Here is a 57671-nt window from a genome sequence, read left to right as displayed (position 1 = left end):
GGCCGAGGAGCGCCCGTGGGGTAGGGAAAGATTATGGACACCCCCGCGTGAGCTAGAACCTCGATGGTACGGAAGGGCATTTGCATATGTGAATGAGTGTCCTGATTTCCCCAAGCGAATGTCCTAACTGGGACAGCATCTCAACCGGGGTGCTGTCCGCATTTAGGCCCCGTGTCCCAAGTTGATTTTGGAAGTGTCCTGATTAGAAAACGGCCCCAGCGCCGGGAGAGCGCTAAGGCCAAGTTGACGTTTCCAATGAGCTACGGCAGTTCAGCCGATCAGAAGCCAGCCTAAGCTGATGATGAACGCGACGAGCGATATCCCCGCCAAGCCTATGAGGCTGAACTCGACGCCATCTAAATCGGTCCTGAACATAATGTTCAAAGCATTACACGTCGGATCGGCGGGCGCTTTAGCGTATGTCAGTCAGCGGCTGTGTCCAATTTCCAGATTCCACCGGGCATCAGATGTCCTAATTCCCCTGTACGAGTGCCCTAACCAGGACAGCACCTCAACCGGAGCATTGCCGCCAAGGCGGACGCTACTGCGGCTCCCCGACCGAGGAGCGCGCCGGCGGATTTGGATCGCTGAACCAGTACCAGGATGCGAGGGCATGGACGCCGACGCCGATCAGGAAGATGCCGGCGTAGAGCTCGACCGCATGATTCATCGCCAGCAGGCGGGCGTGCGGCGCGGCACCCTGGCCCTGGTAGGTCCAGACCCAATGTCCCACGGCGACGATGCCAATGCCGAGCGCGGCGATGGCTCGGCCGGCCGCATTCATCATCCTCACGCGATGGTCTCCCAACTCGCCCGGCCCAGTGAAATTACCGGGCGAAGCTGACGAGGACCTGACGTGGGAAATGGAACGTAGCCCGGATGGAGCCAACGGGTCGCGCGAACGCGTGCCCGACGACAGGCTCCGCGAAATCCGGGACTTTCTATCCGCGCTGCTGAAGCCTGCCGGACTACGCTTTGCTTCATCCGGGCTACGGACTTCTCTTCCCCTTCCCCCTGAAAGGGGGAAGGTCGGGATGGGGGTCAGCTACAGGCGACGCTGCAAGCGGAGAGAGCAGATCCCCACCCGCTTTGCTCTGCGAGCAAAGCGACCTCCCCTTTTCAAGGGGAGGTAAGAATGCATAGCCCGGATGCAGCCAACGGGTCGCGCGAACGCGCGCCCGATGGCTTCATCCGGGCTACGGACTTCTCTTCCCCTTCCCCCTGAAAGGGGGAAGGTCGGGATGGGGGTCAGCTACAGGCGACGCTGCAAGCGGAGAGAGCAGATCCCCACCCGCTTTGCTCTGCGAGCAAAGCGACCTCCCCTTTTCAAGGGGAGGTAAGAATGCATAGCCCGGATGCAGCCAACGGGTCGCGCGAACGCGCGCCCGATGGCTTCATCCGGGCTACGAAGCCACGAAATCAGAGGCCCGCTCGCCTCAGCCGTTCCTGAACGCGTAGGCGTAGCCGTTGAGCGCCGGCGCGCCGCCGAGATGGGCGTAGAGCACCTTCGATCCGGCCGGGAAATAGCCCTTCTGCACCAGATCGATCATGCCCTGCATCGACTTGCCCTCATAGACGGGGTCGGTGATCATGCCTTCCAGCCGCGCGCTGAGCCGGATCGCCTCCTTGGTCTCCTCCGACGGCACGCCGTAGGCGGGATAGGCGTAGTCCTCGATCAGCACGACATCATCCTCGACGATGTCGCGGCCGAGCTCGACGAGCTTTGCGGTGTTCTGCGCGATCGACAGCACCTGCGCCTTGGTCTGCGCGGGCGTGAACGAACCGTCGATGCCGATCACGTTGCGCGCGCGCCCATCGGCGGCGAAGCCGACCAGCATGCCGGCATGGGTCGAGCCGGTCACCGTGCAGACGATGATGTAGTCGAACTTGACGCCGAGCTGGCGCTCCTGCGCGCGCACCTCCTCGGCGAAGCCGACATAGCCGAGCCCGCCAAATTTGTGCACGGAGGCGCCGGCCGGAATCGCGTAGGGCTTGCCGCCCGCGGCCTTGACCTCCTCGATCGCCTGCTCCCAGCTCTTGCGGATGCCGATGTCGAAGCCTTCGTCGACCAGCCGCACATCGGCGCCCATCACGCGCGAAAGCAGGATGTTGCCGACGCGATCATAGACCGCGTCCTCATGCGGCACCCAGCTTTCCTGCACCAGCCGGCACTTCATGCCGATCTTGGCCGCGACGGCCGCGACCATGCGGGTGTGGTTCGACTGCACGCCGCCGATCGAGACCAGCGTGTCGGCATTGGAGGCGATCGCATCGGGGATGATGTATTCAAGCTTGCGCAGCTTGTTGCCGCCGAAGGCGAGCCCGGAATTACAATCCTCGCGCTTGGCATAGAGCTCGACCTTGCCGCCGAGATGCTTTGACAGCCGATCGAGCTTCTCGATGGCAGTCGGCCCGAATGTGAGTGGATAGCGCGCGAACTTCTCCAGCATGCTGGTGTCCTCTTTGGTGGTCTGAAACGGCGGCCACAGCTATCACCCCTGGCGCGAAAGGTGCTCTCTAACTCAGCTCGCGCAATTGCCGAAGATTGCCAGATCTGGCCTCGATGTTATATTTTCTCTCATGAAATCGACCAATAGTGAGAGATTCTTCCATGTCCGCCCGACTCGACCGCATCGACCTCAAGATGTTGAGATTGCTGCAAAAGAACGGCCGGCTCAGCAATGCCGAGCTGGCCGATCAGGTCGGCGTCAGCCCCGCCACCTGCCATCGCCGAACGCAGGCGCTGTTCGACGAGGGGTATCTCAGCGGCGTCCGCGCCATGGTGGCGCCGCGCAAGCTCGGCAAGGGCACGCTGGTCATGGTCGGCGTCGTGCTCGACCGCTCGACGCCGGAAAGCTTTGCGAGCTTCGAGCAGGCGGTGGCGAAGCTCAAATGCGTGCTCGACTGCCACCTCGTCGCCGGCGATTTCGACTACTTCCTCAAGATCCGCGCCGGCGACGTCGACGACTTCAAGCGCATCCATGGCGATCAGCTGATCGCGCTGCCCGGCGTGCGGCAGACCCGCACCTTCTTCGTCATGAAGGAGGTGGTGGACAATGCGGCGCTGGAGTTCTGAACCTGACGTGATCCCGCCGCGAGCCGGCAGATCGGCCGGCTTGCCCGAGAGAAGTAATCCCTTCATCCGACTTGATGGCCGGCGCAAACCGGCGCAGTCTCTCACTAAATCCCCGCGGGGGGCGGGGGTCGCGCGCGGATGCGCGGGGGACATCATCCGCGGATGACAATCATGAACGCCACGGCGATCCGACTGGTCATTCCGTTGCTGGCACTTGCCGCCGGCGGCACGGCGGCGCTCGTCTTCGGCATCCGCCAAACCCAGCAAATCCTGGGCGGGAGCACGCCTTTGACGGCGACGGCACCATCCGCGCCAGCGGCTCCGGCGCGAGACCAAAACAAGACCGCGCGGGCAAAGGCGCAAACCGAGACCGCGGCCTTGGCCGACGTGCTGGCGGGACCGGCGCCGGCACCAGGCGGCGACGCGGTGCCGGAGTTCGACGTCGTCAACATCGAGCCGACCGGCGAGACCGTTGTTGCCGGCCGGGCGCTACCGGGCACGACGGTGGAACTGCTGCGCAATGGCGAGGTGCACGATCGCGTCGTGGCGGACAAGTCCGGCCAGTTCGTCATGGTCCCGCGCCCGCTTCCGCCGGGAAACTATGACCTGACCCTGCGCATGACACGCGACGGCAAGCAGGTGACCTCCAAACAAAGCGTGGCGGTGGCGCTAGAGGCTGCGACGCGGGAGCGGCCGATGGTGGCGCTGATGGCACCGGACAAACCGGTCCGCGTGCTGTCGCAACCTGCGGCCACGGCGCCGGCGGCTGGGAAAGTGGCCATCGAGGCCGTCGAGACCGAACCGGACAGCAAGCTCCATGTGAGCGGTCAGGCAGCTCCCGGCGCGACCGTCAGGCTCTATCTCAACGGCAGTTTGATCACGTCCGCGACGGCCGACGAGGCGGGGCACCTCTCGGTCACGATCAACAAGGGCGTGACGGCCGGCAACTATCAGGTGCGGCTTGACGACGTCGACCCCACTTCCGGCAAGGTCCGCGCGCGTGCCGAGGTGCCATTCAACGTTCCGGACACGATGACGACCGCATCGATCCCGGCATCGCCAACCTCGTCCGGCCGTGCGGATATCGCCAAACCGCAGCTCGCCGCGGCGGCAACCGCCACCGCATCCGATGTGAAGTCCGCCTCCGCTGTGATCGTGCCGAAGATCACCACGACCACCGTCGCCCGCGGCGACAGCCTGTGGCGGATCAGCCAGCGCGCATTCGGCGCCGGACAGCGCTACGCCGTGATCTATCGGGCCAATTCGCAGCAGATCCGCAATCCCAATTTGATCTATCCCGGCCAGGTCTTCGTCGTGCCGGCAAAGTGAGACCGGCCTACCGCCAACGGTCACTTGCCGGGGGATTTCAGGAACGCCACGATCCTGGCGCGATCCTCCGCCGAGCGCACGCCGGTATACGGCTTCATGCCGTTGCCCGACACCACGGCCTCGGGATCTTCGATGAAGCGCAGCAGCGTGCTCTCATCCCAGACGATGTCGGATGATTTCATCGCCTCCGAATAAGGAAAGTTCGCAACCGATCCGGCTTTGCGGCCGACGACATTGTGCAGGTTCGGGCCAACGCGGTTGTCACCGTCCTTGACCGTATGGCAGGTGCGGCAGGAATTGTTGAACGCCTGCTCGCCGGACACGCCCGCATCCTGACCATGGGACGGCGACAGCGCCAGCGACATCAGCCCGCAAACGACGACGATGAATCCCGGCCGCATCGATCACTCCGTCGGCAATTGCGCCAGGCAGACAGGCGCGCGCAGCACCACGCCTCGGGTGCCATGCCGTCAACGCAGAGGCGGCGTGAAAGGTCCGCTCGCGGCAGGCCCCACATCTGGCGCAGGTGCGTGCGCCGCACTAGATGTGCTGCCATGCCACACCCCGCCCTCGAGGATTTCGTCGCCGGCCACCAGCGCCTGTTTGTCCTGACCGGAGCCGGCTGCAGCACCAATTCCGGCATTCCTGATTATCGCGACAGCGACGGCAACTGGAAGCGGACGCGCCCGGTCACCATCCAGGCGTTCTTGGGCGAGGCGGCGACGCGGCAGCGCTACTGGGCGCGCAGCATGGTGGGCTGGCGGCGGTTCGGCCGCGCCGCGCCGAACGGCGCGCATCGCGCACTGGCCAAGCTCGAACAGCAAGGGCGCTGCGAGCTGCTGCTGACCCAGAATGTCGACCGCCTGCACCAGGCCGCCGGCAGCCAGCGGGTGATCGACCTGCACGGCCGGCTCGACGTGGTGCGCTGCCTCGGCTGCGGCGCGACGATGCCGCGCGAACAATTCCAGCACGAGCTCGCGCAACGAAACCCCGCCTGGCTCACGCTCGATGCCGCCGACGCACCCGACGGCGACGCCGATCTCGATCTGGATTTCTCGTCGTTCGTGGTGCCGGCCTGCGAGGCCTGCGGCGGCGTGCTGAAACCCGACGTGGTGTTCTTCGGCGAGAACGTGCCGCGCGATACGGTCGCGTCGGCGCAGGCGCATCTCGAGCAGGCCGACGCCGTGCTGGTGGTCGGCTCCTCGCTGATGGTCTATTCCGGCTTTCGCTTCGTCCGGATGGCAGAGCAGCGCGGCCTGCCGATTGCCGCCGTCAATCTCGGCCGCACCCGCGCCGACGAGCTGCTCACGCTCAAGATCGAGGATAGTTGCGAGAGCGCGCTGGCGTTCTTGCTGTAGGTCGCTGCTCTCTCCACGTCATTGCGAGGAGCGATAGCGACGAAGCAATCCATCGAGCCGCCTATGCGGAAAAATGGATTGCTTCGCGGAGCCTGTCATCCGGCGGCGCCTTGCGCCGACCGGGTGGCTCGCAATGACGACGGGAGAATTATCGCACTACGCGCGGTGGCGCGGCGCCTTGGCCATCGGCATGTTGGCGTTCCAGTGCGTCCAGCTGACGCTGGCGAGGCTGCCGAGGTCCGTCGCCAGTGGGCGACGGGTCCGGCGCTCGTACTCCGCGATGCAGCGGCCCGACTCGCCGATCTTGCGCTGCAATTCGTCGATCGTCATCTGCGTCGCGCGGCCGCAATTGGCCTTGCCGAGCTGATCGGCCTCGATCGCCCTCAACGCCGCCCGCAGCTTCTTGAGCTGCGCGCGCTGCCAGGCAATGTGACTATCGCTGTCTGCCGTCATGTGGCCGCCACCATCTTCGATCGTTGCACGCCATTGGGAACCTCGATGTCGACCTCGAGCATCGAGACGAACTTGCCACGGTCCATCCGGACCACGACCTTGTCGGGGTCGACGTCGATATGCTTGGAAACCACGCTCAGGATTTCCGAGCGAAGTGTCTCCAGGAGATCTGGCGCGCCGGTCCGGCCACGCTCATGCGAAAGCAGGATCTGCAACCGCTCCCGCGCGACGGGCGCCGATGCGGCGCGGCCGCCGAACAGCCGCATTACGTTCATCATGCCGCCCTCCGTCGCAGTAGCCGATCCATCAACCCCTTGCGTTGAACCGGCACGGTCATCTCCACCGCCTCGCCCATCAGGCGGCGTACCGCGTCGGTATAGGCCCGCGCCGGCGCGCTGCTTGCTGCGTTCAGCGTGACCGGACAGCCGACATTGGAAGCGCGCAGCACGTCCTGGCTTTCCGGGACGATGCCGAGCAAGGGGGTCGCAAGGATCTCCAGGATATCGTCGATCGAGAGCATCTCGCCGCGCGCCGCGCGGCCGGCATCATAGCGGGTGACCAGAAGATGCTTCTCGACGCGCTCGCCGCGCTCGGCGCGGACCGTCTTGGAATCGAGCATGCCGATGATGCGGTCGGAGTCGCGAACCGACGACACTTCCGGATTGGTGACGATGACGGCCTCGTCGGCGTAGCGCATCGCGAGCGTCGCGCCGCGCTCGATGCCGGCCGGGCTGTCGCACAGGATCCAATCGAACTTGGTCTTGAGGTCGGCGATCACGTGCTTGACGCCCTCTTCGCTCAGCGCGTCCTTGTCGCGGGTCTGCGACGCCGGCAGCAGCCAGAGATTCTCCAGCCGCTTGTCGCGGATCAGCGCCTGCGGCAGCTTGGCGACGCCCTGCACCACGTTGATGAGGTCGAACACCACCCGACGCTCCGCGCCCATCACCAGATCGAGGTTGCGCAGGCCGACGTCGAAATCGATGACGACGACGTTCTGACCCATTTGCGCGAGCGCCGCGCCGAGCGCGGCGGTTGAGGTCGTCTTGCCGACGCCCCCCTTTCCAGACGTCACGACCAAAACCTTGGCCATTCTCTCTCTCCTTGTGGTCGGTCAGTTCAATGGTGTGATGCGCAGCATTTCGCCCTCGAGCCACGCCTGGGCGGGCCGGTTGCGCAAGCTGTCGGCGATTTCTTCCGCAGTCTGGTAGTAGCCGTCGATCGCGAGCAGCTCGGCCTCGATCCTCTGGCAGAAGATGCGGGCCGCCGAATTGCCGTTGATGCCGGCCATCGCGCGGCCGCGCAGCGTGCCATAGACATGGATCGAGCCGCCGGCGACGATCTCGGCGCCGGAGCCGACCGAGCCGAGCACGGTGACGTCGCCCTCGGCAAACACGATCGACTGGCCGGAACGGACCGGGCTCTCCAGCAGCAGCGACGGCAACTTGGTCTTGTCCTTGTCCTTGTTTTTTTCCTGCACCTGCGGCTTCTGCGGCTCGACATGGGTGATCGCGCAGGCCCTGCCGCCGGTCAGAAGCGGCGGCATGTTGGCGCCGAGCTTCGATTCGTCGACGCCCTCGATGCCGAGGATGCGGATGTTGCGCTCGCCGAGGCTGCCGATCAGATGCGCGATCGCGGTCTGGCTGAGATCGACCGCCGAGAGGTCGAGCACGATGGGCTTTCCGGTGAAGAAGCCCGGCGACTTCGCCAGCGTCGCGTCGATCTCGGCCAGCCAGGACACGACAGGCACGACCGGCGAGAAAACGAACGCAACGTAGGAACGGCCGCGCATGCGGACCTGCTGACGTGCGACCTGTTGAGTTGCGTCCATCGCCCCTGACTCGGTTGTCTTGTCGAATGGTTAACAATCGGACCGCATGGTTAATCAAAGGTTAACGCGGCCAGGGTTTTCACCGATTTGGACAGCGCTCGCCCCGGGGCCTCGAAACGCGCTTTGGCGTTCGAACAGGTGCGGAATTGGGGGAGATGCGGCCGCGTTTTTGAGCTGGATCAATTTTCGTCGCGCCAGACGGGGTTATCATTCCGCGAGCGTTTGCAGACGACGTCATGACCCACTCCAGCTGGATTGAGATCCTGCGGTGCCCGAAATGCCGACGCACGGGCCACGCCGAGCTTTCCGAGGTCGCCCCGCTTCGCAACCGAATTGTTCGGGTCTCGGAGGAATTCGAAGTTCGCGCCGACGAGCGCGGCGACGATTTCCAGTGCCGGGCCTGCAAGCTGCCAGCCCTGCCATGACAGCGGATGCCTTGGCGCGCATCTGCCGATCACGCCGAAAATCATCGTTGTAGCTATTCCGCCTTGATATTCGCCGACTTGACGATCGGCCACCATTTCTCGACCTCGGCGACTGCCCCAGGTCGATCACCCGGACGAGGTCGACGCCGCAATCAAACTCCACCTGCGGGAGTTCGCGCCAACGGCGTGAGGCGCCACTTGGCGGCGGCGAGCGGCGCGAGCTTGCGTCGGACGCAGCTGAGCGCGCGATGTATTTGCTCTACGCCCGCCGAAGACCCGCGACGTCGTCGCGGGCCTTCCGGGAACGGCTATGCCGATCAGTGGACCGAGCGGTCGGTGCGGGCAGCGGCCCGCGCGGTCGTCATCTTGTTGCGGGGCGTCAGAACGCTGAGCTGATGCGGCGTCGCCGATGTGGTCGCAACAGGCGCCTGCTCGCGGGCGTTGGCGGCGCCAATCACGCCGGCCTGCACCGCCGAGATCGGCAGGCCCGCAGCCTCATAGGTCGGAAGTTCCGCAGCGGACGCGGCGGTTGCGATCGCGAGAGCGGCAAGGGTGGAGAGGGAAATCTTGATCACGGAAGGCTCCTCAATGGCACGTGAGAAGCAGAGTTAGTCAGCTATTATTGCAATGCAATATCAATATTGCCGCACCGCACAAATAATTGATCGCCGACGCGCTTGGCGAGTACCGGGGCCGTCGCGAAATACTGCTTGCCGGCTTCGGGTGTCAGGTATTGCCGCACGCTTCCCTGACCTTCCGAGAGATCTCGGCGCGCCCGGTGGTCCGCAGCCGTTTCCCGCTGGTCGGCCGCCTGCCTCAGCTTCTGTAACGGCGTGATTGTATTCGCGGTGACGAGCGGCGTTCTCTGCTTGCCGCCGGCCGCTTGCCATAGTCTCGAAATCACGGTGACCGAATCGCTGGCTCATTGCCGACAAGCCCGCACGAATTCGGCTGGTCTCCTCTGTCGACCCGATGCGTCGCTCGACCTTCCGAACCGATGATGGTGCAGGTCCACGTCGGGGTACCCAACAATGATGATCCGCCCTCCTAGAATAGCGGCTTGCCGTCCGCCTCACCGTGGTGCGATGACACCACTTTGATGCGTCGAGCTCGTCGCAGTCGTCGGAATGTTCGCCTCATCCGGAGACACCAATGCCGCGGTATTTTTTTCATATCCACGGCGGCCATTCAGTGCTCGATGATGTCGGCCTGGATCTTCCCGACATTTTCGCCGCACGGACGACGGCGATTGAACTGAGCGGCGAGATACTCAAGCACGACGTGACGGAGCCATTCTTGCGTCATCTTCGCTGGCATGTCGAAATCAGCGACAGCCCCGAGCCGGGCGGCCAGTCACTGTTCGTCCTTCAGTTTTCCATTGCGGCATGAATCGCAGCGCTCGCTTGCGGCGCCTCGTGGCCATCTTAAAACTTCGCGATCGAGCGAAGCGTGCAAGCTTGATGTCCAGGAGGAGTACTCTGAAAGCCCCGGAGACACGCTGAGCGAAAGCTGCAATTCCCGTCCATTGTGGACGGACCAATCGCCGGCTTGCTTTGGCTCGCAGAAACCAATCACGACTCCACAATGGAGAAGAAGCTTTCTGCCGATCAGCTTTCAGATATCACCGCCTGGTGTCTCGAATTTGTATTCGCGCCTAGACCTGACCTCGGAGGTCCCGCATGACAGCAAGGCACATCTGGTACGTCTCCTTCATTGATCAACGCGATGCTCCGCCCGACAGGCACGCACGAAGGACTGCGACATTCGTATCCGAACAGGATGCGAAGCAGTTCACAAGGAAACTGGCGGAGGACCAGCGCATCGAGAGACTTTCAGCTGGAACGATCAACCCGTACCGGCCCAAACGAGTCATCGGATCCAGAGACATTGGCCAGTGGCTTGGCAAAACCTAGCCCGCCATGGTGATCGGCAGTTGAGCTTGACCCCATCGTGCAACGACGATCCATCTTTAAAACGGCCACGCCTGAAGAGTAGTTGCGAATGCGAATGATGAAACCAGGTTACTGCGCTCTTGCTGAACCACAAGGGATGACGCAAACCGTATTCCGATGCTTGGCCTGGGGTTTGATCCTAGGCCTCTTCATCGTCACCGATACACCGCTGGCATTCCGTCCGCACACGTTGATATCGGCGAACATCGATCGTTTTGCAGCTCTGTTCATTGTCGGGGTCGCCTTTTCGCTCGCCTATCCGAAGCACGTGCTGCCAATCCTGCTCGTCCTTCTCGCTATAGTCGTCGGCTTCGAACTCATCCAAAGACTGCTCCCCGACAGACATGGATACGTAAAGGACATGTTCGTCAAAGGCGCCGGCTGTTGTGCAGGCGTTTTCATCGCAACTGCCTTGAGACGCTCGTTTTCCGTAATCTCCAGGCGGACAGACAGCCCGTTGGCCTAGCGGGGATGATCATCGCGCATGAAGCTCGATGAAAAACGCCGGTCCGTCGCCGCTATTCGACGGATGGAGACCCGGTCGGCCCGGAATATGAGACGGCAAGCGTAGCAAGGACGGTCCTGTTACTGATCTCGAGCTTGCGGAAGATGTGGTGCAGATGAACCTTGATGGTACCGTCGGCCACCTTCAGACGGCGGCCAATCTCCTTGTTCGACAAGCCCTCCGACACCAAACGCATGATCTGACGCTCGCGGTCCGTCAGCACCGCAAGATATTTCTCCGGGATCGTCGTTTGCGCATAAGGGATGGCTTCTTCGTACGAGGGCGGAGGCAATGTCTTCTGGCCGTCGGCGACTTGCCGCAACGTCTGCAAGAGCGTTTCGGGCTCCTCCTCGCTCAGAAGAACACCGCAAGCTCCCGCTGCTGCGAGCATGGCGAGATCGCGATCCTCAACCGAGGCGGCAAGAAACACGAGCCGCACACCAAGCGCCCCGGAGTTTGCGACCTCGAGCATGGCCTGCCCAGAAATGTCAGGCATCGACATGTCCAAAATGGCGATGTCGGGCGCGAGGCTCTGTATTGCCTTGAAGCAGCTCGCAATATCATTGCAGCGAGCAACAACTTTGAAATCACGCTCTGCTTCGAGCAAGCAGTTCAGACCCAATAAAACGACTGGATATCTACTGGCAATGACTACACGACTGAAATGCATTTCCGATCAACCCTCAGTCCCCCTCAGTTCAGATCGGCGCCCATGTCATTAATAAGTTACTCCAATATGAGACATTTCAGTAAGGTTTTGTTGTCGCTTGGTCCCGTGAATCTACCGCCTGGAGCGCGCCGACAAACATGATTCCACAACGCGTAATCGCGGCGACGATCCAACACACCCTCAGCGCGTACCTGTCGACCAGGACCGAGAGACCACCCTCGTCAGTTTGGCGGCCCCAAATGCCTATAACCAACGGTATATAGGGATATTGGGGATTAGCATCTAACATTCTTAAATATTTTGAGAGTGGGTTAAGCGCTTTTCGTCCCAGGTTTGTTCTATCGACCGAATCTGAGGAAGCTTGTTTTTACGTCGTTCTTTTCAGCTGGGCGGGCCACCAAAAATGAACCGGGTTCAACCCTTCAACCGCTTGTATCATTGTAGCGTCCGGGAGAGTTTCCATGAGACGACGATATCCTTTTGCCATTGCACTGGTTGGTGAAAATAGTCTTCGCAAAGAAGGCCTTGCAAGAATTCTAAATTCGGAGAATTTCGTCCTAACCTCGATATACGACGCCGATGATTGGCCCAGCGACGAGGCGCTTCAGAAAGCCCCCGCCAGTCCGGCATTGTTCCTCATAGTTCATAGTGGCGATGATTTTCGCCCGACAGTCGAGCAAATCGACTCGTTCAAGCGCCGTCACGCGGATGCACGTGTCGCAGTTGTAGCGGATCACTTTCATCTGAATGATCTGGTTGCCGCATTCCGAGCCGGCGCCACCGGATATTTCATCGACGTGATGAACTGCGACGCGTTCATCAAGTCCATCGAACTCGTCATGATGGGTGGGACGGTATTCCCGCCGGCATTCTTGGAGTCCGCTCTCGAGACCGAGAAACGCGAGGTGGACGATGCTCCTGTACCCAACGATGACGATCATGCCGTCGCAACGGCAGATGACACGCTGGCTCAGCAACTATCGCCGCGCGAAGTTTCAATTGTGCAGTGCCTGATTGAAGGCGATTCCAACAAGTGCATTGCGCGCAAGATCAAGATTGCCGAAGCCACGGTGAAGGTTCACATCAAGGCGATCCTTCGCAAGATCCGGGTTCAAAACAGAACGCAGGCAGCAATCTGGGGATTGAACCATCGATCTGCGGCTTGGTCGAGAAACAGCAGTTCGGCGCATCAGATCGTTGACGTGACCGAGCGGCTCCTCCCACCTGGCCGGGAAATTCCCAAGATTGCGAGAGCGGGCCGGCCGGCACCACTTGGCGCGATCGACCATGCGGAGAACTACTTCGAAGTCTCCCTCGCCAACGGCCATACCCGCAAGGACATGAGCTCAAAGGTCGACGGAGCGATCCGACTGCGGAAATAGCCGAGACTCGTCCGGTCTGGCGCATCGGCATCACCGCGCGGGATGATTTCCCGCGCGCGGCGAGCATTGACCACGCAGACGCGAAACGGAAGCGGAAATGATCTTGTTGACCGGCGGTGCCGGCTATATCGGATCCCACATCGCTGTCGCGCTACTCGACGCCGGGCTCGACGTCGTCGCGGTGGACAATCTTTCCAACAGCAACAGCGCCTCCCTCGAACGGATACGTGCCATCTGCGGGCGATCGGTCATTTTCCGGCATGCCGATATCCGCAATGAAGAGGCGATCTACCAGATCCTGCGCGCCCACGACGTGACGGCGGTCATTCATCTCGCCGGCCTCAAGGCGGTAGGCGAGTCCAGCGCTCAACCCATCACCTATTACGACAACAACGTCGTGGGAACGATGCGGCTCGTGTCGGCCATGACGCGAGCATCCGTCAAGACGCTGGTCTTCAGTTCATCCGCAACCGTTTACGGGACACCCGCGTACCTGCCGCTGGACGAGAAGCATCCTGTCGCACCGATCAATCCGTACGGCCGCACAAAATACTTCATCGAAGAAATCCTGAGGGATCTTCATCGGTCCGACAAGGATTGGCGGATTGCCATCTTGCGCTACTTCAATCCGGTTGGCGCCCACGAAAGCGGACTGATCGGAGAAGATCCCCTGGATGTGCCGAACAATCTGCTGCCGATCGTGGCACAAGTGGCGATCGGACGACGTCCGACGGTGCATGTTTGGGGAAACGACTATGATACGCCTGATGGCACCGGGATCCGTGACTACATTCACGTTGTCGATCTTGCATCCGGACATCTGAGCGCGCTGCGCCAACTGAGACAGCCCGGCCTTCTGACGGTCAATCTCGGAACAGGAAGCGGCAGTAGCGTCATGGACGTGATCCGGACATTCAAGGAAGTGAGTGGCCGACCAATTCCGCATGTGATCGACCAACGCAGGGTCGGTGACGTCGCAATCTGCTATGCCGATCCAACTCTCGCGAAGAACCTGTTGGGCTGGACATCAACGCGATCGCTGACGCAGATGTGTGCCGACCATTGGCATTTTCAGATGAAGAACCCGAATGGCTATCGCGGCGCGTAGTCGGCGAGAGCCATCTGCGTCTTTGAGAATTTCTCTCTTGTTCGAGGCCTGCTCAATCCCGCGCAAGCCAGACGACTGCTCTCATCGGCAAGCTCAAGTCGCGCCGCTGCCTGGTTACGCCACCACTCACCAATGGTCGCGATCGGCAGGATGGCAGGATGACGCACCGACTATTGGCTAATCCCTAATTGCTGCCATCACTTGCTGTACAGCAAGGCATCTTCGGGAGCGGCGCGTTATGGTTGTGCGAGCCGACTTACGTTGTTCAAGGTAGGACGGAATGCTTCTGGACAACGAGACGCCTGCCGCCACCATGTGTTCCGAGAGCGTCTGCGCGCGCGACCGTGGGGAGTCGGAAGCCCGACTCACGATAGGCCAGGTCATCGGTCGAACTGCCAGTCGATTTCCGAACCAGCCGGCGATCGTCTCGAGCGCTTTCGAGCCTCTGACATACAACGGTCTTGAACGCCAGTTGAACGCAATCCGCCGGCGGCTGCGCCTGGCCGGCTTCGATTGCAATACCCGGATCGGGGTCTTGATGCCGAGCGGCCCGGAGGCGGTTCTCGCCATCGTGGCAGTCGCCTGCTGTACCGTCGCGGTGCCCCTCGACCCACGCCTCTCACAGCCTGAAATCGAGCAGCGTCTCGACATGCTGAACTTGAGCGCCCTCGTTGTGCTGCAGGGCAGTGCCCCTGAAGCTCGCCAGGCCGCAGCCCGCAGAACGCTTGCCATCATAGAAGCCGCTCCGGTCGGACAGGGCCAGCTTGGGCTCGAGATCGCCGTGCAAGTTGCCGGCTCCCCTGCCATCGACGCCGAGCCGGATCCGCGCTCCCCCGCCTTCATTCTGCAGACGTCGGGCACGACCGCGCAGCCGAAGCTCATTCCGTTCAGCCATGACAATATGCTGGCGGCGGCCGAACGCCTTCAGGCCTGGTTCGGCCTCACGTCCCGGGACCGATGCCTGAGCGTGTCGCCCCCCTACTATTCCCATGGACTCAAAGTGACGGTCTTCACGCCGTTGCTGACCGGAGGCAGCATTGCGATCCCGGCGAACAGTGCCGTCGTCGCACTCGATGAGTGGTTCGATGTCTTGCGGCCGACCTGGTACTCGGCAGGCCCGACGCTTCACACCACGGTGCTGGACAAGGCACAAAGCCTCGAGAATGCACAGCCGGCGCACACCCTGCGGTTCGCGATGTCGGGCGGCGCGCCGCTCGCGAGGGCCGTGCAGGACGGCCTGCAACACGCTCTCGGCGTGCCGGTGCTCGAGCATTACGGCTCCAGCGAGGCGGCCCAGATCGCCGCCAACCAACTGCCGCCCGGTCCGAACAGGCCGGGCACCTGCGGAAGACCCTGGCCCGATACCGTGGCCATCGTTGGTGAGGATGGACATCCCCTGGCAGCCGGCGAGCGCGGAGAGATCTTGATTCGTGGACCGACCGTGACGTCGGGCTATCTCGATGCGCCGGAACTCAATCAAGCCGCTTTCACGAAGGGTTGGTTTCGCACCGGCGATATCGGCAGCCTCGACGAAGACGGCTTCCTTTCGCTGCACGGCCGCCTGAGCGAGCTGATCAATCGCGGTGGTGAGAAGGTTTCTCCCGCCGAGATCGAAGCCGCGCTATTGCGACATTCGGCGATCGCCGAAGCTGCAGCCTTCGCGATCTCGCATCCGCGCCTGGGCGAGGACGTCGCAGTCGCCATCGTCCCTCATCGCGGCGCGCAGGCGAGCGCTGCGGAGCTTCGCCTGTTCCTGCAACGCGAGCTGGCCTCGTTCAAGATTCCGAGACGCATTCTGACGCTCGACCATCTGCCGAAGGGGGTGACGGGAAAGGTTCAGCGGCGACGTCTGCGCGAGCTGGTCGACCGGCCACGGGGGCACCAGGCGACGATGCCGGCGCCCGTCGCGAACGGGCCGTTGAATTTGGAAGCCGAGTTGCTGACCCTCTGGCGCAGGCTGCTCAAGAACGAGGCCGTGACCGTTGACGATGATTTCTTTGCCTGCGGCGGAGACTCCCTTCTCTCGATGGAGATGCTGATCGAGGTCGAGCGGCTCGTCGGCTATCCCGTGCCGGAAACCATCATGTTCGGGGCAGAAACCGTCCGGCAATTTGCCGCAAGGGTTTCCGCACCGACGGACACGTGGACGACGCCGTTCTTCCAGCCGCATGCGCCCGGTACGCGGTCTCCGCTGTACTTTTTCAACGGCGACCTTGTCAGCGGCCACGCGAGTGTGCGGCGGGTGGTAGAGCTTCTGGGGCCGGATTATCCGATCATCTCGATCAATCCCCACGGTCTTCATGGCGAGCCGATTCCGGTCTCGATCGAGGCGATGGCCGCCGACCGCCTGCCGCTCATCCTGGCAAGGCAAGCGAGCGGTCCCTTTCTTCTGGGCGGCAAGTGCAATGGCGCCATGGTGGCGTTCGAAGTGGCCCGCCAGCTGATGGCTGCCGGCCACACGATTGATTTGGTTACGATGGTGGACCCGCCGACCGTCAGTGCCCGTCCAATGCCACGGGCGATCCTGGGGCTGCTGAAGCCGCTGGTTTCGCCTTATCTCTTGCGTTGGACCTTCGAGCAAATGGTGAGACTGGAGCGATACCTGAAGCTTCCGGCGAACGAACAGCCTGCGACCGCCAAGGTCGAAATCCCAACGGCGTTGTGGGACGCTCATTCAATCGCAATGGCGCGGTATTGTCCGGCGCCGCTCGAGATCCCGGTGGCCTTTTACGCGGCCGACCACGATGGCCGAGCGTGGCGGCATCTCAGCTCTCAACTGGAATTGATACAGGTGCCTGGCGGACATCCTGGCTGCCTGTTGATCGGTGCGGAACTGCTCGTGGATCACCTGCGGCGGAGATTTGAAAAACTCGCCTCTGGATCGAGCGCCACGTGAGAAATCGGACCTCAGCCATGACACGCCCCGATGAGCGGGCGGAGGATCGCGGCCGTCGGACGCCGAAGGCCGGAGCGCGCCGCACCCGCCTCGAACCCGGCCGATCACAGCTTCACCTCGGCACAGTTGCTGCGCTGGCACAAGCAGCTACCGTGGGTAATCAGAAAGGGTCCGCACCTCGATCGAATTCCGGATATAGTTGCCGTGATCGGCCTCCGCCGAGACAACGGTCAGAGACGCCCCACCAGGACGTGTCTGCCAGAGGGATATCCGCGCGTGACGAGCCATCCATCATCGGATCTTGCGCGAACATTGCAGCTCGATCCTTCGGTATTCCCGTCACGTCGCGCATTCAGCCCTCCGGCGTTGGAACGGGAAAGCATGCCTGAGACGGTCACCGATGTCAGCCTGGATGCCCTGGAAAGCATTGCGTGGCTTGAGACCTCATGGAAGGAGCTCGAAGCGCGAGTGACTCACTCGTTCTTCCTGTCCTGGCTCTGGATCGGCACTTGGCTACGGCATATCCCGGATGGCGCGCGACCACACGTCCTCGTGGCCCGGTCATCAGGCAAGATCGTTGGCCTGGCAATTATTTGCCGGCGGAGGGCGTGGAGTCTCGGGCCGCATGCGCGGACGCGCTGGCTGCTCAATGAAACGGGAGATACTCGCTTCGACCGATTGTTCATCGAGTACAACGGTATTCTTGCAGAGCAATCCGATGCCATCATATCGGCAGGTCTCAATGCGTTGACGTCCCGCTTGCACCGCTCGGATCAGTTGGTGCTCTCCGGAATTGATCCGGACCTTGAGGCGACGGCCAGTCGCGCCGCAGGCCGGGCCGGGCTCGTGACCGAGGTGAAAAAGGCTGATGCGGCATTGTGGGTCGATTTTGCCCCGGTCCGCCAGCGCGGGGGGGATTATCGCGCCACATTGGGCCGCAGCACGCGCCAGGCCGTGAACCGCGCCATGCGGTTGTATGCCGAACGCGGCCCCGTTGAACTCCGGATCATGGAAACGACGACGGAGGCCCTCGCCGCGTTCGAATTGCTGAGCGACTTTCATCGGTCGCGATGGGGACGCAGGGGAGCCTTCGCCAATCCCGGCTTCCGTCCGTTTCACGAGGAGCTGATTGCGCGCGGAGTCCCCACGGGGGCCGTTCGCATCTCACGGACGTTGGTTGGGAACGAGACAATTGGGGTCGTGTACAATTTCGTGCACGACGGCCGTGTCCTGAACTACCAGAGCGGCTTTCTCTATGAGAGCGATAGCCGGCTCAAGCCCGGGCTCGTCAGCCATGTGCTGGCTATTGAGGACAGCATAGCACGCGGGGAAAGCGGCTACGACTTCCTGGCCGGTGGCGGCGGGCACAAGTCACATCTGGCCAACAGGGAGCAGGCCATGACGTGGATCGCTGTCGGCAGAGACAGTCCAGAGCGCCACATCGAGGCCAAGCTCCGCAGTGCCAAGCGGATGCTACGAACCATTGCCACGATTCTTCCAAAAAAGACCGCGGCTCTGTATTCCGTATTCGGGGCTGGCTCCTAGTCGATCGGTTTGGGCTCTTTGGCAAGAACCAACGTCCAGGTCGGCGATGTGGCCATGTCGGTGCTACTCCCCTTTTTGACTGCCGGCCGGGGCAGGCGCTTACGCCTGGACTGCATCCATTGACAGCCCAGCGGTCCAATTCCCCTAGGAATATTCCCCGGCTTGCGCTTTTGGCGGAAGGACGCGGCGCTTTGCCACCGCGTCACCCAACTCAAGCCGTGCGATCCGGGGCACCGGATGGGAACTGGCAAAAAATGGGTAATTACGATGGTCCATTGAGCCATGGCGGTGCGCGATTAAAATTTCAATCAGCAGTCCGCTCGAATGCCCATCGCAATACCGTTCGCAACCTACCGGCGGCAATCCGGATCGAGGCTAATAGAAAGCAAGTTGTGATGGCTTTTCGCACAGGTGCCTGTGAACAGAGCGAGTGGGAGAATAGTCGTTCCTTTGACGGGCGAGGCTATCGCAAACTTGAACGTGGGGCTCGCGGAGCCGGCACCGCCCCTTTGAGCTTTTTGGACAAAGCAGTTGAGCTGAGACCCGGGGTCATCACGCCGGTTCTCGAGCATGATGGTCTGGAGGTCCTGGCATTCATGCTCCATGTGGAGCAGGACGTCATCCGGGAGCTAAGCGCTTGCCTCAACGAGGAAGAACATCGGCGCGCCGCGGGATTGAGATTGGAGCGCGATCGCCGCCGCTTCATTGTTAGCCGCGGGCAGCTGCGCCAGGTCCTCGCTTCCAGACTGAGAATTTCGCCTTCAGAGATCGAGCTGGAATATGGACGGCTGGGCAAACCCCACCTCTCCCGCCGCATGCCCGCCCGCGACGTGCGCTTCAGCGTCTCGCGATCTGGAGAAGTAGCGGTCATCGCCCTCTCGATCAGGCAAGAGGTCGGCGTGGACATCGAGGCAATCCTCCCTGTGCCCGAAGCGGACGAGATCGCAGCGCTCTGCCTTTCCACCTCCGAATACGAGTCCTACGCCGCCCTCGATCCGGAAGACCGGCTGGAAGGCTTCCTCCAGCGTTGGACCCGGCTGGAGGCTGTCTCCAAGGCGCTGGGGTGTGGCTTGGGACAGCCGATTTCCTGGGATGAAAGGGATTGGGCTGTCCGAAGCTTCGTACCGCAACCTGGATATGTTGGGAGCGTGGTCGTCCGGAAATGAACTGTCATCCGGAGTCGAAGTCACCGCAATGGCGCACGGAACAGGAAATGTCAGCTTCATCGATGAAAAGCCCGATGTCAGCGCACGTGATGCAGTTCTCGGAGCTGCTCGCAGACCTCGCGGTCAAGGACATCAAGGTCTGGGTGGATGGCGACCGGCTGCGCTGCAACGCCCCGGCCGGCGCGCTGACGGCGGAGCTTCGCGATCAGTTGCAGGGGCGGAAGGGCGAGATCATCGCGTTTCTGAACATGGCCACAGCCGCGGCCAAGCAACCGTCTGCAATCGTTCCGTTGCAGTCTCGCGGCACACGCATACCCATTTACGCAGTCCCCGGTCATGTCGGGGCACCGTCCTCATTCCTGGACCTCTCGAAGCACTTGGGCGTCGATCAACCGTTCTACGCCCTCCAACCGCCTGGCTTCGATGGGCAGAGCGAGCCGATGGATCGCGTCGAAGATATCGCCGAGTACTTCGCCCGCCAGATCGTCGAATATCAGCCGACCGGTCCGTACATCATCGTCGGCTATTGCTCGGGCGCTCCAACAGCTTTTGAACTGGCGAGAATCCTGGGACAGCGCGAGTCCGAGGTCTCATGCGTTGCGCTGTTTGGCCCGCTTCACCCCACCACCTATGGGGAATGGCCGCGCCGGCTGTATTTCATTGCCAGGGGCAAGGCGGAATCGTTCCTGCATGAGACAGCGAAGCTGCCGACATTCGGCGCCCGTCTCCGATATTTCGGCAGTCGCCTGCGCGAGCACGTCCGCGCCCTCGTACCCCTCGTCGGCAAGAGCAATGAGCCTGTCGCGACAGACCCGGTATTGGCGAGCAGGGCTCTGCTCAAATCCACGGCGATCGCGGCCTTTCAGCGCTACACTCCCACTCCGTATTCCGGTCGGGTTTGCATCATCCTTCCCAACAAAGCCTGGCTGCGATCGGGCGCCGCGCCACACCGATGGCTACAAGTAGTGCCGCATGCCGAATTTTACTTCGGGCCCGATGACTGCAACGAAGCCTCGATGCTGATGGAACCTGACGCACCTGCCATTGCGAACCTCTATCGCGAGGCAACCCAAAAGCAGAACGATTGACGTGATTTTCGTTTTTAGTTTTCCCGACGGGAGCGTATTTCATGAACGAAGTCCTACCTATCGCGCCGGAGGGCGTAGCGCTTCCCCTGCTGAAGGATTCCGATCATCAGGCGCTGGTTGTCGATTACAACGCCACGGCGGCACGCTATCCGTCGGACAGGACGATCATCGATCTCTTCCGCGACCAGACGACGCGTAGTCCCGACGCTGAAGCGATCCGCTTTGGCGATGCAACGCTGACCTACCGGCAGCTCGACGAACGCTCCAACCAGATGGCCGCGTATTTGAGCTCGACCGGCGTGGGCCCGGGTCGGATCGCTGTTGTCTTCATGGAGCATTCCATTGAAGTCGTCGTTGCGATCCTGGGCGTGCTGAAGTCCGGCGCAGCCTATGTGCCGGTCGATGCGGCAACGCCGAAGGGGCGTATCGCAACAATCCTGCAGGACATTTCCAACGGGACCAACGGGCGGGCGCCCGTGGCGATCACCCAGTCGCGCCTGCGTTCCGGCATTCCCCCGAACCTTGCCGACATTCTCGTACTCGACGCCGATCTCGATTCGATCTCGAATCAGCCGGCCTCGGCTCGACCGTCCGCTGCCACGCCGGACGGCGCCGCCTATATCATCTTCACCTCCGGCTCGACCGGCACTCCCAAGGGCGTCGAGATCGAGCACCGAAGCCTGGTGAACTACATCTGGTGGGCCGCCCAGGTGTACAGTTCCGACGAAAGCCTCGCATGGCCCCTTTTCTCATCTCTCGCATTTGACCTGACCGTCACAACGCTCTTTACGCCACTCATCACCGGCGGCCGCATCGCGGTCTATCTTGGCGATCCCGGAGTGCAGAGCATGGTCGTGCTGAAGGTGATCGACGACAATGCAGTGGATATCATCAAGCTGACGCCGGCGCATCTCGCGATGATCCGCGACCGCAATCTAGAGACCACAAGACTGCGCAAATTCATCGTGGGCGGTGAGGACTTCAAGGCCGCGCTGGCGCGCGATATCACCAACGCTATTCCCCATCCTATCGAGATCTACAACGAGTATGGACCAACCGAAGCCACGGTGGGCTGCATGATTCACCGCTTCGATACCGACCGGGATCAATCCGCATCGGTGCCGATCGGCGTTCCGGCCGCGAATGCGGGAATCTACGTCCTCAGCAAAGAATATCAGCCCACCGGCCCCGGAATCATCGGTGAGATGTTCATTGCCGGCGACGGTCTCGCGAGAGGCTATTTCAATCGCCCCGATCTGACCGACGAGCGCTTCCGCACGGTCGCCGATCCCCGAGATGGGCGCTCGAAGCTGCGGCTCTATAAAACGGGCGATCTCGCCCGCTGGAACTCGGAAGGACGCCTGGAATTTCTCGGCCGCGCCGATCATCAGGTGAAGGTCGGCGGCACCCGTATCGAGCTCGGCGAGATCGAAGCACGGCTTCTCAAGCACCCGGACGTTCACGAATGCGCCGTCGCCACCTCGATGACGAAAGGAGCGACACAAAAAACGGCCCAAATCGGCCATGGCGAACCGTCGACGCCCGAAGACGGCATCGCACGACTTGTGGCCTACTATGTTGCGTCGAAACCCCTGACCGTGGCGGACCTGCGCGCGCACCTCGCCGAAGAACTGCTGGAGTCCATGATTCCGACGCACTACGTTCGCCTCGAGCGGATGCCGCTCACGCCCAACGGCAAGATCGACCGCTCATCGCTTCCCGAGCCGACGGCGGAAAACATCCAGCCGGCGCAGGTCTTCGCCGCCCCCTCGACAGAGACCGAGAAGGCGCTGGCCGCTCTATGGTGTCAACTCCTGAAGCTCGAGTCGATCGGACGCCACGACAACTTCTTCGAGCTGGGCGGGGAGTCGCTCCTGGTGGTGCGGGCGGTGTCGCGCATGCGAAAGATCTTCGGCGTCGACGTGCAGCTTCGCAACCTCTTTGAGCGGCCGACACTGGCCGAACTGGCGGAAGTCATCGACGGAATGCGCTGGGTGGCCGATTCCAATGCCCCTTCCCTCTCGGAGGGACCGAGAGAGGAGGTCGAACTCTAGCCGGAAGGTCTCCGCCTGGTCTTGGGCGGGACAGGAGCCTTTGAGTCAGGCTCGTAGCAGATCGGATGAAGATGATGGACAAAGCTTGGAAGGCGGCACGAGAGCCGGAGCTGCCCTGGATGGCGGCGGAGTATGAGCTCTTGCGGGACCAGGTCCGCCGGTTCGTCAAGGAGGAAATCAAGCCCTGCGCGGATCACTGGGAAGAGAACGGGTTCATTCCCCGTTCGATCCTGCGCCGCATGGGCGAACTCGGCTTCTTCGGCATCCGCTACCCGGCTGAGTATGGTGGCGCCGAAATGGACTCTGTCGCGTCAACGGTCTTCGCCGAGGAGCTCGGGCGCTCGACCTATGGCGGCGCCGCCGACGCGATGCTCGTCCATGCCGACATGGCTTCCTCGTACGTCTTTCACGACGGGACCAAAGCCCAGCGGGCGCGCTGGATGCCGGGCATTATCAGCGGCGAGGTGATCACCGCGATCGCGATCACGGAGCCGGATGCGGGCTCGGACGTGAAAGCCATCCGCACGCGCGCGGTCCGGGACGGCGACTCCTACGTGCTCGACGGCACCAAGCTCTATATCACAAACGGCGTCCACGCGGATCTCTACTGCGTCGCGGCCAAGACTGATCCCTCGGCCGGAAGCAACGGGATCACGATGTTCCTCGTCGAGAAGGGAACGCCAGGCTTCAGCGTCGCGCGCGAGCTGGACAAGCTCGGCTGGCGCTCCTCCGACACGGCGGAACTTGTCTTCGACGGCTGCCGCATCCCCGCCGACAACGTGCTCGGCGCGGAGGGACAAGGCTTCTACTCAATCATGCGCAACTTGCAGAACGAACGCCTTGTCCTCGCCGCCATGGCGATAGGGATGGCCGAGGCAGCGATCGACATGACCCTCACCTACGTGAAAACCCGCCGGGCATTCGGGGGCGTCCTTTGGGACATGCAGGCGATCCGTCAGCGGCTCGCGATGCTTTCTGCGAAAGTGGAGGCAAGCCGCGGGTTTCTCTATGCCACCGCTTGGCGCATGGCGGCCGATGACGATTGCCTGCGCGAGATCTCGATGTTGAAGGCCATCTGCGGCGAACTCGTCAACGAGGTCGCGTATGATTGCGTGCAGTTCCACGGCGCCATGGGCGTCATGCGCGAGAGCGCGATCGAGCGCGTCGCGCGTGACGCCCGCGTCCTTTCGATCGCCGGCGGCGCGACCGAAGTGATGCTTGAGGTGGTCGCATCGATGTCATGATCCTGACGCGGCGTTGAGGCGTCGCTCTGGCGTCAGCTGCAGGAAGGCGGGGTGCCGGCCCTTCGGGCGGCGGGCTCGGATGGAACCAGTATCCGGGCCGATCCCGGCGGCCGACGCAGCATACGGCGCGCCGGATTCACCCACAACGGTAGGCGTCATTGCCGCCGAACACCGGCAGACACTGTGTGGAATCCGAGATTCGCTTGAAGGAGGATTTCACTCCGCCGCTGCAACCCGTCCGCTCGATGCAGCCTTCGGACTGCCGAGGTTTTCAACATGATCGATGGCCTGAACGTGGATCCCCTTCACGGCCCTTCCGGATGGGTCATTCATGCTCGCAAATTGCTGAGACCAAAGAAACGCGGTCGGCGTGGAGCATGCGATCGAAGGACCGACGGGCACAGTCAGGCAGGCTGTCGGGTTGTTGAAAATGCTGTCAAAGATCGTCCGGTAGAAATAGCCTTCCTTGGACGTCGGCGTTTGCCGCGGAAAGCGCTTGCTCGCCTCTGTGAGCATCTGATCCGAGACTTTGTTCTCGGCATGATGCTTCAAGCTTTCAATCCAGCCATATCCTACCCCGTCGGAAAACTGCTCCTTTTGACGCCACAAGATCGCTTGCGGCAGCAGGTCGGTAAATGCTTCCCGCAATATGCCCTTCTCGATTTTCTCGCCAGGGCACATCTTCTCGGCGGGGTTTATCGACATTGCGTAGTCCAGAAATTCCTTGTCCAGGAAAGGCACACGGGCTTCGACCCCCCACGCCGCCATTGCCTTGTTCGCGCGACAGCAATCATACTTGCTGAGCGCAAAGATCTTTCGGACAGTCTCGTCGTGGAATTCTTCTGCTGACGGCGCCATGTGGAAGTAGAGATAGCCGCCGAATACCTCGTCAGCGCCTTCTCCGGACAACACCATTTTGATGCCCATTGATTTGATTTTGCGCGCCATGAGATACATCGGCGTGCCGGCACGAATGGTGGTGACGTCAAAGGTCTCCAGGTGCCGGATCACGTCCGGCAATGCGTCCAATCCTTCCTGCACGGTAAAAACAATCTCGTGATGGACCGTGCCGATGTGAGCTGCCACGTCTCGCGCATGCTTCATGTCAGGTGAGTTTTCGAGGCCGACCGAGAACGAGTGCAGCCTCGGCCACCATGCCTCTTCGGTTTCTCCCGACTCGATCCGCTTGAAGCGGTGGCGCGCCGCGAGCGCCGCGATAAGCGACGAGTCGAGCCCGCCGGAAATAAGCACCCCGTAAGGCACATCGCACATCATCTGCTGCTTGACCGCAGCTTCGAGCGAAGATCGGAGCTCCTGCAGGGACACCTTCCTGGTTGGAAGAGCATGTGCCCACTGTGGATCATACCACTTGACGAACTTTCCGGCTTTGGCGCTGTAGTGATGCCCCGGAGGAAACTCCCGGATCGTCTCGCATACGCCATCGAGGGCTTTCATTTCGCTCGCGACGTAAGTCGTGCCGTCGCTGCCCCATCCGATGTAAAGCGGAACAATGCCGATGTGGTCTCGGGCGACGAAGAAATCGCCACTGCGCTCATCGAAGAGGGCAAATGCAAAGATTCCACTCAGCATATTGCACACGGCAGGGCCGTACTCGTCGTAGAGATACAGGATGATTTCGCAGTCGGACTTCGTTTTCCATGCGTGCGGCAGCTTCAGCGCCTCGCGCAAACCGACATGATTGTAGATCTCTCCGTTCACGGCCAAAGCGCGACCCGCGGTCACGTCGAGAAGGGGTTGAGCGCCGTGCTCCACGTCGACGATGGAAAGGCGCTCGTGCGCGAGCACTGCGCCGTCGCTGGAATAAATGCCGCTCCAGTCTGGCCCGCGGTGCCTGACCGTCTTGGCCATCTCGAGTGCCCGGCTGCGCGCCGTCTCGAGCGATTCTTTAAATCCAAAGATGCCAACGAAGCCGCACAAGGAGGTTGCCCCTTCTGTAAGTTCAGATCGCAGCGAAGCGGAACAGCGGATCGAGAACGGCAAAAGTCACAAAATATTCAAGGTTCAGATCAAGCGGAATTACCTTATGCCTATGCCTAAGCGGCGACACCGTCGCATAGGCTAAAAATATACGGACAAGCGGCATCAAACTCCGTGGCTGCTCGTGTCTTCTCGACGTGCCAATCCCGATCACTCTGCCGCTTCCGGCTTTGTCACCTGCTGTCACGCCGCGAGTCTGCCGCGGTCACGTCGGTCCGGCCTATCACGACCGGAACGTTTGAACTGCTCAGCTTTCGGGGTGCCGCGTCGGGACCATCCTGATATCGCAGCGAGACCTCGATGGTGTCACCGGGCTGCAACTCGGCATCCTCGTTCACGACAATCCGTTCCGGTCCTTTCTCGCTCTTTCTAATAATAGCAATATCGGGCTTACTGCCGGCTCCCCGTGCGAGCTGCGATCGAACCATCGAAGTGTATTGAAGCTTCTCACCGACGCTTTGCAGTTTCTCGCGAATCTGATTGAGCTTTAAGCTGGTCTCTTGCAGCTCACGGAACAGATCAAGCTTCCGCTGATCGTCGAGCTTTGCCAACCGTCTGGCGTACTCGTCCTGCAATTTCTTGACCTGGAGCAATTGCGCAGAAGTCTGCAACCTCCGGGTCGCCGACAGCAGAACCGCGCGACGCGCATCCGTCACGCGAGGGCTGATCAACGATCCCTTGCCGAACAGGTCGGTCGCCTTCTGAAGGTCCTCGACGTCGGACTGAAGTCCCTCTTCATCTTTCTTTTGCTGCTCCGATAGCACGCGGACCTCGTCGTCTCCCTGCCGAACGCTGCGCTGCAAGTACGCCTTTTCCTGCTGATAGTCGCTCTGCTTCGTCTTCAGATATTCGGCTTCCGCATTGACGATTTCCGAAACCGCCGACCGGGCTATCGGCAGGTCGGCAAGAGACGCGCTTGGATTGATCTGCGTCCCCTCCCCGAGCTCGCTCTTGATGCGCCACATCCGCGCCTGTTCCTTGGCGAGTTCTGTCCAGAGCGATCCATACTCGCTTCTCAGGTCGGCTGACTCGAGATACGGGTTGTTCATTCTGATATGCATGATGTCGTAGCCACCCGCCATGGCGATGAGCTGGCGCGCGGTGCTCGCCGGACGATAAGGATACTCCCCCGGCTTCGACACGTCCCCGTTGACGTAAACAGGCCTGTACTCCGCAACGATCGCCGTGACCTGATCTGCATCTATCACGACCACGACCTCGCGGCCGTCCACGGTCCTCTGTCGAAAGACCTTGCTCGTCATTGCGGCCCCGACCTTGGCCCGAATCTCTTGCAACGGCAGGCCGGCGACCGGGACCATCCCGACCAGCGGCAAAGAGATATTGCCATCGACTTGGACGGGCGCGCGCTGCCGCAGCTCCGGCACGCCGGCTACCGCGACCTCCAGAACATCTCCGACGCTCACTCGATATTCGGCTTTCGCCTGCGCGGAAATCGTCAGGCCAACAGCCACCAGGCCCCACCTGACGCAATGGCCTGGTTGACCGCGACGGTTGTCAAGACGGAGGAAATTACGCAGCTTGGCGTGCGGCATGGCGTGCTCGATGGCTCGGTCTCACGGATTGATCGACAATCTAATCCCGCAGCGCCTCGGCTCAACTGACCATCGTAGTTACTCCCGGCTACCCATTTATTGCCAATCCGCCTCCTGACCCGAATGCTATGTTTTTGTCAGGGGGACGGACTGCGTGACGGACTGCTTGGGAGTAACCGGTGAGTTATGCGTTTTTCACCAATGCGCCGGCCCCTACCGAGCGTTCGGCGCATTCGGTCGCTGGCCGCAAGGCAATTGCGGCTGACCTTGGCAAGAGCAGATTGGCCGCCTTGCTGGTACTGGCGGCAGGCGCCGAGTTCCTCCTCGTAGCCGTTGGGGCTTTTGCCGCTGCCGTCCTCTATTATCGGCTGGTCCTTGCGCTCGACTATCCGGACACTCCCAAATACATCCTGGAATCTCTTCTGATTGCCACGTTGCAACTGCTCGTATCCGTTGGGCTCCGGCAGTATTCGCGGATCCAGACGCAGCCCCGCCACATCTTCCTATGGAGCGGCGTCAGCGCCGTCTTCTTCGTATTCTCCTTCTTCATCTCAACGATATTTCTTCTCAAGATCTCGGACGGCTACTCGCGCGCGACCGTGATGGCCCAGGCGGCAAGCGTTATCGTCATGGTGCTCTTCGCGCGGGCAGTATGCTTCTCGTTGCTGCAACCTGCCATCGCATCCGGACTGATCGACGCCAGGCGCGTCATCCTCATAGGTGAACCGAGCCACTGCCTGGATTTTTCCGCACGAGCAAGCGCCACCGGAATCCGGACCATTCGCTCGTTCGAGTTGCCGACCTTTCGCAAGGGCTCTTCGGCATCGGAGCATTTCGGGGCGGTCGAAGTGCTATCCCATGTCCGCGAACTGATCGCAGAGTGCCGGCCCCTGCGAGCGGATGACATTGTCATTCTGACTTCGGAGTCGGATGTTCGGGCGGCCCTCGCGCTCGCCGGCGCCCTGTCAGAGCTCCCGGTCGACGTTCACGTCGTCCCGGTCGGTGCAATCGACCTCATGGCCGTGTCGCGCATCACGCAATTCGGCAACATGGTGACGATGCGCATCTTCCAGTCTCCCCTGACGCCGTTCCACCGGGCGATCAAACGAGCCTTCGACATCGCGGCCGCAATTGCCGGACTTGTCATCATCAGTCCCCTCTTCGTCATCATTCCAATCGCAATCAAGCTCGATTCCCCCGGGCCGGTGCTATTTCGTCAGACGCGGCACGGCTACAACAACGAGACTATTCGCGTGTTGAAATTCAGATCGATGACCGTGACGGAGGACGGCGACAATTTCAAGCAGGTGACCAGACACGATCCACGTGTGACCCGGTTGGGACGCTTCATGCGCCACACCAATATCGATGAGCTTCCACAGCTCTTCAACGTGCTGGTCGGCGATATGTCACTCGTCGGGCCTCGTCCGCACGCGACCTCGCAGAACGAGAGCTTCGCCCGGATGATTTCGTCATTCTCCCGCCGCCACAACGTCAAGCCCGGCATTACCGGCTGGGCACAGGTCAACGGCTATCGTGGCGAAACCGACACCCTGGAGAAGATGCAACGTCGTGTCGAGCATGACCTCTATTACATCGACAATTGGTCATTCCTTCTCGATCTCAAGATCATCGTCATGACCCTCTTCTCCAGAAAGGTCTATTGGAATGCCTTCTAGCGCGATGACGATTGCTGCATGCAGTCCGTACAGCAAGATCGCAAGGGCATTGCAGTCGATCCCGTTCCCGTTTGATCGGCGGAGGCTTCGGTAGGCCACCAGTAACTGCAGGTTCGAGACAATGCTGCAAACTCACAGAACTGACAATTCGGCACCTCAGGACACGATGCCGCCTGAATTTGGTTCGCCGGCCGAATTCGTGGCGGAGGGTCTCGCCTTCTTGCGCCGCCGTCTCTCGATCATACTGCTGACGTGTTTCTTGATGTTTGGCGCCGGCTTGCTCTATCTCGTTGTCGCAGTTCCGACGTTTACGGCAACCGCGCAACTCATCGTCGACGCCAAGACGACTTCTTCCAACGACACGGCGTCGGCAACGACGGCCGTCGAAAGTCAGGTCGCAATCTTGAAGTCGGAGAGCGTCGCTCGCGCAGCGATCGCGAAGCTCGGTTTGGCGGGAGACCGGGAATTCTCCGGCGGCGCCCTGCACCACCTCAGTCGGTCGACATCCCGGTTGCTCGGCTGGAGCAGGCAGGACACGGACGTCGTCACGCGTGATGCGATGGAAGCATTCGCGCGCAAGCTCTCGGTGAAGCGCGCCGGTCTCACCTACATAGTCGATCTCGCCTTCAGCTCCGCCGACCCCGATCGGGCCGCGCAGGTCCTGGACACCGTCGTAGAGACCTACATCACGACGCAAATGGACGCGAAATACAAATGGGGCCTGCAAAACGAGAAATGGGTCAAGGAACGTGTCAACGAATTGAGCAACCAGGCGTCGACTGCCAAAAAGGCCGTAGCGGATTACAACAGGGCCAGGAATGGCATCGCGGCTCCTGCGAACACCGCCGAGGCAGGTCCACCCTCGTCGCAGTCGACCGGAACGGCGCAAGACGAACTCCGCGAACTGGAAGCCACGGCTGACGCCGCCACCCGAACGTATGACAATTTCCTCCGGATGTTGCGTTACATGGACGCCATGCAACAGCAATCCGCGCCGGTGTTCGAGGCTCGTCTGCTCACCGGAGTGTCTCATCCCTACACGGCCAGTTCGCCGAACGCCCGTTTGATACTTGGATCAGCGATCCTCGGCGGCATGCTTCTGGGGATAGGAATAGGATTGCTGCGCGACAGGTCGGACCGGGAACGCGCGCACGCGCGCAGGTCTGCAGCCACCGCATCCGGAGGAACTGCAGTCGTCCAGGGACTCAAGGCGAACGGCGTGAAGCCCCATTTCGATGGTTCGTTCAAGGTCGAGAAACAACACACCTACAAGGAGGCCAATCCTGACTTATAGTCGCATGAATTGGCTCCCGATCGCGATACCGCAAGCTCGATTGAAACGCCCCGTACATCACCCGTCGAACAATGCTCGTCGGCGAACCGCCTTCATCGCGACGAAGGCAGCATGTTTCTCGTTACGGCCCACCGGAGTGGGTAATCCAGAAGGGCCGGACGCTCTCCGCAGCCGTGGGGTTATATTCGACCCTGCGACAATGTGCCGATTTGACAATGTGTAACATTTGAACGCTCAGCCTCCGCGCAGTCCGCTCCTCCGCCCACGAGGTGCGCCGAACCGGGAATTCCGGGCAAGAGCTCGATCACAATTACTGGGCGCCGCGTGGCGTCCACCAACGTTGGCTTGAGCAATGACGAGCTTTACTCGACCGTCCGGCGGACCGGCGACCATGTTCAGCAATGTCTTCCGGCAGTCATGGCTGGCCTTGGCATACCGATGCTCGGGCGCCGTCGTCTCCCTCCTCTTCGGCGTAAGTTTTGCGCGGATGATGAACATAGAGGAATACGGTGCGCTCATGTCGTTGATGACGTTCGCGCTCGTAGCCTCCACGGTCGGCCTCATCGGTCAGCAATTTCGCGTGTTGCGGGAAATACCAAGCATCGCCGCCCGGAAAGACTACCCGGAGATCGGCTCGATTGTCGCGAAGCGGGTTCGCGTGGCATGTCTGGGCAGCGTTGCCGTGGCCGTACTCGCCCTCCTTCCGTTCGTCGCCGCTCACGGCCGCGACGGAATATTCGGAGGCTGGCAATATGCCACGAGCGTGCTCCTGATATTGCCGTTGTCCTTGATCGAAATGCAGAGCTCGCTGGGGCGCGCGCTCGGCTCGGTCAATCTCGCACTCGTGTCGAAGGATGTACTGTGGAGATTTCTCATCATATTGTTGGGCGCCGTTCTCTTCGCGACGTCTGGCCATCCGCTGCCGGCTGAAGACGTTCTGCTGATTGCGACTGGAATCCTGATCGTGTTGATCGCCGCCCAGAACATCTACCTGCGGCATCTCGCGGAGGGGTGTAAGGTATTCACCATGGCGGTGGGGCGATCGAATGACCGGCTTCGCGACATCGTTTCCACTTCGGGACCGTTCTGGGTAACCAGCGTCACGAGCATCATGGGCGGCACGGTCGACCTCGTCGTCATCTCGGTCATGGTCGGCCCGGAAGCCGGAGGATATTACTACGCTGCCAGCCGGATCGCGCTCCTTCTCGATTTCTTCCTGGCGACCTTTTGTATTCCCGCGGCGCCCCTCATCGCACGTCTGTTCGATGAGAATCGTCATGCGGAAATCACGCGCGTCACGTCGGGAGCGTCATTGGCTGCGTTTGTCGCTGTCCTCGGCTGCGTTGCGACGTTGGCGCTTGGCGGCGACCTCGCGCTGATGGCGTTCGGAGCGACTTTCACCCGCGCCTACGGCGTCCTGATGGTCCTGGCAACCGGCATGCTGGTGTCGACATATTTCGGGATCGGCCCCATCGCCCTGAATATGACAGGCCATCAGCGCGCCGCGATGCACATCGTGGTGATCACTTGGGTGTCGGGGATCCTGGCCATGGTCGGCGCGACTTGGGCCTTCGGGACGATAGGAGCAGCGGTTGCCGGCTCCTGCGCGGGCATCGCGACCAGGGCGTGGACTGCGGCCTACATTTATTCGGCAGAAGGGATCGATATCACCGCCACCACGGCGCTCCGCGCGTTGGTTAGGCGCGCAACGAGCCGAGGAGTATCCGAACCGCGTAGCGAGGCAATACGGCCAGAAGCCAGCGGCACCATTCTTGACCTGCAGCCTGCTCGCGGCAGTCGGGACACACGTACATGAATTGGGGAGATAGTTGAATGCGTTCGCTGTCATCCGAGGACGCGACTGCTGCAATTGGATTTACGCGCGGGAGGCGGTACCTGATGGGCCGGTCTACATTCGATTACGAGGTGTCAGGAAGCCGGCTTTCCATGGGGCTGGTGAGGCTTCTGCACACCGTTGTTGCGCGGAGTACCGGGCGCGGTATGGGACTTGCCATGCGGGCGGTCAAGCCGCTTCTGCATTCCCAGCTGTCTTGCGTCCATTTCACCGACGGCAGCCGCTTGTACTTCGAGCTGAACGACGTCTACTGGAATGCGTTCTTCATCGGCCAGCCCGGCATGACCTACGAGCCGGACATAGCGACGCTTCTGCTGCGGCTGAAGGATACCGACTATACGTTCTTCGATTGCGGTGCAAACATCGGATACTGGTCCGTTCTCGTCACGTCGGAAATGCTGGGTCGCAAGCGCGCGATTGCCGTCGAGGCTTCACGGGAGACGCTTGCAATTCTCGAGCAGAACCGTGACGCGAATGATCAACGCTTCGAGATCTGCCGAAGGGCATTGTTCGAGTACGACGGGCGCAGCCTGTTCTTCTCCGACGACGGACCTCATTCGGCCCGGCACATCGTAACGTCGCAGAGCAGCCGTCCGTCGCACACCGAACCGGTCATGTCGATAACGATCGATGCGTTGGCAAGGGACCAGCAGCTGACCGACAGCGATCGGCTCGTCATCAAGCTCGACGTCGAGGGCCAGGAGGTTGCGTCCCTGAAGGGCGCTCGGCAGGCTTTGAAGCGCGACACGCTGATCATCTACGAAGATCATGGCCAGGATCGCAGCCACGCGACCACGAGGTACGTGTTCGAGGCACTTGGACTTCCGGTGTTTGCTCTTGCTGCAGACGGATCAATCACGAAGGTCAGTGACCTCGGCACACTGGATCGCCTGAAGGTGAACCCCAAAATCGGCTACAATTTCGCGACCTGCCCACCCGGATCCGGCTTCCACCGCTGGATATCAGGAATCGCCAGTCAGGCCTGATCGTGTCGGGCGCCGATCCTGGCGCACGAGATCGCCGGCGGCTCAACCTAGTTCGCGCGCCCGAGCCAGAATTCGCGTGCACTCAACTCTTCGACGCGATCGGAATGCACGATATCAGTCGCCGCGACCGAACAGCATCTGGACCGCCGACTGGACGCCATTCATTCGCCCCTCGAACGGAATTCTCCCGTCGGAAGGACCTCCGACCGCGATGCGGGGGAGCCCAAAAGGATTCAGCTTGCGATCAGATATCTGTCCATGCCGGGTTGTGACTGCGGTCGAAAAACCGACCTCCACCGCGAGATGTTGTTCTCGATCACCGCATGCCCTGGAGTTGCCGTAGGGAAAAGCGACGTGCCGAACCGGGCGCTGAAGCAGTCTCTCCAGATAGGTGCGATTACCCGCCATTTCGGCGCGCGCTGAAGCTGCATTCAGGTACGCGAGCGCTGGATGCGATTCCGTATGCCCGCCAATCGTAGCCAAGGGGTGTCGTGCCAGGAGCTGAAGCTCCCGCTCGTTGATGAAATAGGCGTCGTTCAAGGCCTCCAGCGACAGATCGGCCTTGCTGAACGTAGGGGCGAGCATCTCGACTCGTTGGTAATCTTCATGGACCCAGTTGCTCACCTTCTCCAGGGCCGATGCTTTCTCGTCAAAATCGCGACAGCTGAATCGCATGTTCATTGCGTCGATCGCAAGACTGTCTCTCGAGCGGAACAGGTCGCGCAAGCCCAGCCACCACGGTTGCAGCGTCCGCTTCACCGCACCCGTTGGAACATATATGGTGAAGGGCGCATTATTTCGCTCAAGGATCGGCAATGCCGTCGTGACGTTGTCCTTGTAGCCGTCGTCGAAGGTAAGCACCGCATAACGGCGGGGTTCAGGATCCACCGCCAGCCGCTCGAGACATGCATCGAGACTGACAATCTCCCATCCTTGCTGGCGTAGCCACTTCAGGGTGTATTCAAAGAAATCAGGCGATGCACCGGTCTTCAGCTCCGAGCGCCAATCCGGCTGAATCTCGTGGAACATCAGGATAGTGGCCCTGCCGGCAAATGCCATGCGCAAAGCAGGCGCAAGTCCCGCCCAACTTGCCGCATGGAATATCGTTCGGCTGAGTAGTCGCTTCACGCGAAATCACCACCGGACAGGTTGATTGCGCGCAAGCCGACCAAGCGTCTTCGGTGCTCATGTGATTGCGTGCGCGATCTGCCCATGCTCATCTCAAATAGCCCTCGTGAACACAGCAGTGTTTCCGATGGGAAACACCCCTCCATTTATCGACAAACCGCGGCGCTCTGGCAACCACGGCGCTGGTACTCACTACTGGGTACCCCAGATTTCATCGCCTCCACTCTGAATGCGCCGCCTGCATCGAACTGCTTTCACGGTAGCTTTTCGTCAGACACAGAGTGCACCGGCCACTGGTGATGCCGGCCTTCGTGATGCGCGTGTCGAGGGCCTCAATGAAAGTACTGCTCGCCAATAAGTTTCTGTTCAACAACGGTGGCGCAGAGGCAGTGCTGCTTCAGGAAAGAATGTTCCTGACGAGCAGCGGGGCAGACGTCATTGACTTTGCGATGCAGCACGAGCGGAACATCGAGTCCCGCTACGCAAATCACTTCGTGTCTCGCCAGGAATACCGGACCGGCGGCCATCTCGCCAAAATCAAGAGCGCGCTCTCATTGATTCACTCGCGCGAAGCCGTGAGCAAACTCGCATCTCTGATCGAGGAGACCCGACCGGACCTGATGCACTGCCACAACATCTATCATCAGCTGACCCCGTCGATTGTCGGCGTCGCCAAGTCGCGCGGGATTCCGGTCGTGCTCACACTGCACGATTCGAAGCCGGTGTGTCCGGTGCACACCCGCATGCGAGAGGACCAATTGTGTTCATCGTGTCTCTCAGGCGATTTCCATCACGTGCTGATGCACCGTTGCGCTGACGGCTCGATCGCACAGAGCGCCACGCTTTACATGGAAGCGGTCATTCAGCGCTGGTTTGGCAGCTACGAGAAGGTGGATCGCTTCCTCGCGCCGAGCCAGTTCATGCGGGAGTCGGTGTTGCCTCGGTTCGCCGCGGACCGGGTACAGGTGCTCTACAACGGCGTGGATGTCAGCGGCATTTCGGCGAGCGATCGGGACAAGGGATACGTGCTTTATTGCGGCCGGCTCGCGCCGGGAAAAGGTGCGGAGACGCTGTTGCGCGCCCACGAAGCAGCGGACTGCCGGTGGCCTCTCGTCATCGCAGGCTCCGGCCCGCTGGCGGATAGTTTGAAGACGCAATTCACCCGGAATGTGCGTTTCGCGGGCCAGCTATCCGGCGAGACTTTAAACGAGACGATCGCCGAGGCTTCCGTGGTGGTTGTGCCTTCGGAGTGGTGCGAGAACTGTCCGATGTCGGTGCTGGAGGCGATGGCCTATGGCAAGGCGGTCATAGCGACCCGCGTCGGCGGCATTCCGGAGCTCGTGGACGATCAAGTGACGGGGCTTTTGTTTGAGCCCGGCAATACGGACGAGCTTCGTCAGCACGTCGACTGCCTGATGAACGACGCCGCACGCCGTGCAGGCATGGGAGCAGCAGGAAGAAGTCGCGTCGAAGCCGACTTCTCCCTCGAGAAGCATAACACCGAGCTGATGGCCGTCTACCGATCACTGGTGAGCGAGCGGCATTCATCGCATTGAGGATTGCAAATGGACCTCACCGTAATCTCCACGTTTCGTTGCAACTCGAGATGCCAGATGTGTTACATCTGGAAGAATCCGACCGATCCAAAGGAAGAGGTCACGCTCGAGACCCTGGCGAAACTTCCTGCGGGGTTCGATAATCTCAATATCTCCGGCGGAGAGCCGACCCTGCGGAAGGATCTGGCCGAGATGGTGGACCTGCTCCACCCAAAGGCCCGGATCATAGAGATCAGCTCGAACGGCCTGCATCCTGAGCGTCTCCTGCCCATCGTCAAGAAGCACCCGAAGATCAAGGTTCGTTTCAGCCTTGAGGGCGACGCGACCACCAGCGACTGCATCCGCGGCGAGAAGGACGGCTACGCCACGAAGGTCGCCGGACTTCGCATGCTGCAGGAGGCAGGCGGACAAGACCTGGGATTCGCCTTCGTCATCCAGGACGAGAATGTAGCGCAGCTCGTTCGGACCTATGAACTGGCGCGTTCGATGGGGTTCGAACTTGCGACCTCGACGCTGCACAACGCGTGGCAGTTCTACAAGAACGACAATTATTTCTATGAACGCGTCGCGGTGGCCCGGCAAGTCGAAGGGCTTATCACTGCGATGCTCAAGAGCAACAAGCCGAAGAACTGGTTTCGCGCCTACCTGAATCTGGGCTTGATCGAAAAGATCCTCGGCCACCCGCGATTGATCCGCTGCAGCGCGGGGACGGATTTCGCATTCATCGACCCCTGGTCCGACGTGTGGGCCTGCAATGTGCGGTCGGACCTGCCGCTGGGCAACTTGGCGCGTCAGTCCTGGAGTGAGATCATGGCCAGTGACACGGCCAAGAACTCCGTCGCCAAGGTTCACGCTTGCCAACAGAACTGCTGGATGGTGACGACCGCGCGCACGGCAATGCGCTCAACGCTGATTCCGCAGGCACCGAAGATGGGACCGCTCATCTGGGTGCTGAAGAACAAGCTGAAGGTCGAGCTCGGCCGGCCGATCTGTTTCGATCAATACATTGATTATTCCAACGTCGCGCCTACTCCGCGCGTCCAGCGAACGTCATTCCTCAACGAAAAGCAAAAGGCACGATTGGTGCGCGGGAGAGACACGGCCGACGCCCGATACCCGCTCAAGGAATTTATCAATAACTAATTCGACAGGAGGGTGCAGTGAGTGCGGATCATCTGGTACTGCGGGTGATCATGCTTGGCTTGCGTGGATTTCCCAATGTGCAGGGAGGAGTGGAAGTTCACGCGGAGCACCTGTGCCCCCATCTCAAGGAACTGGGCTGCGATGTCGAGGTGATCGTTCGCTCCTCCTATATGCCGCCTGATCGCGGCGACGAGTGGCACGGTGTACGCTACCAGCGGGTATGGTGTCCGAAGACCTCGGGTCTTGAGACAATCGTCCATTCGTTCCTCGGGGTGCTTGTCGCTGCATGGCAGCGGCCGGACGTGCTGCACATCCAGGCCATCGGACCGGCCCTGATGGCGCCACTCGCGCGATTGCTGGGACTGCATGTTGTGGTGACGCACCACGGCCCGGATTACGAACGGGAGAAGTGGGGCCGATTGGCCAGGATGGCCCTGCGCGCCGGCGAGGCCTGGGGCATGCGATTTTCCGACGGCCGCATCGTCATCTCCCAGACCATCCGAAAGCTGGTGCGGGAAAAGTACGGCCTGAATTCGGACCTCATTCCAAACGGCGTCACCTTGCCCGACGTGCCGAAAAGCACTTCGGTGCTGGACAAGCTTGGGCTTACGCCGGGACGATATGTGTTGATGGTGGGCCGGCTGGTGCCGGAGAAGCGGCACACCGACCTGATTCAGGCCTTTGCCGATGCCAGGCTCACCGGATGGAAGCTCGTGTTCGTCGGCGCCTCCGAGCATCCAGACGCCTATACCGAGATGCTTGCGGCACGCGCTGGGGCGACTGCTGGGGTCATCATGGCGGGCTTCCAGTGCGGCCTCGCACTGCGGGAGCTATACGCCCACGCAGGCATTTTCGTTCTGCCATCCTCGCACGAAGGCTTGCCGATCGCGCTGCTGGAAGCTCTGAGCTTCGGTTTGCCCGTGGTGGCCAGTGACATTCCCGCTCACCTGGAGATCGGATTGAATGACGCGCACTATTTTCATGTGGGAGATGTATCAGGGCTCGCGGATCGCCTGGCATCGTTTGCACACAGTCCGTGGCCGTTGGAGTTGCGCGAGAAGACACGCAACTGGTTGGCCGAACGGGAAGACTGGCGCTCGATCGCAGAGCGCACTCTCGGATGCTATCGCAGGGCGATTGAACCTCGTCGAGGCGGTCCTCATGCGCGGTCCCGGACGGCGCCGCCCAGCACCGCCTAGCGAGCTGCGCACGCGGCGCATCGGCCAACGCGCGATTCCCGTCCCGCAATTGAGGTATCGCCTCAAACCGATCGAACCAAAGCGACGTTCAAGATGAATATGCTTTTGCTGTATTTCCTCATCTATACGTTCTTTCGATCGATCTCCAACGGCCTCGACCGTCTGTCCGGGACGAGCTTTTCCATGATCCTGTCGCTCACCGTCATCGGGATCGGTGTTGTGGCCGCCTGGCATGCGCGACATGTCAGGATACATAAAAGACTGTTCGTGCTCTTGATAGCCATGTCCGTCTTTGTTGCCGCTTGCATCCTGTCTTTTGTCACCAATGGCTTCGGAGCCGGCAAGATCGTCAACCAGTATGCCGCCTTGTACGAGATGTTCAGGTACGTGCACCTGATCATGTTCGTCACACTACTTGCTGCCTTTTATCGTCATCCGGATTTTTGCCCGCGCCTCCATCGTGTTTATATGTGGCTGTTGTTCATCATTTCCGCGGTGGGGCTCGGTCAATACCTGACCGGTCATGCAGAGCTCGTCACGCAATACGACAAGTTTGAACGAGTGGCGGGTCTTTCTTCGCACCCCGTACCCTACAGCCTGGAGATCGTGCTGACCTTTTTCGTTTGCGAGCTGTCGCGACGGAAAATGCGCCTTCCCATTCAGCACTTTCACCTCGCGGTGTACTTGCTGTTTGTTGTTGCCCTGGTCCTTTCTGCTTCAAGGACCGGCGTCGCGCTGCTCGGGGTGGCCCTCAGCGTATACCTTTTCATCCAGAGGCCCGGCCTCCTTCCCGCGTTCGCGGCAGCATTCGCGATCCTCCTATGGCTGTCTCCATTTGGAGAGCTGTTTTCGGACCTGAAAACCGTTCCGGACTACATCATGAACGGCGAATATGTGGTGTGGGACTGGCAAACCGCAGTGACCTCGGTCCATTGGCGCATTCACCACTGGTACTATCTGTCCACGCTTGGGTTGGAACGAGCATGGATCGGATATGGCCCCGGTCAAACCCCGATCTACAGTCCGTTCCTTCTGCAGGCACACAATCAGTTCGTGGAGATATTCTTCGATACGGGCATGGTAGGCCTGATCTCCTTTGCCGCGTTTTGGTTCAGCCTTCCGCTGGCTGCAATGTCCGATCGGCGACGGATCATCAACACATTCGGAAAGAAATCAGCGGAAGCCGGAATTCTGCACTTCTGGGTTGCCATCTTTGTCGGCGTGACGCTGGTTGCATTGCTCGATCAAAGCTTTAACCGGGAAACAGTGGCGTTCTCGCATTTGATCGTCACCGTTTTCATCGTCCTGTCTCAGCCGGAAGCGGTCACCGCGCGAAACCCCGGATGGTCCTTCCGCCAGCTTTTGATGACTGCCGGTTCGCCGGCCGGCGCAGCATTTGGAGAACGTAACCTTGCAGTCGCGGAAGAACGGCGTTCCACCTAGATCTCGACCTGGATTGAGCCGGCGTCACGCACTTCGGGCCGCCGCGTGCGCCGCTGCGTACGGCGTGACGCGATCGCCGGTCTTCGGACAGCCAACCGCCGCGCCGTCCCTTGATCGCCAGTCGGACGTCGCGTTCACGTCGTCGCACGACCGCCTGCGCGGCATAAACATCCAGCAGCCTTTCGCGCATTGGCAGAAAGGTGAGCCCTGGAACATCCGCAGGGGCTGGGACAGCTGGATGCCGAAACAGCGACTCGAAAGAATTGCTGCCAGCGGAGTCGACTTCCTGCGCATCTGTGTCGATCCAGCGCCGCTACTCGCTGTCGAGACCAAGGCCGATTTGACCTCAGGCATCGAAACTGTCCTTCGATCGGTCGACGCCGTCCTTCAGGCCGGCATGAAGGTGCTATTCGACGTTCACGTCAGTACGGAGCACGAGGACTGGAACATTCAGACGTTGACCGATGGAATCGCAGGCCCGCATTTCCTGCGTCTTGTCGAAGTCGAGACGAGCATCGCAGCGGCATTGCAGACGAGATATGACCCCCAGTCGGTCGCGTTGGAGCTGTTCAATGAACCGCCGCCGCCGTCGGATTTCAGCTCCAAGACGGCTTGGGCGGAACAGCTCAAACATCTTTACGACGCAGTACGATCAGCCGCTCCGAAACACACGCTGCTACTTTCAGGAATGAATTACGCGAGCATCGATGGTCTGCTCTCGATCGACGTAAAGGCCTTCGACGCGAATACGATATTCGTTTTTCACTACTACGAGCCGTTCATATTCACTCTTCAGGGCGTCAATCTATCCTATAGCAAGTATTTGCATCGCCTCCAGTTTCCCCCGCAACCCGGCGACCGCGCTCGGGCGATCGAGCGGGCGATAGGTCTGTTGAAATCGGATGAGCAAACCTCCGTGTTGCGAAAGGAGTACCTTGTCCAGCAGCTGATGAGCGGCGCCGATCAATATTTCAATGTCCCTCAGGATATCGAGTTCATCCGTCGCAGAGTGGGCGAGGTCGCCGCTTGGTCCGACCAGAACAAGGTCGATCGCAAGCGCATCATGTGCGGTGAGTTCGGATGTTTTGGCGACTTCGCCGGTCGCACCGGTGCCGCGTTATCGGATCGGGCGATGTGGTTGCAGTCGGTGCGTCAAGCCGTCGAGGACAACGGATTTGGCTGGTGCGTTCACGACCTTGATGAGTCGTTTCGCATCACCAGCGACAACGGTGCATTTATCCCAGAGCTCTTGGCAGCGCTCGGTCTGCGCAAGCCATGAGACCGTAGGCTGAGCCAAGCGAAGCCGACGCGACCTTGCAGAAATCAAATATGGCGTGAAACCGACCACCGCGGCAAATGTCAGCGGAAAATCGTCCGTGTGAAGTAAATGCCGGTCAGGTATACGTGTGTATAAATCACACTTTGAAAGTTTTTTTGCCATTTTTGATTATTAACCAACCGGCTCAGCAGTCGGGGGGGCCAACTTCCAAGAAACCCACTGCTTGAAATCTCCTCGCGGTTCGAGGCTGCAATTCTTTGGAATCTGTTCGCGACTACTGAAGTTGCGAGCATGCAATATGTCGCACATCCCTGATGCGCGGCAGCGGAATTTCACGTCCTTAAATCTGGTCTGCAATGGAGAACAAAAGTGGCGCTGACCGATGTCACCTATCAAAACACGCCTGGCAACAGCGAAGGGTTTCCGCTTGGCGTTCCCACAAGCTATTCCTGGTACGGCGGGAGCACCGGCCATACAGGTAGCACCCCGCCCTCCAATTTCACCGCCGTCACAGGGTGGGGACAGGTCTATCCCCAATCCGGGGCAAGCAACGATTCTAATCCGGCCAACGTCCAGATCGCGAACTTCCAGACGTGGGTGCATCTGAAAACTGGCGGCTGGTCTCTCGTGCAAGATCAGGCGACGGACCCGATCGCCGGATCTCAGTTTCTCGCTGACTTTTCCGGAAACACGAACTCTGCCTGGAGCGTGACAAGGCAGGCGGACGGCAGTGCGATGGGCGCTGCGCCCCTCAGCGGATACAACGACCATTTCTGGCCGGGCTCGCGCGGCACCTATTCTGCCGGAACGGTCGATGGCGTCTATGTCCAGGCCGATATGAGGACCACTGATCCGAACGAGCATCTCGTTGCCGATCTGGGAGCCGATTGGTGGTCGAACTCGACGGCCGCATATGTCGACGGTTTCTCCAACAATCCCGGTGCCGGGATGAGCGATTGGGTCGCACTGACGACGAACTACAAGACCCTTTACTTCACCTCGATGACTACTGCGCAGTTGCAGGCCGATCTTCCGCCTCCGCTGAAGGGCACCTCTTCGCCGACGACGCCCACGACACCGACGACGCCGACGACGCCGACCGATCCCACGATACCGGCGCAGCCGACGACGCCGACCGACCCCACGACGCCGACAACCCCCACGACTCCAAGCGTGACCGCACCGGTGCTCGACGTCGCGGACAAGTCGCTCTGGGTGGCCGGCAGAGGCGGTCAGGTCGACCTGGGGACGACCGTTACAACGACCGACCCCAACGATAACCTCACCCTTAGTATCATGGGATTGCCGCGATACGAGACGATCACGACCGGCGACGGCACGACGCTCAGGGGCAACAACATCACCCTGACGTCCGCGCAGGTCGACAGCGGACTGACGCTGACATCGTACTACAAGGGCAATGCTCATCCGGTCGCGAACCTCACGCTGACCGCGAGCGCTATGGATCCGACCACCGGCGCTGTGATGTCGTCGGATCCGCAGACGATCCGCGTGACGGATCCCCGGCCGTCCAGCTGGACTGGCGGAAACGCAGGGAGCTGGGCAAACCACGGCTTTGCGCAGTTGCAGCAGCAGATGGGCGACACCAGCACCCTGGCGAACACAGCATCGCAGACGACCGGTTGGGCCGATCAAGGCGCGCGAGCGTCCCAGGCAAGCCAGGGCTTTGCGCTGCTGAACCAGTATCTGGCCGGTAGCACCGGTCGGGTCGACGCTGGTCAGATCGTGGCGGCGATGTCGAATGGGACCGGCTGGACGCACAACTCGTTCTTGAGCAAACCTCAAGGTTGATCCGGCTACTGCACCCGGGGGCTCTGCGCCCGGGTGCAGTACCATCAACGTGTTGGGAGTCGGAAACGGGCGGTCGATCGCGGACGGTAACGGCGAGGAGGCCGTCACGCGCGGGTCCTGGTCTCGGTTGGCTTCATCGCTCGCATCTGTTTCCAAGCGATAGAAATGCGTGCTGGCGCAACAGCTTCGGGTATGCGGCAAATTTGCGCGCAACATAACGGTGCAAAAATCAAGATTTGAAACTTTTTTCGCCATTTTTGCGCATTAACGAACCGGTTCAGCAGTCGGGGGGCAGGTCTAAAATCCCACTGCTTTGAAATCCCCTCGCGGTTCGAGGCCCTAGTGCTTTGATGTTGCTTGCGCCTTTTTGGCTGCGAGCAAGCGGTATGTCGCATGCTCTGTCGATGCGCGGCATTGGAATTCCCAGTCTTTGGAAATGCATGAGAAGGAACACTAACGCGGCCGGGTAGCCGCGAAGGGTTGAGTAAGAATGGCGATCCAGAACGGAAATGCCCCCGCCGCAGATCTAGGGCTTCGCGCGCTAGCTCTGTTCCTGCGCCTCCATGGCGTGAATACTGTGCCGGACCAGCTCCGCGATCGTTGCGGGAGCGACGAGATCGGCGTCCGCGCGATGCTTCGCTGCGCGCGCGAATTCGGAGTCAAGGTCCGCTCGCGGACAATGGATTGGACCCGCCTTGCGGGTATCCAGCTGCCCGGAATCGCCTCGCTGCGTGACGGCGGATTTCTGCTGCTGGGCAAGATCGACGACCAGGTGGCGCTTGTGCTGCACCCGACCTCGCCGCATCCGAGCCGGATGACGCGCGCGGAATTCGAAGCGATCTGGGATGGCGGTTTGATCTGTGCTGGATCACAGAGCCTCGCGCAGCGCGCACGTCATGCATTTGCCGGCATCCGCACGCGCTCGTTTGACCTGGGCGCCGGCCTGATGCACCGCGCCGGCGAGGGCCTGATGCGGGCTCGTGACGGTCTCACGAAGAGCTTCTTGGCGATGAGACCTGGCATCCTGATGCGCGGGCCTCGCGACGATGCCGCAATCCATCCGGCGAACACAAACACCGAATCCCCGGCCGCCGGCGTCGAATCCGAACATGACGATGAATCCGGGCTCATTGCGCTGGCGATCTTGCTGCGTTGCCATGGCATCGCTGCCGACCCCGGCCAAATTCGTCACCGGATCGGCGCGGCGCGCCTCGGCGTTACTGAAATCCTGCGCTGCGCCAAGGATTTCGGACTCAAGGCAAAGGTGCAGCGGACGAGCTGGAACAGGCTTGCCGTCACCCCGCTGCCGGGAATTGCGGTGCTGCGCGACGGCAGCTTCCTGATCCTCGGCAAGGTTATCGACGACAAGCTTCTCGTTCAGCGCCCGCTGTCTCCGCGGCCCGAAGCAATCACCCAGGCCCAACTCGAGGCGATCTGGGACGGCGGCATCATCCTGATGGCCCGGCGCGCCAGCCTGACCGACCTCGCGCGGCGCTTCGATATCTCCTGGTTCGTCGGCGCCATGCAAAAGTATCGTCGCCTGCTCGGCGAGGTGCTGGCGGCGTCGTTCTTCCTTCAGATCTTCGCCGTTGTCTCACCGCTGTTCTTCCAGGTGGTGATCGACAAGGTGCTCGTGCATCGAAGCATGAGCACGCTCGACGTGCTGGTCGTCGGGCTTGTCGTACTGACCGTGTTCGAGGCCGTTCTCGAGACGCTGCGCGTCTATCAGTTCGCGCATACGACAAACCGTATCGACGTCGAGCTCGGCGCCAGGCTGTTCCGTCACCTGCTGGCGCTGCCGATCGCCTATTTCCAGACCCGCCGCGTCGGCGATTCGGTGGCGCGCGTCCGCGAGCTCGAGAACATCCGCCAGTTCCTGACCAGCTCGGCACTCACGCTGGTGATCGATCTGCTGTTCACCGTCGTCTTCCTTGCGGTGATGTTCTATTACTCGACGACGTTGACGTGGATCGTGCTGGCGTCCTTCCCGCTCTACATCGGCATCTCCGCGGGAGCCGCGCCGCTGTTCCGTCGACGCCTCGACGAGAAATTCAATCGCGGCTCCGAGAACCAGGCCTTCCTGGTCGAGAGCGTCACCGGTATCGAGACGCTGAAGGCCATGGCGGTCGAGCCGCAGATGCAACGCCGCTGGGAGGAGCAGCTCGCCGGCTATGTGTCCGCAAGCTTCCGCGTGCTCAGCCTGAACAACACGGCGAGCCAGGCGGTCCAGATGATCAACAAGCTGGTCATCGCCGCGACCCTTTACTTCGGCGCCCGCCTGGTGGTCAGCGGGGACCTGACTGTCGGTGAGCTCGTCGCGTTCAACATGCTGTCCGCGCGTGTCAGCGCGCCGGTTCTGCGGCTCGCACAGATCTGGCAGGACTTCCATCAGGCCCGCCTGTCGATCGATCGTCTCGGCGACATCCTCAACACCATTCCCGAGCCGAGCTTCACGCCGGCCCGCGCGGCGCTGCCGCCGATCCGCGGTCAGGTCACATTCGAGCACGCGACTTTCCGCTACCGCATCGACGGCCCCGAGGTGCTGCACGACGTGTCCTTCAGCGTCGAGCCAGGCCAGGTCATCGGCATCGTGGGTTCGTCGGGCTCGGGCAAGAGCACCGTCACCAAGCTGATCCAGCGTCTCTATGTCCCGGAAAGCGGGCGCGTGCTCGTCGACGGCGTCGACCTCGCGATGGTCGATCTGAGCTGGCTGCGGCGCCAGATCGGCGTCGTGTTGCAGGAGAACGTACTGTTCAACTGCACGGTTCGCGACAACATCGCGCTGGCCGATCCGGCGATGCCGATGGAGCGCGTCATCGAAGCGGCAGAGCTAGCCGGCGCTCACGACTTCATCCTCGAACTGCCGGAGGGTTACGACACCGTTGTGGGCGAGCGCGGCAGCAGCCTGTCCGGCGGGCAGCGCCAGCGAATCGCAATCGCACGTGCACTCATCACCGATCCACGCATCCTGATCCTGGACGAGGCGACCAGCGCGCTGGACTACGAAAGCGAACGCGCGATCCAACAGAACATGAGGCGGATTTCCGCCGGACGGACCGTGTTCGTCATCGCCCACCGGCTCTCGACCGTGCGCAATGCAAGCCGGATCATCACCCTCGAGCATGGCCGCATCGTCGAGGACGGCAGCCATGACGAGCTGATCCGCACCAACGGCCGTTACGCCAACCTCCATTATCTGCAGGCCGGTATCCATGACGTCCGCTAGCCGCAATGTCGTCGCGTTTCCGAGACGCGAACCTCGCCGCCGCGAGCACGAAATCGCCTTTCTGCCGGCGGCGCTCGAGATCGCCGAATCGCCGCCGTCGCCGATCGGGCGCGCGATCGGGGCCTGCATCATCGCCGCGTTCTGCATCGCGCTGTTGTGGGCGACGCTCGGCAGCGTCGATATCGTCGCCAGCGCGACCGGCAAGATCGTGCCGGGCGGACGCACCAAGCTGATCCAGCCGTTCGAGACGGGTGTGGTCCGGGCCATCCGCGTCCGCGACGGCCAGAGCGTCAAGGCCGGCGACGTCCTGATCGAGCTGGACCCGACAATGACGGAAGCCGACCAGGAGCGCCAGAAGAGCGATCTGCTTGCAGCCGAGCTGGACGTCGCGCGGCTGCGCGCCGCGCTGGCCGCAGACCCGCTCGCGGCCTTCCGGCCGCCGCAAAACGCAAGTGCGGCAGAAATCGAGATGCATCGCCAGTTCCTGATCAGCCAGCGCGCCGAGCAGAGCGCAAAGCTTTCTGAAATCGAGCGCCAGCAGGGGCAGAAGGAAGCGGAACGGGCGACCACATCGGCGAGCGTCGACAAGCTGGAGGCGACGATCCCGGTACTGAAGGAGCGCGTCGACATCCGCAAGGGTCTCGTCGAGAAGGCATTGGCGTCGAAGGTCGTCTATCTCTCCGAATATCAGGAGCTGGTCGCCATGCAGCAGGACCTCGTCCTGCAGCAGAGCCGGCTGCGCGAAGCCGATGCGGCGATCGCGCTGCTGAAGGAGACCAAGGACAAGACCGCCGCGGAGTATCGCCGCGCGACCTATGATGCCCTTGCGAAGGCCGAGCAGAAGGCTGCGAGCGCCGCGCAGGAGGTGGTCAAGGCGGATCGGCGAACGAAACTGCAGAGCTTGACCGCACCGGTCGACGGCGTCGTGCAGCAGCTTGCTGTTCATACGGTGGGCGGCGTGGTGACGCCCGCTCAGGCGCTGGCCGTCGTGGTCCCGAGCGAGAGCCAGCTCGAGATTGAGGCCATGCTCTCGAACCGCGACATCGGCTTCGTTCATCCCGGCCAGAAGGCGGAGATCAAGGTCGATACGTTCAACTTCACCCGATACGGGCTGCTTCATGGCGATGTGCTCAGCGTGTCGACGGATGCCATCACGCGCGAAAAGCAACAGGGCAACCCCAATGACCGGACATTGGGCGCGGCGCAGAGCAGCAGCGAGCCTAAAGGTCAGGAGCTGGAATATGCCGCGCGCGTTTCGCTCGACCGGACGCACATGCAAATCGAGGACAAGCTCGTCAAGCTCGGGCCGGGCATGGCGGTGACGGTCGAAATCAAGACCGGCACGCGCAGGATCATCAGCTACCTGCTTTCGCCGCTGGCACGGTACCGGCAGGAGGCCCTGCGCGAACGGTAAAGCGAAGCCGGTCGCCGGACGTTGCGGCCGGGCGAGGCGCCACTCGCGTGAGAGCGAAGCTGATCGCGGTGGTGCCCGTCGTTAGGACGATGGCGGTGAAATTGCCGGTGGATTGGCAGATGCGCTATCGGCGTAGCGCTTCCAGACGCGATTTCGCCTCATGGACTCCCGCGGCGTTGGCCTTGGCATAGAGGTCTTGCGCCCTGCGCTCGTCGCCGCGCGTGCCGTAAGTCCCCCACTTCGCAAGAATCAGGGGATCGTAGGTTTCTGCCAGCGCGAAGCTCGCCTGGGCGCTGCCCATTTCCACGGCGCGCTCGAGTACAAGCCGCGCCGCGCCTATGTCGCCCTGACGCAACAAGGAGCTCGCCCGCGCAACCAGCCCTCCCGCTTCCGCAGCCTGCTCGGGAGCCGGCTGCGCAACCGTGCGAGCAGGCGCCGCTCGCGTCTGTTCGGCGGTTGGATTGGTGGCCACTTCGATGGACTTGTCCCGCGCGGTCGCACCGGTCGTCAACGCCGCGCCGTGCGCTTTGCGATCCTCGGCCTCATACGCATGGATTGCACTCCGCGACAAAGGGAGGTGCTGTGGCTGCACGTCGATCCTGGCGCGCAATTGCCTCAATTCGGCAGCGCTGGCTTCCGCCGCCTGCTTCTGCAGCAAGATTTCCTCGCCTGCCTTTGCCGCCCGCGCCGTCTGGGTCTCGCTGTCGCGATGCGCTGCCGCCAGATCTTGCTCCAGCCGCGCGGACCGCTCACGCTCCTTTTGCAGGTCCGCCGCAGCGCTCTTTCCCAAAGCTTGCAGCCGGGACGTTTCCTTGCCCGCTTCGGTCACCAGCACGACCTTGCTCTCGACATCACGTCGCGCCGCCGCAAGATCCTGCTCCAGCCGGGCGGACCGCTCACGCTCCTTTTGCAGGTCGGCCGCACCGCTCTTCTCCGCCGCCTTCAGCCGGGACGTTTCTTTGCCCGCTTCGGTCACGAGCAGGGCCTTGCTCTCGATATCACGTCGTGCTGCCGCAAGATCCTGCTCCAGCTTGGCGGACCGCTCATGCTCCTTTTGCAGCTCGGCCGCACCGCTCTTCTCCACCGCCTTCAGCCGGGACACTTCCTCGTCTGCTTTCGTCGCAAGCGCCGTCCTGGTCGCGACATCGCGCCGCGCTGCCGCAAGATCCAGCTCCAGCCGGTCAGCCCGCGCCGCTTGCAGTGAGTTCTGCAACTCCGCCGCACCGCTTTCCCTTTCCCGCTTCAGTCGGGCGGTTTCTTCGCTTGCTTTCGCCGCCAGTGCGGTCTGCGTCTCGACATCGCTGCGGGCAGCCGCAAGATCCTGCTCCAGCCGCACCAGTCGCTCACGTTCGTCCGGTGTGGCTTTGTGAGCTGCGCCGTTCTCAGCCGCCTGCCTGAGCTCCGCTGCTTCTTCACCGGCTTTGCGGGCCTGCGCCTCGAAGGCGTAGATCGTGCTTCGCGTCTGGGAAAGCTCCTGTGCCAGCGCGTCGGCCTTCGCGCGCGATTCCCGCAGTTCGGCGGCCTCGGCCTCCACCGTCCGCTTCTGCCGCAGGGCTTCATCGGCCGCCTTTGCCGCCAGCGCGGTCTGGGCCTCGACATCACGCCGCGCGATCGCGAGATCCTGCTCCAGCCTTGCGGACCGCTCTCGCTCCTTTTGCAGGGAGCCCTGCGACTCGGCCGCTCCGCTTTCGCTTTGCTGTTTCAGTCGGGAAACCTCCTCGCCTGCTTTGGTCGCCAGCACGGCCTGGGTCTCGACATTGCTGCGGGCAGCCGCAAGATCCCGCTCCAGCCGCGCGAACCGCTCACCTTCGTCGGGTGTGAATTTGCCGGCCGAGGCCGTGCAGCTTGCAACCGCCTGCCTGAGCTCCGTCGCTTCGTCTCCGGATTTGCGGACTTGGGCTTCGTATGCGTAGATCGAGCTCCGCGACAGCGAGAGGTCTTGTGCCAGCGCCTCGGCTCGCTCGCGCAATTGCCTGAGCTCGGCAGCTTCGACGTCCGCTGCCTGCTTCTGCCGCAGGGCTTCTTCCTTCGTCGTTGTCGCCAACGCCATCTGGGTCTCGACATCGCGCCGCGCTGCCGCCAAATCCTGCTCCAGCTGCGCGCTCCGCTCGCGCTCCCGTAGCAGGGCCGACTGCAGCTGCGTAGCGCCGCTTTCACGCATCCCCTTCAGCCGGGAAACCTCCTCGCCTGCCTTTGCCGCCAGCGCCGTCTGAGTCTCGACGTTGCGGCGCAATGCCTCGAGATCCTGCTCGAGCCGCGCGGACCGCTCGCGCTCCCGCTGCAGATCCGCCCCACCGCCTTCCGCCGCTGCTTTCAGCCGAGACGCTTCCTCACCTGTTTTTGTCGCCAGCACAGTCTGGGTTTCGACATCACGCCGCGCTGCCGCCAGGTCCCGCTCCAGGCGCTCCGCCCGCTCACGCGTCTCTTGCAGGGAGTTTAGCAACTCCGCTCCGTCCTGCGCGGCCTGCTTCTCTTGGACCGCCTTGCCCGCCAACGCGGCCTGGGCCTCGATATCGCGGCGCGCCGCCGCGAGACTCTGCTCCAGCGACTCGGCCCGATAGCGCTCTTGCTCGAGACGTTGCAGCAACTCGATGTCACGTCTTGCATTCGTCAGTTCGCAGGAGAGCGACTCCGCCCAGTTGTATTCCCGTTTCGAGGCCTGCCCCGGGTCGTTGACGCTCGCTTGGGCGACCTGCACCGGTCTGTCATTGCCGCCTCGACCCGGCGGCAAGGCTTCGGGAGCGCCGCTCCTTGCCGCTTCGATGAAACCGGGACTACCGGCAGCCGGCGAATGCTGCGGTTGCGTCGAAGGGCGGGCCGGATCCGGAGAGGCCCGTGATTCCGGCGCGCACGCCATTGCGAGCATGGCGGCAGTCGTCCACGACAGCGCGGACCGTCCCGCCTTGGGCAGCAGCCGGCGCGACGAATCCGCGATGTCGCAGCCGGTAACTGCCTTGTCCTTGAGGATCAGCGGGCCCATCCGCAATCACCTGTCGCACGGCGACACGATCTGTTGAGGTACGGCATTATGCGCCGTACCGCAGCGCGAAGCCTACAGCCCGCATGGAGGACCCACCCACCCCTTTCGGGTTAGGCCACAGGTCACGGCTTCACATAGGACCAGCCCTTCTCCTGCAGTTCCATCACGCGCACGACGCCTGACTTCACCACCTCCGCCTGGCGAACGATCGGGATGTCCTTGTTCTCGGCCTTGTGCATTTTTTCCTGGGTATTGCCGCAGGCCTTGAACGAGACCTCCGGCGTGCTCAGCGCCATTTCCTCGAGACGGGCTTTCACCGGCGAGGTGTCGTCGCGCAGCATGTGCAGGCCGGGTCCGAAGGTGACCACCTCGATCTTCACCCTCTCGCCGAGATCCTTGTAGTATTGCGCAACGTTGACGGCGTTGTTGAGCGCGAGATTCATGGCTGCGGGATCGTTCGTGTTCACCTGCAGGATCAGGTTGTGCGACTTGGCGTTGGATGGAAGCCGGGCGTTGGCGTTAAGAGGCGATCGTTCCCTCTTGTGGGTGGTCGCCTTGCGCGAGACATGAACCCTTTGGACCTTTTCTGAAACGTGCCGATAGTCCGCAGCGGGGTTCGTTGTTGTCGGTGTCCAGTACCGTCCGCCGCCTTGCTCCGCCGCAGCGTATGAAGCGGACAGCAGCACCGTTGCGGCTCCGATCATGGTTACCTTCGCAATTTGCTGAAACACGCGCATGGATACCTCTCCTGTTAAAGACACGTTATTCAAATCCCTAGCCGTTGGGTTTTGCGGTCGGTTGTGGCCACCTGCAGGCGGCGGTGATCTTCGCGCGCACCACATCCATGCCGCCCAACGGAAACACCGCATCCAGCGCCGGTCCGGTACGGGGTGCGAGGTGAATACTGAGACCTCCGCCGTCCGGAAGGGACTGCAGCAAGCGAATCACGTCGCCGCCGAACGCAACGCCGGTCCCGGACGCAGGCACAGCCGCCGCGACTTGCTGCGGCGGACCGTCGTTGATGCGGTAGGAAATCGCATATCCATCGCCGCGACCGGACACACGGGGTCCGGCGACGATCAGTTCGCTCCGCCCGCCATGGCAGCGAATCGAAAGCGTCATTCCGCTTTCGCCGGCACCGTCGCGCGATGACGTCGTGGCGGTGGCGACCGGTGAATAGTCGAGCGGTGAAGTCGTCAGGCTGACGACCCAGCTGTTACCCAGGTTCGCCTGGGGCAGCGCCGACGCCCGCGGTGTCTTCTCGGAGCACTCCGGCCGTTCGGAGCGTTCCTTGGCGGAGCAATCGCGGAGCTGAGCGATCTGGCGATATCCTGCCGCCTGCGCCGAAGCAATGCCGCTTGCGAGCAAGACTCCAGCCACCGCGCAGGTCGCCGCGCGTCTCATTGCGATGTATTTGCGGCGGCGCGCGGCTCGCGATCGAGCCACGCCTGCGCTGCGGGGAAGCGCGTCAGGCCGGGAACGGTCGCGGCGAGATTGATCGTCTTCCACTTTTGGTCGAAGCCCGGCTGCTGCAGCTTGTCGATCCGCGAGAACAGATACTCCACGAAGCGCGCAAGGCGCTCATAGCGGTTCGATTTGGCCGGAAAGTTGAAGGCCACCAGAGCGGTCGGCACTGCGATTGTCGTGACGCGCTCGCCCTGCTTGATGAGATTGGGATATTCCGTGGCCTCGAGCGAGGCGGGAAGATAAAAGTCTTCGAACCTCCTGTCATAGGGAACAGGCAGGAACTTGAACCCCGGCTCCCAGCGGCCGCGCACGAAAGCATCCACCGGCTTCGAGGTGATGAAGACGACCGCGGCCATCTCGCCCTTGCGCATCTGCTCGAGCGCGACCTGATGGGGGATGAAGGTTTTTTCCACATCGAGGCCAAGGCGGCTGAAGATCAGCGGCCCCGAATAGGCCGCCGCAGTACCCAGATTATTGAAGTTCACCTTCTTGCCGGCGAGATCGCTCAGGCTTTGGATCTCGGGACGAACGAAGATATGCAGTTCGGACGGAAACAGGTTCAGCACGAAAGCCAGCCGTTGCTGGATATCCGGCACCTGGCTCCTGTATTCCTCGAGCACGTCGGAATTGATGATGGCGGCATCGATGCCGCGCAAATACAGCAGTGAGTTCACATTCTCCGTCGGCCCGCGCGTCACGACCGGCAACACATGCAGCTTGTCGCCATCGTCTACGACGCGGGCGATTTCGGCCGCGAGACGAATGGGCGCGCCCTCGAGCAGGCCCCCGGCGAGGCCGATCGTCCAGGCATTCATCGTCACCTGCGGCTTTTGCGGCGGCGGCTCACGGCGCAATTGACGCGGTGCAGCAGGTTGCGCCTGTGCATCCACGTTTGACAGCGGAACGGTCGTGAGCAGCGGAATCAGCAGCGCCAGCATGCGCAACGGGTGCAATTCCCTTTTTGCGGTCTGTCCCATGGGATCTCCGCCCTCGCCGATCGGTGATTTTGTCGTAGTTTCATGCAGTTCATCGGCGCGCGCTATTTCTCCCCATGGGGGAGCCCACTACTCCTTCCGGATTATCCATTGTGCGTGTCCCCACGCCGCGGCAGCGAGGGATCGACGTCTCGTACGGTTCTGTCGCGGTTTGAAATTAGGCCGGCATCGGCGATGGCGTTTTGCCGCGTTGTTGTCGTTCTGCCGACGACGGGCGGCTTCGGTGCGGCGATTCTTTACATTCCGCCCCGACCAGGTCTCATAAACGGCTTCTGTTGTTGCCTTGGCCATGGGCGTGCATTCAGCACAACTTGCCAACCCAAGCGGGCGCAATCGTCGTTTGGCGTGTGCGCAGGGTGGCGGAGAGAGTGGGATTCGAACCCACGGTACGGTTTCCCGCACACACGCTTTCCAAGCGTGCGCCTTAAGCCACTCGGCCATCTCTCCGGGAGGCCCTCTCTTGAAGGGCTGAGGCGGATTTTGCAAGGGAGCGCAGGCCGGGAGCGCGAAATTTCCACAACAGATTGAAAACATTGGGTAAATTGATAGCGACGGCAGCCGCGCGCTGCGGCCTTGCGCGCGGACGCGCGCGATTTTGGCCGGCGGTCGGTCAGGGACCGGCGCAAATCAATGGATGCATCCGATCAGCCCGCCTCTTCGTCCGGAGGCTCGCCGCAGGCGCGGGTCAGGAATCTATTGGGCCGCATCGTTCCTGGAAGAACGGATGCCGGATTCCCGCTTTCGCGAGCCCTGTCGCGAGAACGCGAAGTTATGACCACTAGCCGCGCAACACATTCAGTGTCGTCCCTGCCTAGTGCCCAATTGCGCACTAGGCAGGGACGACAGAACCGCGGATGGGCGAACTAACGCACCCACCCTGCATCGTCATGCTCGCTCAGTGATAGCGCGCGGCAAAATCCGCCGTGCGGCGCGGCCACAGGGTTGGTGGCTCCGGCAGCGCCGCGTTTCCCGCATTGTGCGTATCCTGCAGCGCCTCGATGAAATCGGCGAACCATTGCTGGATGGTGCCGCTGTTGAGCTTCTCCATCATCGCTTCCCAGCGCATCCGCCGCTCGGTCAGCGGCATCGCGAGGGCCGTCGCCAGGGTGCGCGCCATGCCGTCGATATCGTGCGGATTGACCAGCAGCGCGGCGTCGAGCTCGTTCGCCGCTCCGGCGAATTTCGACAGCACCAGCACGCCGGGGTCCGCCGGGTTTTGCGCGGCGACATATTCCTTGGCGACGAGGTTCATGCCGTCCTGCAGCGGCGTCACGACGCCGACCTGCGCGGTGCGGTAAAGGCCTGCGAGCACGCCCTGGCCAAAGCCCTTGTTGAGGTAGCGGATCGGCGTCCAGTCGACCTCGCCATGCACGCCGTTGACGTCGGTGACGAGCTTCGCCACCTCGCTCTGCAGATTGCCGTAGGCTTCGATCGCGCCGCGCGAGGGCGTTGCGATCTGCAGCAGCGACACCGAACGTTTCAGGTTCGGATGCAGCGTCCACATCTTGTCGAACGCCTTGATGCGGTTGACGAGGCCCTTGGAATAGTCAAGCCGGTCGACGCCGATCGCGAGCTTCTCGCCATTGAGGCTGCGCCGCAGCCGCGTCACGTCGGGATGCGTCATCGCCTTGGTCGCCTGCTGCGCGAACTTGCCGGGATCGATGCCGATCGGAAACACCGCGGCGCGGGTGCGGCCGAACGACGAATTGATCACGCCGTCGCGCACCTCGAAGTCGAGATCGTGCTGCACATAGCTCAGGAAGTTCTCGCAGTCCTCATCGGTCTGGAAGCCGATCAGGTCATAGGACAGCATCGCCTCGATCAGCTCGCGATGATTGGGCACGCCCGCGATCACCGCGCGCGCCGGCCATGGCGTGTGCAGGAAGAAGCCGATCGGCTGCGTGACGCCGAGATCGCGCAGCTCGGCGCCGAGTGCGAGGAAATGATAATCCTGGACCCAGAACACGGAATCCGGCTTGCGGAAGCGCAGCAACGCGCGCGCCATGAACGCGTTCACTTCGCGATAGCTCGCGTAGTCCTCGCGAGACGCACGAATCAGATCGGCGCGCGAATGCATCGCGGGCCACAGCGCCGAATTGGCAAAGCCTTCGTAATAGCCGCCATAGTGCGCGGCCGGCAGATCGAGCATCGCCAGCGCGCCCGCCCCGAGCGCTTCGACCTCTGCGAAAGGTTCCTTCAGGTTCCCGTCGCGGACGCGTCCGCTGGAACCAACCCATATTGCCCCTGTCTTTTCCACCACCGGCAACAATGCCGCAGCCAGCCCCCCCGTCATGGGTTCATTGGGTTTTCCGCGCGAGACGCGGTTCGATACGACGACGAGGTTCACCAGGTCCCCTCCTGTTGGTCAACTCGCGTATTAACAACCATTCATCAAGATGGTTCCTGATCAAGGAATCTCCCAATTGAAACCAAATTCTGGCGAACACGCACGGAACTCGCGGGAACTCGCGAAAAGAAAATTACGCGCGAGGTTGACGCCACGACGCAAAAGCACCGTATTCGATTCGGCTGCGATGAATGCGTTTCGGTTAGGACAGGCTAACGTCCCTATCAACGTCGAGCAGATGCGCGAGGAATTCGCGCACATCGCTCGGTCCGTCGAAATGTCCGGCGACGCCGGTTGCGCGACGGCCGACGGAGAACGCTAGACCGTCGAAATCGGGCATGATCGCGAACACGGTCTCGTCGGTGACGTCGTCACCGATGAAGAACGGGCGCCGTCCCTTGAACGGCTCATGCGTCATCAGCTCGAGCACGCCGGTCGCCTTGGTGAAGCCGGAATGCTTGATCTCGCAGACGCTCTTGCCCGGCAGCACCTCGATCGGCGCATTCGGCAACTCCGCGCGGATCAGCGACACCGCTTCATAGATCGCCTTCTCCGCCTGCGGCGCCAGCCGATAGTGCAGCGCCAGCGAATAGCCCTTGTCCTCGAGCAGAATGCCGGGGCTGAGCTTCGCGATCGCGGCAAGACGGCGCTTCAATTCCTTGTCGAGCGGCGGCGCGTGTGCGGCAACCGCCTCGCTGTCCGGCTGCAGCCGCATCTCGGCGCCATGGCCGCCGATCGCAGGAAACACTTCCGGCGCGAAGATCAGGTCGATGTCATTGAGGGAGCGGCCGCTGACCAGCGCCAGCGCGCCGTGGGTGCGCTCATGCAGCTGCTTCAGCGTGGTCGACAGTTCGGGCGGCACCCAGACCTCGCGCGGCGTCGGCGCGAAATCGAGCAGGGTGCCGTCGATGTCGAGCAGCACCGCGGCCTGGCGGAGCGGCGGAATCAGCGACGCCGGCGTCGGCACGCTGTCCGTCCTGGCGTCAGGGGCGATGTCATCATCCATGGGCATCTCGGCCACGTCATGTTTCGTCATAGTCTACTCCACACATGCCAGTGGTCGCGCGACAGATTCGAGCGATTTCCGCTCGGCCGCGACGGCGTAGCGCCATGCGACCGCTGCGGCGACCATCATGAGCGCCGACCCCAGCAGGTAGCCGGCGAAGACGCTGTTGCGCGATCCGGTGTCGATCAGCACGCCGAACAGCGCCGGTCCAATCACGCCGCCAATGCCGGTGCCGATCGCATAGAAGGCGGCGATCGCGAGCGCGCGGACCTCCAGCGGAAACGTCTCGCTGACGGTAAGATAGGCGGCGCTCGCGGCCGGCGAGGCAAAGAAGAAGATCACCATCCAGGCGATGGTCTGGGTCTGCGCGCTGAGCACGCCGATCGAGAACAGATAGCCGGACAACGCCAGCAGCACGCCCGAGATGCCATAGGTCAGCGCGATCATGGTGCGGCGGCCGAGCGTATCGAACAGGCGGCCGAGCAGCAGCGGCCCGAGGAAGTTTCCGGCGGCGAAGGGGAGGATGTACCAGCCGACATTGCTGGCGGCGACACCGAAGAAGTCGGTCAGGATCAGCGCGAAGGTGAAAAAGATCGCATTGTAGAAGAACGCCTGCGCGGCCATCAGCGTGAGCCCGACCAGCGAGCGCTGCCGGTAGGTGGAGAACAGCGTCACCGCGACCTCACGCAGCGGCGTGTGATCGCGCATCCGCAGCCTGATCTTCTCGAAGTCTGCGCTCGATTGTTCGTGGCCGAGCACGGAGGTCTCGATATCGGCGACGATCTTGTGGGCCCGGTCGGGGTAGCCGTGGATCATCAGCCAGCGCGGGCTTTCCGGAATCCACATCCGCATCAACAGCACGACGAGGCCGAGCACCGCGCCGGTGAAATAGGCGATCCGCCAGCCGTGGTCCGGCGCAAGGAACGCGGGATCGAGCAGGATGATAGCGCTCAGCGCACCGATCGCCGCCCCGATCCAGAAGCTGCCATTGATGACGAGATCGGTCCAGCCGCGATAGCGGGCCGGCACCAGTTCCTGGATGGTCGAGTTGATCGCGGTGTACTCACCGCCGATGCCGGCACCGGTGAGAAAGCGAAACAGCGCGTAGCTCGCGACATTCCACGACAGCGCGGTCGCGGCGGTCGCCGACAGATAAAGCGCGAGCGTGATGAAGAACAGCTTCTTGCGCCCGATCCGGTCGGTAAGCCAGCCGAAGCCCAGCGCGCCGAGCA

General features: G+C 61.8%; 46 protein-coding genes and 1 tRNA gene (1 of these 47 only partly in view). 25 read left to right on the top strand and 22 right to left on the bottom strand.

Annotation, left to right across the window (positions count from 1 at the left end; translation table 11 throughout):
• Nucleotides 1-541 precede the first annotated feature (541 nt).
• Complete coding sequence (locus ACVIYL_RS11150) at nt 542-787, bottom strand: hypothetical protein (protein WP_456781808.1); 246 nt, start codon at nt 785-787, stop codon at nt 542-544.
• 649 nt (nt 788-1436) lie between these two features.
• Nucleotides 1437-2450: a 1-aminocyclopropane-1-carboxylate deaminase gene (locus ACVIYL_RS11145; protein WP_456778539.1), complete on the bottom strand. Its 1014-nt coding sequence runs from the start codon at nt 2448-2450 to the stop codon at nt 1437-1439.
• Between the two features lie 161 nt (nt 2451-2611).
• Here ACVIYL_RS11145 and ACVIYL_RS11140 point away from each other — a divergent pair, with 161 nt between their 5' ends.
• Together ACVIYL_RS11140 and ACVIYL_RS11135 are read left to right on the top strand one after the other, a co-directional pair.
• The gene (locus ACVIYL_RS11140) at nt 2612-3076 is read left to right on the top strand and encodes an Lrp/AsnC family transcriptional regulator (RefSeq protein ID WP_057021181.1); all 465 of its coding nucleotides are present in this window, start codon (nt 2612-2614) and stop codon (nt 3074-3076) included.
• A 171-nt stretch (nt 3077-3247) separates the two neighbouring features.
• Nucleotides 3248-4405: an Ig-like domain-containing protein gene (locus tag ACVIYL_RS11135; RefSeq protein WP_456778538.1), complete on the top strand. Its 1158-nt coding sequence runs from the start codon at nt 3248-3250 to the stop codon at nt 4403-4405.
• 20 nt (nt 4406-4425) lie between these two features.
• Here the strand turns inward: ACVIYL_RS11135 and ACVIYL_RS11130 are convergent, their stop codons facing one another.
• Nucleotides 4426-4806 carry a c-type cytochrome gene (locus ACVIYL_RS11130; protein ID WP_456778537.1) on the bottom strand — a complete coding sequence of 127 codons (381 nt, stop codon included), beginning with the start codon at nt 4804-4806 and terminating at the stop codon, nt 4426-4428.
• A 153-nt stretch (nt 4807-4959) separates the two neighbouring features.
• Here ACVIYL_RS11130 and ACVIYL_RS11125 point away from each other — a divergent pair, with 153 nt between their 5' ends.
• Nucleotides 4960-5763 (top strand): NAD-dependent protein deacetylase, encoded by an 804-nt coding sequence (locus ACVIYL_RS11125; protein WP_456778536.1) that lies wholly within the window; start codon nt 4960-4962, stop codon nt 5761-5763.
• A 156-nt stretch (nt 5764-5919) separates the two neighbouring features.
• Here the strand turns inward: ACVIYL_RS11125 and ACVIYL_RS11120 are convergent, their stop codons facing one another.
• From ACVIYL_RS11120 to ACVIYL_RS11090, 7 genes are all read right to left on the bottom strand, one after another.
• A complete protein-coding gene (locus ACVIYL_RS11120; RefSeq protein ID WP_057021179.1) occupies nt 5920-6216 on the bottom strand; it encodes a hypothetical protein in 297 nt (98 codons plus the stop codon).
• Complete coding sequence (gene minE, locus ACVIYL_RS11115) at nt 6213-6491, bottom strand: cell division topological specificity factor MinE (RefSeq protein WP_026192121.1); 279 nt, start codon at nt 6489-6491, stop codon at nt 6213-6215. The genes ACVIYL_RS11120 and minE overlap by 4 nt, the downstream gene beginning before the upstream one ends.
• Nucleotides 6491-7306 carry a septum site-determining protein MinD gene (gene minD / locus ACVIYL_RS11110; RefSeq protein ID WP_057021178.1) on the bottom strand — a complete coding sequence of 272 codons (816 nt, stop codon included), beginning with the start codon at nt 7304-7306 and terminating at the stop codon, nt 6491-6493. The genes minE and minD overlap by 1 nt, the downstream gene beginning before the upstream one ends.
• Before the next feature lie 21 nt (nt 7307-7327).
• On the bottom strand, nt 7328-8044 hold the full coding sequence (gene minC / locus ACVIYL_RS11105; RefSeq protein WP_028335249.1) for a septum site-determining protein MinC: 717 nt from the start codon (nt 8042-8044) through the stop codon (nt 7328-7330).
• 179 nt (nt 8045-8223) lie between these two features.
• Nucleotides 8224-8565 (bottom strand): hypothetical protein, encoded by a 342-nt coding sequence (locus ACVIYL_RS11100; protein ID WP_456778535.1) that lies wholly within the window; start codon nt 8563-8565, stop codon nt 8224-8226.
• 221 nt (nt 8566-8786) lie between these two features.
• Nucleotides 8787-9044 (bottom strand): hypothetical protein, encoded by a 258-nt coding sequence (locus ACVIYL_RS11095; RefSeq protein ID WP_310881731.1) that lies wholly within the window; start codon nt 9042-9044, stop codon nt 8787-8789.
• Between the two features lie 44 nt (nt 9045-9088).
• Nucleotides 9089-9373 carry a hypothetical protein gene (locus tag ACVIYL_RS11090; protein ID WP_456778534.1) on the bottom strand — a complete coding sequence of 95 codons (285 nt, stop codon included), beginning with the start codon at nt 9371-9373 and terminating at the stop codon, nt 9089-9091.
• A 248-nt stretch (nt 9374-9621) separates the two neighbouring features.
• Here ACVIYL_RS11090 and ACVIYL_RS11085 point away from each other — a divergent pair, with 248 nt between their 5' ends.
• Nucleotides 9622-9858: a DUF6894 family protein gene (locus ACVIYL_RS11085; protein WP_028335246.1), complete on the top strand. Its 237-nt coding sequence runs from the start codon at nt 9622-9624 to the stop codon at nt 9856-9858.
• 612 nt (nt 9859-10470) lie between these two features.
• Nucleotides 10471-10887, top strand: a complete 417-nt coding sequence (locus tag ACVIYL_RS11080; RefSeq protein ID WP_456778533.1) for a hypothetical protein — start codon at nt 10471-10473, stop codon at nt 10885-10887.
• A gap of 52 nt (nt 10888-10939) precedes the next feature.
• Here the strand turns inward: ACVIYL_RS11080 and ACVIYL_RS11075 are convergent, their stop codons facing one another.
• Nucleotides 10940-11596, bottom strand: a complete 657-nt coding sequence (locus tag ACVIYL_RS11075) for a LuxR C-terminal-related transcriptional regulator (RefSeq protein ID WP_225162391.1) — start codon at nt 11594-11596, stop codon at nt 10940-10942.
• 461 nt (nt 11597-12057) lie between these two features.
• On the opposite strand from ACVIYL_RS11075, the gene ACVIYL_RS11070 reads away from it, so the two are divergent.
• The 8 genes from ACVIYL_RS11070 to ACVIYL_RS11035 all read left to right on the top strand — a co-directional run bounded on the left by ACVIYL_RS11070 (nt 12058) and on the right by ACVIYL_RS11035 (nt 24079).
• Nucleotides 12058-12978, top strand: a complete 921-nt coding sequence (locus ACVIYL_RS11070; RefSeq protein ID WP_310881728.1) for a response regulator transcription factor — start codon at nt 12058-12060, stop codon at nt 12976-12978.
• A gap of 97 nt (nt 12979-13075) precedes the next feature.
• Complete coding sequence (gene galE / locus ACVIYL_RS11065) at nt 13076-14086, top strand: UDP-glucose 4-epimerase GalE (protein ID WP_456778532.1); 1011 nt, start codon at nt 13076-13078, stop codon at nt 14084-14086.
• Nucleotides 14087-14366: 280 nt separating this feature from the next.
• The gene (locus ACVIYL_RS11060; protein WP_456778531.1) at nt 14367-16982 is read left to right on the top strand and encodes an AMP-binding protein; all 2616 of its coding nucleotides are present in this window, start codon (nt 14367-14369) and stop codon (nt 16980-16982) included.
• A gap of 381 nt (nt 16983-17363) precedes the next feature.
• Nucleotides 17364-18527, top strand: a complete 1164-nt coding sequence (locus ACVIYL_RS11055) for a GNAT family N-acetyltransferase (RefSeq protein ID WP_456778530.1) — start codon at nt 17364-17366, stop codon at nt 18525-18527.
• 254 nt (nt 18528-18781) lie between these two features.
• Nucleotides 18782-19693: a 4'-phosphopantetheinyl transferase family protein gene (locus ACVIYL_RS11050; RefSeq protein ID WP_456778529.1), complete on the top strand. Its 912-nt coding sequence runs from the start codon at nt 18782-18784 to the stop codon at nt 19691-19693.
• A gap of 47 nt (nt 19694-19740) precedes the next feature.
• Nucleotides 19741-20781 (top strand): thioesterase domain-containing protein, encoded by a 1041-nt coding sequence (locus ACVIYL_RS11045; RefSeq protein WP_456778528.1) that lies wholly within the window; start codon nt 19741-19743, stop codon nt 20779-20781.
• A 41-nt stretch (nt 20782-20822) separates the two neighbouring features.
• Nucleotides 20823-22835, top strand: coding sequence for a non-ribosomal peptide synthetase (locus tag ACVIYL_RS11040; RefSeq protein ID WP_456778527.1), 2013 nt, complete (start codon nt 20823-20825; stop codon nt 22833-22835).
• A gap of 65 nt (nt 22836-22900) precedes the next feature.
• Nucleotides 22901-24079: an acyl-CoA dehydrogenase family protein gene (locus ACVIYL_RS11035; RefSeq protein ID WP_456778526.1), complete on the top strand. Its 1179-nt coding sequence runs from the start codon at nt 22901-22903 to the stop codon at nt 24077-24079.
• 216 nt (nt 24080-24295) lie between these two features.
• On the opposite strand, the gene asnB is transcribed toward ACVIYL_RS11035, so the two are convergent.
• Both asnB and ACVIYL_RS11025 read right to left on the bottom strand, forming a co-directional pair.
• The gene (gene asnB, locus ACVIYL_RS11030) at nt 24296-26017 is read right to left on the bottom strand and encodes an asparagine synthase B (protein WP_456778525.1); all 1722 of its coding nucleotides are present in this window, start codon (nt 26015-26017) and stop codon (nt 24296-24298) included.
• A 233-nt stretch (nt 26018-26250) separates the two neighbouring features.
• A complete protein-coding gene (locus ACVIYL_RS11025; protein ID WP_057021167.1) occupies nt 26251-27630 on the bottom strand; it encodes a polysaccharide biosynthesis/export family protein in 1380 nt (459 codons plus the stop codon).
• Nucleotides 27631-27809: 179 nt separating this feature from the next.
• Between ACVIYL_RS11025 and ACVIYL_RS11020 the strand changes: the two genes are divergently transcribed.
• From ACVIYL_RS11020 to ACVIYL_RS11005, 4 genes are all read left to right on the top strand, one after another.
• A complete protein-coding gene (locus ACVIYL_RS11020; RefSeq protein ID WP_456778524.1) occupies nt 27810-29309 on the top strand; it encodes an undecaprenyl-phosphate glucose phosphotransferase in 1500 nt (499 codons plus the stop codon).
• Between the two features lie 121 nt (nt 29310-29430).
• On the top strand, nt 29431-30603 hold the full coding sequence (locus ACVIYL_RS11015; RefSeq protein ID WP_456778523.1) for a GumC family protein: 1173 nt from the start codon (nt 29431-29433) through the stop codon (nt 30601-30603).
• Nucleotides 30604-30994: 391 nt separating this feature from the next.
• Nucleotides 30995-32419 (top strand): oligosaccharide flippase family protein, encoded by a 1425-nt coding sequence (locus tag ACVIYL_RS11010; RefSeq protein ID WP_456778522.1) that lies wholly within the window; start codon nt 30995-30997, stop codon nt 32417-32419.
• A 17-nt stretch (nt 32420-32436) separates the two neighbouring features.
• Nucleotides 32437-33444 carry an FkbM family methyltransferase gene (locus tag ACVIYL_RS11005; RefSeq protein WP_456778521.1) on the top strand — a complete coding sequence of 336 codons (1008 nt, stop codon included), beginning with the start codon at nt 32437-32439 and terminating at the stop codon, nt 33442-33444.
• 114 nt (nt 33445-33558) lie between these two features.
• Here the strand turns inward: ACVIYL_RS11005 and ACVIYL_RS11000 are convergent, their stop codons facing one another.
• Nucleotides 33559-34572 (bottom strand): polysaccharide deacetylase family protein, encoded by a 1014-nt coding sequence (locus ACVIYL_RS11000; RefSeq protein ID WP_456778520.1) that lies wholly within the window; start codon nt 34570-34572, stop codon nt 33559-33561.
• A gap of 335 nt (nt 34573-34907) precedes the next feature.
• Between ACVIYL_RS11000 and ACVIYL_RS10995 the strand changes: the two genes are divergently transcribed.
• From ACVIYL_RS10995 to ACVIYL_RS10960, 8 genes are all read left to right on the top strand, one after another.
• Nucleotides 34908-36128 (top strand): glycosyltransferase family 4 protein, encoded by a 1221-nt coding sequence (locus ACVIYL_RS10995; RefSeq protein ID WP_168857663.1) that lies wholly within the window; start codon nt 34908-34910, stop codon nt 36126-36128.
• Nucleotides 36129-36137: 9 nt separating this feature from the next.
• The gene (locus ACVIYL_RS10990; protein WP_225162373.1) at nt 36138-37271 is read left to right on the top strand and encodes a radical SAM protein; all 1134 of its coding nucleotides are present in this window, start codon (nt 36138-36140) and stop codon (nt 37269-37271) included.
• A 17-nt stretch (nt 37272-37288) separates the two neighbouring features.
• Nucleotides 37289-38470, top strand: a complete 1182-nt coding sequence (locus tag ACVIYL_RS10985; protein ID WP_456778519.1) for a glycosyltransferase family 4 protein — start codon at nt 37289-37291, stop codon at nt 38468-38470.
• A 93-nt stretch (nt 38471-38563) separates the two neighbouring features.
• Entirely contained in the window at nt 38564-39913 is a 1350-nt protein-coding gene (locus tag ACVIYL_RS10980) for an O-antigen ligase family protein (RefSeq protein ID WP_456778518.1), read from the top strand.
• 64 nt (nt 39914-39977) lie between these two features.
• The gene (locus ACVIYL_RS10975; RefSeq protein ID WP_456778517.1) at nt 39978-41192 is read left to right on the top strand and encodes a glycoside hydrolase family 5 protein; all 1215 of its coding nucleotides are present in this window, start codon (nt 39978-39980) and stop codon (nt 41190-41192) included.
• 369 nt (nt 41193-41561) lie between these two features.
• The gene (locus ACVIYL_RS10970; protein WP_253605200.1) at nt 41562-43004 is read left to right on the top strand and encodes a hypothetical protein; all 1443 of its coding nucleotides are present in this window, start codon (nt 41562-41564) and stop codon (nt 43002-43004) included.
• Nucleotides 43005-43494: 490 nt separating this feature from the next.
• Nucleotides 43495-46230 (top strand): type I secretion system permease/ATPase, encoded by a 2736-nt coding sequence (locus tag ACVIYL_RS10965; RefSeq protein ID WP_456778516.1) that lies wholly within the window; start codon nt 43495-43497, stop codon nt 46228-46230.
• The gene (locus tag ACVIYL_RS10960; RefSeq protein ID WP_092079172.1) at nt 46217-47644 is read left to right on the top strand and encodes an HlyD family type I secretion periplasmic adaptor subunit; all 1428 of its coding nucleotides are present in this window, start codon (nt 46217-46219) and stop codon (nt 47642-47644) included. Before ACVIYL_RS10965 ends, ACVIYL_RS10960 begins: the two co-directional genes overlap by 14 nt.
• Before the next feature lie 124 nt (nt 47645-47768).
• On the opposite strand, the gene ACVIYL_RS10955 is transcribed toward ACVIYL_RS10960, so the two are convergent.
• From ACVIYL_RS10955 to ACVIYL_RS10920, 8 genes are all read right to left on the bottom strand, one after another.
• Entirely contained in the window at nt 47769-50624 is a 2856-nt protein-coding gene (locus ACVIYL_RS10955) for a hypothetical protein (protein WP_456778515.1), read from the bottom strand.
• A gap of 122 nt (nt 50625-50746) precedes the next feature.
• A complete protein-coding gene (locus ACVIYL_RS10950) occupies nt 50747-51361 on the bottom strand; it encodes a DsrE family protein (RefSeq protein WP_253605204.1) in 615 nt (204 codons plus the stop codon).
• A 37-nt stretch (nt 51362-51398) separates the two neighbouring features.
• A complete protein-coding gene (locus tag ACVIYL_RS10945) occupies nt 51399-51992 on the bottom strand; it encodes a hypothetical protein (RefSeq protein WP_456778514.1) in 594 nt (197 codons plus the stop codon).
• 32 nt (nt 51993-52024) lie between these two features.
• A complete protein-coding gene (locus ACVIYL_RS10940) occupies nt 52025-53029 on the bottom strand; it encodes a TAXI family TRAP transporter solute-binding subunit (RefSeq protein ID WP_092079185.1) in 1005 nt (334 codons plus the stop codon).
• A gap of 414 nt (nt 53030-53443) precedes the next feature.
• Nucleotides 53444-53533: transfer RNA gene (locus ACVIYL_RS10935), tRNA-Ser, on the bottom strand.
• A gap of 448 nt (nt 53534-53981) precedes the next feature.
• Complete coding sequence (locus ACVIYL_RS10930) at nt 53982-55433, bottom strand: trehalose-6-phosphate synthase (RefSeq protein ID WP_057021128.1); 1452 nt, start codon at nt 55431-55433, stop codon at nt 53982-53984.
• 202 nt (nt 55434-55635) lie between these two features.
• Nucleotides 55636-56469, bottom strand: coding sequence for a trehalose-phosphatase (gene otsB, locus ACVIYL_RS10925; RefSeq protein WP_375166737.1), 834 nt, complete (start codon nt 56467-56469; stop codon nt 55636-55638).
• A 3-nt stretch (nt 56470-56472) separates the two neighbouring features.
• Nucleotides 56473-57671, bottom strand: the 3' portion of a protein-coding gene (locus tag ACVIYL_RS10920) for an MFS transporter (RefSeq protein ID WP_253605295.1). 292 nt of this gene lie beyond the right edge of the window; 1199 of the gene's 1491 nt are visible here — the last part of the coding sequence; its start codon lies beyond the right edge, outside the window — the gene reads right to left on this strand; it ends in the stop codon at nt 56473-56475.

It is taken from the genome of Bradyrhizobium sp. USDA 3315 (assembly GCF_054056795.1).
This window is presented reverse-complemented; position numbering and strand designations above follow the sequence as displayed.

Bases quoted from the DNA above. Each gene is read 5' to 3' on its own strand.
- ACVIYL_RS11145 (WP_456778539.1), bottom strand. From the start codon at position 2,450: ATGCTGGAGAAGTTCGCGCGCTATCCACTCACATTCGGGCCGACTGCC.
- ACVIYL_RS10995 (WP_168857663.1), top strand. From the start codon at position 34,908: ATGAAAGTACTGCTCGCCAATAAGTTTCTGTTCAACAACGGTGGCGCA.
- minC (WP_028335249.1), bottom strand. From the start codon at position 8,044: ATGGACGCAACTCAACAGGTCGCACGTCAGCAGGTCCGCATGCGCGGC.
- ACVIYL_RS11150 (WP_456781808.1), bottom strand. From the start codon at position 787: ATGATGAATGCGGCCGGCCGAGCCATCGCCGCGCTCGGCATTGGCATC.
- ACVIYL_RS10950 (WP_253605204.1), bottom strand. From the start codon at position 51,361: ATGCGCGTGTTTCAGCAAATTGCGAAGGTAACCATGATCGGAGCCGCA.
- ACVIYL_RS11050 (WP_456778529.1), top strand. From the start codon at position 18,782: ATGGGTAATTACGATGGTCCATTGAGCCATGGCGGTGCGCGATTAAAA.
- ACVIYL_RS11015 (WP_456778523.1), top strand. From the start codon at position 29,431: ATGCTGCAAACTCACAGAACTGACAATTCGGCACCTCAGGACACGATG.
- ACVIYL_RS11080 (WP_456778533.1), top strand. From the start codon at position 10,471: ATGCGAATGATGAAACCAGGTTACTGCGCTCTTGCTGAACCACAAGGG.
- minD (WP_057021178.1), bottom strand. From the start codon at position 7,306: ATGGCCAAGGTTTTGGTCGTGACGTCTGGAAAGGGGGGCGTCGGCAAG.
- ACVIYL_RS11025 (WP_057021167.1), bottom strand. From the start codon at position 27,630: ATGCCGCACGCCAAGCTGCGTAATTTCCTCCGTCTTGACAACCGTCGC.
- ACVIYL_RS11040 (WP_456778527.1), top strand. From the start codon at position 20,823: ATGAACGAAGTCCTACCTATCGCGCCGGAGGGCGTAGCGCTTCCCCTG.
- ACVIYL_RS11140 (WP_057021181.1), top strand. From the start codon at position 2,612: ATGTCCGCCCGACTCGACCGCATCGACCTCAAGATGTTGAGATTGCTG.
- ACVIYL_RS11085 (WP_028335246.1), top strand. From the start codon at position 9,622: ATGCCGCGGTATTTTTTTCATATCCACGGCGGCCATTCAGTGCTCGAT.
- ACVIYL_RS11120 (WP_057021179.1), bottom strand. From the start codon at position 6,216: ATGACGGCAGACAGCGATAGTCACATTGCCTGGCAGCGCGCGCAGCTC.
- ACVIYL_RS11010 (WP_456778522.1), top strand. From the start codon at position 30,995: ATGTTCAGCAATGTCTTCCGGCAGTCATGGCTGGCCTTGGCATACCGA.
- ACVIYL_RS11005 (WP_456778521.1), top strand. From the start codon at position 32,437: ATGCGTTCGCTGTCATCCGAGGACGCGACTGCTGCAATTGGATTTACG.
- minE (WP_026192121.1), bottom strand. From the start codon at position 6,491: ATGAACGTAATGCGGCTGTTCGGCGGCCGCGCCGCATCGGCGCCCGTC.
- ACVIYL_RS10960 (WP_092079172.1), top strand. From the start codon at position 46,217: ATGACGTCCGCTAGCCGCAATGTCGTCGCGTTTCCGAGACGCGAACCT.
- ACVIYL_RS11125 (WP_456778536.1), top strand. From the start codon at position 4,960: ATGCCACACCCCGCCCTCGAGGATTTCGTCGCCGGCCACCAGCGCCTG.
- ACVIYL_RS11135 (WP_456778538.1), top strand. From the start codon at position 3,248: ATGAACGCCACGGCGATCCGACTGGTCATTCCGTTGCTGGCACTTGCC.
- ACVIYL_RS10955 (WP_456778515.1), bottom strand. From the start codon at position 50,624: ATGGGCCCGCTGATCCTCAAGGACAAGGCAGTTACCGGCTGCGACATC.
- ACVIYL_RS11060 (WP_456778531.1), top strand. From the start codon at position 14,367: ATGCTTCTGGACAACGAGACGCCTGCCGCCACCATGTGTTCCGAGAGC.
- ACVIYL_RS11130 (WP_456778537.1), bottom strand. From the start codon at position 4,806: ATGCGGCCGGGATTCATCGTCGTCGTTTGCGGGCTGATGTCGCTGGCG.
- galE (WP_456778532.1), top strand. From the start codon at position 13,076: ATGATCTTGTTGACCGGCGGTGCCGGCTATATCGGATCCCACATCGCT.
- ACVIYL_RS11045 (WP_456778528.1), top strand. From the start codon at position 19,741: ATGTCAGCTTCATCGATGAAAAGCCCGATGTCAGCGCACGTGATGCAG.
- otsB (WP_375166737.1), bottom strand. From the start codon at position 56,469: ATGACGAAACATGACGTGGCCGAGATGCCCATGGATGATGACATCGCC.
- ACVIYL_RS11055 (WP_456778530.1), top strand. From the start codon at position 17,364: ATGCCTGAGACGGTCACCGATGTCAGCCTGGATGCCCTGGAAAGCATT.
- ACVIYL_RS11070 (WP_310881728.1), top strand. From the start codon at position 12,058: ATGAGACGACGATATCCTTTTGCCATTGCACTGGTTGGTGAAAATAGT.
- ACVIYL_RS10940 (WP_092079185.1), bottom strand. From the start codon at position 53,029: ATGCTGGCGCTGCTGATTCCGCTGCTCACGACCGTTCCGCTGTCAAAC.
- ACVIYL_RS10990 (WP_225162373.1), top strand. From the start codon at position 36,138: ATGGACCTCACCGTAATCTCCACGTTTCGTTGCAACTCGAGATGCCAG.
- ACVIYL_RS11035 (WP_456778526.1), top strand. From the start codon at position 22,901: ATGAAGATGATGGACAAAGCTTGGAAGGCGGCACGAGAGCCGGAGCTG.
- ACVIYL_RS10965 (WP_456778516.1), top strand. From the start codon at position 43,495: ATGGCGATCCAGAACGGAAATGCCCCCGCCGCAGATCTAGGGCTTCGC.
- ACVIYL_RS11100 (WP_456778535.1), bottom strand. From the start codon at position 8,565: ATGGTGGCCGATCGTCAAGTCGGCGAATATCAAGGCGGAATAGCTACA.
- ACVIYL_RS10980 (WP_456778518.1), top strand. From the start codon at position 38,564: ATGAATATGCTTTTGCTGTATTTCCTCATCTATACGTTCTTTCGATCG.
- ACVIYL_RS11075 (WP_225162391.1), bottom strand. From the start codon at position 11,596: ATGCATTTCAGTCGTGTAGTCATTGCCAGTAGATATCCAGTCGTTTTA.